Consider the following 45,261-nt stretch of genomic DNA (forward strand, 5'->3'; position numbering starts at 1 on the left):
CTGGAGGTCCGCGAGCCCGCGAAGGCGGCCGACCTGCGCTGGTTCGCCTTCGTCGCGCTGCCCGACCCGGTGGTGCCGCACGAGCTAGCCCTCCTGCGTGCCATGCACGACGCCGGTCGGCACGGCACCCGGGTGCCGCCCATCATGACGTTCGGGTTCTGAGCTCGACGGGCGACCGTTCCGGTCCGCTCGGCCTGTCGGCTTCCGTCGGCGGGCTCGCTCGGCACGTCTCTGCCTGTCGACTTCCGTCGGTCGGGTCTGCTCGGCGCGGTCGCCGCTCGGCGCGGTCACCCGCTGGGCGCGTTCCGGTTCCGGCTCCGGTCGGTCCGCCCCTGCGGGACGCGTAGGCTCGCCCGCGTGATCCGACTCAACCCCGAGCAGCTCGTGTTCGTCACGGAGCGGCACCTGGCGACGCTCACCACCCTGCGCGCGGACGGCTCGCCGCACGTGGTGCCGGTCGCGTTCACGTGGGACCCCGACGCCGGCGTGCTGCGGATCACCACCAAGCGGACGTCGGTCAAGGCCGCCAACGCCGCCCGGCCGGCCGCGGACGGCGGGTCACCGCGCGCCGCGGTGTGCCAGGTGGACGGCGGTCGCTGGCTCACGCTGGAGGGCACGATCGAGGTGGTCGACGACCCGGACGAGGTCGCCGACGCCGTCGGGCGGTACGCGCGCCGCTACCGGCAGCTCGAGCACGACCCCGCGCGCGTGGTCCTGCGCCTCAGCCCGGACAAGGTCATGGCGAGCGCCTACATGGCCTGACGCGTCGTGGGCGCGAAGCAACGCCGCCCTCGCCGAGCGACGAGGTCATGGCGAGCGCCGGCGACGACGGTGCGGCTCAGGCGACGACGGCGGACTCCTCGCCGTCCGGCGTGCTCACCGTCACCCGGTCGCCGCGCAGCAGCTGTCGGCCCCGGCGCGTCTCGGGCTCGCCGTTGACCGCGACCTCGCCGTCGGCGACGAGGTCGCGCGCGTGGTTGCCGGATTCGGCGAGCCCCGCGAGCTTGAGGAACTGGCCCAGGCGGATCATGTCGTCGCTGATGGGGACCTCGATCGGGGAGCTCATGCGCCCATTGTCGCCTGCCGACCCGCGGCGGGCGTCCACCGGGCGGCGCTCCTGCCGCGCCCGGGATCGACCCGCCTAGACTGGCCGGGTGATCCGACGCATCGACCTCCGCGGGCGCGCGCTGTCCCGCACCGAGCTGCTCGGGGTGCTGCCGCGCCCCGAGATCGGGGTGGACGAGGCCACCCGGTCCGTCACCCCGATCCTCGCCGACGTCCGCGCCCGGGGCGCGGCCGCGCTGCGGGACCTGTCCGAGCGTTTCGACGGCGTGCGCCCGGAACATCTGCGCGTCCCCGCGGCCGCGCTGACCGACGCGCTGGCCGGCCTGGACCCGGTCGTCCGCGCAGGACTCGAGGAGGCGATCCGCCGCGTCCGGGCCGTGCACGCGGCGCAGACGCCGCAGGAGCACGCGACGACGCTCGGCGAGGGCGCCGTCGTGCGCCAGCGCTGGATCCCGGTGCAGCGGGTCGGCCTGTACGTCCCCGGCGGGCGGGCGGTCTACCCCTCGTCGGTGATCATGAACGTCGTCGCGGCGCAGGAGGCCGGCGTGCCAGGCCTCGCCGTCGCGTCGCCGCCGCAGAAGGACAACGGGGGCCTTCCGCACCCGACGATCCTCGCGGCGTGCGCCCTGCTCGGCGTGGACGAGGTCTACGGGGTCGGCGGGGCGCAGGCGGTCGGGATGTTCGCCTACGGCGTCGCGGGCAGCGAGCCGCAGGACGGCGCGGTGCTGTGCGAGCCGGTCGACGTCGTGACCGGGCCCGGCAACGTGTATGTCGCGGCCGCCAAGCGGCTGGTGCGCGGCGTGGTCGGCATCGACGCGGAGGCGGGACCGACGGAGATCGCGGTGCTCGCGGACGAGACCGCGGACCCGGGGCACGTCGCCCTCGACCTCATCAGCCAGGCCGAGCACGACCCGATGGCGGCCTCGGTGCTCGTCACCCCCGCGGTGGAGCTCGCCGGTGCGGTCGAGGCCCGCCTCAGCGACCTGGCGGGCGCGACGAAGCACTCCGCGCGCGTGCTGCAGGCGCTCGGCGGCCCGCAGTCGGCGGTCGTGCTCGTGGACGACCTCGAGCACGGGCTCGCGGTCGTCGACGCGTACGGCGCGGAGCACCTGGAGATCCAGGCGGAGGGCGCGTCCGAGCTGGCCGACCGGGTGCGCTCCGCGGGCGCGATCTTCGTGGGCCCGTGGTCGCCGGTCTCCCTGGGGGACTACATGGCGGGGTCGAACCACGTGCTGCCCACCGGCGGGTCCGCGCACTTCTCGAGCGGGCTCGGGGTGCACGCCTTCCTGAGGTCGGTGCAGGTGATCGAGTACACGCGCGACGCCCTCGAGGAGGTCGCCGAGCGGATCGTCGCCGTCGCGGACGACGAGGACCTGCCCGCGCACGGCGAGGCGGTCCGCGGCCGGTTCCGGTAGCCGCCGGCCAGCGGTAGCCCGGGGGCCGCGCGACCCGGGATCGAGCGCCGGCCGTGGGAATAGTGTGCCAAGCGGGTCGCGCCGCATGTCGGGCCGCGTGCGAGCATGTACCCCGTGCCCGCCGCCCCGCCCCGCCTCGACCCGATCGCGATCGGGGACGTCGTGGGCGCCGCGGCGTTCCGCCGCGCGCAGGGCTACCAGCGCGCGGGCATGGTCGCCTCCTGGCGCTGGGACGCCGACGCGCTCGTCCTCAGCGCGCGGGTCACTGGCAGCGAGCCCCAGCCGTACGGGTGCCGCATCTGGTTCGACGTCGACGACGGGCGCTACGTCTTCGACGCCTCGACCTGCACCTGCCCGGTGCGGGCGGAGTGCAAGCACGTCGCCGCCGTCCTGCTGCACGTCCGGGAGGACGGCCGGCAGGGCCCCGAGGGCGGGGCCGGCCCGGACGAGGGGTGGCGGGGCCGGCTCGGCTCCGTGACGCGCGGCGGCGCCGGTGGGGCTGCGGGTCGCGGCGCGGGCGGTGTCCTACGGGTCGCGCTGCGGTTCCGCCTCGACGGCGCGTTCGGCGACCAGCCGCCCGGGCTGTCGGTCCGCCCCGTGGTCCCGGCACGGGACGACGGCTGGCGCGTCGCGTCGGAGGCGAGCTGGGAGGCCCTCGCCACGGGCCTGTACGCGTTCGCCGACGTGCGCGCCACGCCCGCGCCCGAGGTCCGTCGCTGGTTCGCCGACCTGGGCGCCGCCCTGGGCGGGAGCGGGGGGTACGGCCGGAGCCGGCAGGCCTGGCGCCCGCTGGCCGCCGGCGGCCGCGGGGTGTGGTCGCTGCTGGCCGCGGCCGCCGACCTCGACGTGCCGCTCGTCGGGCACGGCGCCCGCGACGAGGTGCACCTGGCGCGGTCGGCCGAGCCGCGGCTCGAGGTCGGCGCCACGGACGACGGCGTGCGGCTGTCGCCGGTCGTCGCGTTCGACGGCGCCGACGCCGACCGGTCGGCGCAGCTCGGGTGCGTCGGCGACACCGGCCTGTATGCCGTCGAGACGCCCGGCCGGCGGACCGTGCTGCGGCTCGGGCCGGCGCCGCGGCGGCTGGGCGACGTGACACGCGACCTGGTCGAGGTCGGGGCCGTCGACGTACCGTCGGCGGACGTCGACGAGCTGTACGCCGAGCACCTGCCGATCCTGCGGCGCGCGACGCACGTCGTCTCGGACGGGAGCGTCGTGCTGCCTGAGCCACCGCGGCCCGTCCTCGTCGCCCGCGCGGCCTTCGCCGCCCCGGACGACGCCGAGCTGACCTGGATCTTCGAGTACCCGAGCACCGCGGGCGCGCCGCGCGCCGTCCCGCTCGACGGCGCGCCGTCCGACCTCCTGCGCGACGCGCGCGCCGAGGCCGAGATCCGCGAGAAGGCGCAGGCGACCGTGCGGGGCGTGCCCGGGTTCGAGCGCTTCGAGCTGGGCGCGTCGCGACGGTTCACGGGCCTGGACGCGCTCGACCTCGCGCACGGGGTGCTCCCGGCGCTCGCCGCCGCGGGCGACGTCCGGGTCGACGCCGACCACGTGCCGGACTACCTGCACCTCGACGCGGCGCCGCGGGTGGTGGTCTCGGGCGCGCCGTCGGGCGGCTCCGACTGGCTCGACCTCGGGATCACCGTGACCGTCGCGGGCAAGGAGCTGCCCTTCACGCGCCTGTTCACCGCCCTCGCGCGCGGCGACTCGAGGCTCCTGCTCGTCGACGGGTCGTGGCTGCGGCTCGACCAGCCGGTGCTGGGTCGCCTGCGCGACCTCATCGCCGAGGCCACCGCCCTGAGCGACCGGCCGGGCACCGCTCGGGTGAGCGCCTACGACACCCACCTGTGGGGCGAGCTCGAGGACGTCGCGGACGTGGTCGAGGCGTCGGACGAGTGGCGGCGCCGTGCCGCTGCGCTCGCCGCTCTCGCCTCGGGGCGGGAGCTCCCCGCGCCGCTCGCGGTGCCCTCCGGGGTCCGGGCGACGCTGCGGGACTACCAGCGCCAGGGTTTCGAGTGGCTGGCCTTCCTGTGGGGGCACGGGCTGGGCGGGATCCTCGCCGACGACATGGGCCTCGGCAAGACCCTCGAGACCCTGATGTTCCTCGCGCACGCCCGCGAGGCGGCGCCGGGCGCCCCACCGTTCCTCGTCGTCGCGCCCGCGTCCGTGGTGGGCAACTGGACCGACGAGGCCGCCCGGTTCACGCCGGGCCTGCGGGTCGTGACGATGCCGGCCACGGCGCGCAAGCTCGGCACGAGCCTGCCGGAGCTCGTCGCGGGGGCCGACGTGCTCGTCACCTCCTACGCCGTGTTCCGGCTCGACTTCGACGCGTTCTCCGCGCTCGGCTGGAGCGGCCTGGTGCTCGACGAGGCGCAGACCGCCAAGAACCCGCGCACCCGCGCGAACGAGACGGCGCGCCTGCTGCGCGCACCGTTCAAGCTCGCGATCACCGGGACGCCGCTGGAGAACAACCTCATGGAGCTGTGGGCGATGCTCGCGATCGTCGCCCCGGGGCTGTACCCGTCGATGCACCGGTTCCGCGCGGAGACGGCCCGCCTCGTCGACGCCGCCGGAAAGGACGACGACCCGCAGGTCGTCGCCGCCGGGAACCGCGCGCTCGCTCGGCTCCGGCGCCGCATCCGCACGCTCATGCTCCGGCGGACCAAGGAGCAGGTCGCCCCCGAGCTGCCCGAACGGCAGGAGCGCGTGCTCCGGGTGCCGCTGGCGCCCGACCACCGCAAGGTCTACGACACGCACCTGCAGCGCGAGCGCCAGCGGCTGCTCGGGCTGCTGGAGGACTTCGACGCCAACCGGGTGGCGGTGTTCCGCGCGCTGACCACGCTACGGCGCCTCGCCCTCGACGCCTCGCTCGTCGACGACGCTTATGCGCGCGTGCCGTCCGCCAAGCTCGACGTCCTCATGGACCAGCTGGTCGAGATCGCGGCCGAGGGCCACCGCGCACTGGTGTTCTCCCAGTTCACGTCGTTCCTCGGCCGGGTCCGCGAGCGGTGCACCGGGGCCGGGCTGGACGCGGCCTACCTCGACGGCGCCACGCGTCGGCGCGGCGACGTGATCCGGTCCTTCACGGAGGGCGAAGCGCCGGTCTTCCTCATCAGCCTCAAGGCGGGCGGCGTCGGGCTCAACCTCACCGAGGCGGACTACGTCTTCCTGCTCGACCCGTGGTGGAACCCCGCCGCGGAGGCGCAGGCCATCGACCGCACGCACCGCATCGGCCAGACGCGCTCCGTCGTGGTGACCCGCCTGGTGGCGGCGGACACCGTCGAGGAGAAGGTCATGGCGCTCGCCCGGCGCAAGGCCCGGCTCTTCGACGCCGTCATGGACGACGCGGGCGGGACCTTCGCCCGCACCCTCGCCGCCGGCGACGTGCGCGGGCTGCTCGGGTCGTAGGCGTCGCCCGGCCGCGCCGCCCGGCAGCGCCGCCCGCCCTCGGCCGCCCCGCCCGGCCGCGCCGTCCGGCTGCGCCGCTTGCCGGGCCGGGGCGGCGCCGGCGGGTCAGCCTCGACGCCCCAGCCCCGGGCGCGTCAGCGCACGCCCAGCACGAACGGGTGGACCGCGGCCGCGCCGGCCTCGCGCAGCAGCCGGGTGGCGACGGTCAAGGTCCAGCCCGACTCTGTCCAGTCGTCCACGAGCAGCACGCGACGGCCGGCGAGGCCCGCCAGCGCCTGCTCGCCCAGCTCGAGACGCAGCCGCTTCGCCACCCCGGCGAGGCGCATCGCGGAGTTCACGTCGTGGCGGCCGGGCGCCTCCGCACCGGCGGCCGGCCCGACCGCGCCGACCAGCGGCACGCCGAGGTACGCGGCCAGGCCGGAGGCGAGGTGATACGTCAGCTGAGGGCGGGTGGCCGAGCGCACGGCCACGACCCCTTCGACGAGGAGTCGTCGCTCGCCGGCGTCGCCCTCGGTGCCTGCTGAACCGGCTGGACCGCCGTCGGATGCGGCGTGGATCGCGTCCCAGTCGTCCAGCACGCGCGCGGCCGCGTGGCGCAGCGGTACCGGGACCTCGCCGTCGGGCGTCTGGGCCGCGAAGAGGTCGCGCAGGGGCGCGGACCAGCCGAGTCCGTCGAGGCGCGCGACCGCACGCCCCGCCTCGGCCTGCTCCGCCGGGGAGATGCGGCCCTTGAGGTCCAGGCCGAGCGTCGCCAGGCCTGACGGCCACATCTTGCGGGGCTCGACCTCGACCCCGGGGCGGTCCATGTCGGCGCGCGCCGCGGCGATCGTCTCGGCGTCCGGGGGCGGCGGCAGGGTGACGCCGTCGCACCGGTCGCACCGGCCGCACCGCCATCCGTCGGGCAGCTCGGGGTCGTCGAGCTGGGCGCGCAGGAACGCCATCCGGCAGCCGTCCGACGCGACGTAGTCGAGCATGGCCTGCTGTTCGGCGTCACGGGTGGCCGCGACCCGCGCGTAGCGCTCGGCGTCATAGGCCCACTCGCGCCCCGTGGCGACCCAGCCGCCCTGCACCCGGCGGGCCGCGCCGTCGACGTCCAGCACCTTGAGCATGGTCTCCAGGCGCGACCGCTTGAGGTCGACGACTGTCTCGAGGGCGGCCGTCGACATCGGCGCGCCCGCCTCGCCCAGGGCGGCGAGCGTGGCCCGTACCTGCGGCTCCGCGGGGAAGGCCTGTGCCCCGAACCAGTCCCAGATCGCCCGGTCCTCGTGGCCGGGCAGCAGCACGACGACCGCGTCGTCGACGCCGCGCCCGGCGCGGCCCACCTGCTGGTAGTAGGCGATGGGCGACGACGGCGCCCCCAGGTGCACGACGAACGCGAGGTCGGGCTTGTCGAACCCCATGCCCAACGCGGACGTGGCGACCAGCGCCTTGACGCGGTTCTCCTTGAGGTCGGTCTCGAGCTGCTCGCGCTCCGTGGGGTCGGTGCGGCCGGTGTACGCGGCGACGGCGAGGCCGTCGGCGCGCAGCTGCTCGGCAACCTGCTCCGCGGCCGAGACGGTGAGGCAGTAGACGATCCCGGACCCCTCGACGTCCTGCAGCGCCTCGACGAGCCAGGCCACGCGGGTGGGCTGGTCGCCCAGCTCCAGCACGGCGAGGTGCAACGACTCGCGGTCCAGGCCGCCGCGCAGCACGAGCACGTCGCCGGCCTCCCGACCTCCCGCCGCGCCCTCGTCGTTGCCGCCGTTGCCACCCTCGGCGTCGCCGTGGATCGCCATCTGCTCCGCGACGTCGGCCGTCACGCGGGCGTTGGCCGTGGCCGTCGTCGCGAGGACGGGGATGCCCGGCGGCAGGTCGGCGAGCAGGGTGCGGATGCGCCGGTAGTCCGGCCGGAAGTCGTGACCCCAGTCGGAGATGCAGTGCGCCTCGTCGATCACGACGAGGCCGGCGTCTGCGGCGAGGCGGGGGAGCACCTCGTCGCGGAAGCCGGGGTTGTTGAGCCGTTCCGGCGAGCACAGCAGCACGTCGACCTCGCCCGCGGCGATGGAGGCGTGCACCGCGTCCCACTCCGTGACGTTGGCGGAGTTGATGGTGACGGCGCGGATCCCGGCGCGCGCGGCCGCCGCGATCTGGTCGCGCATGAGGGCCAGCAGCGGCGAGACGATCACCGTCGGGCCCGCGCCGCGGGCGCGCAGCAGGCTCGTGGCGACGAAGTACACCGCCGACTTGCCCCACCCCGTGCGCTGCACGACGAGCGCCCGGCGGCGGAAGGCGACCAGCGCCTCGATGGCCCGCCACTGGTCCTCCCGCAGCGCGGCGTCGTCGCGGCCGACGAGCGCGCGCAGCGCCTCCTCCGCCTGCTCGCGGAGCGTGCCGCCGCCCTCGCCGGCGCTGTCGAGCAGGCCGCGGAGCATCGCGAGCTTGGCCCGCCGGGTCGCGTCGTCGGCCCCGCCCGGCGTGCTCGGCGTGCTCGTCGTGCTCGTCTTGGCATCCGGGCCCGCCGAACCCTTCGGGCGCGCGGCCGGCGCGGCTCCGCGCGCCGTGCCTGCGGGTGGCGCTGCGTCGTCGGGGCCGGGCACGACGTCGTCCGGGGGCGGGACGTCGTCGTCCGTCGGCGCGAATACGAGGTCGGCGTACGGGTCGTCGGGGTGACTCACACCTGCGATCGTAGGGGCCGGGTCCGACCCCCGTGCCATCGCCGTCCACAGCCGGCCGCGCGGCGGGAGCTCAGCGCAGGTTCTCCCGCAGCAGCGCGGCCGCGGACGCGACGACCGCGACGATCTCGGAACCGGCCGCGATCAGCTCGTTCGTGCCGGCGAACGACTCGGACACGCCGTAGAACCCCACCGTCGTGGACAGGACGAACGCGAGCAGGGTCAGCGCGCCGAACCCGATGCCCCCGACGAGCGGCAGCCAGTGCCGCCACACGACGAGCAGGACGGCGAGCACGACGCCCGCCACCGCGTTGAGCAGGAACAACGGGCCGACGACGGCGATGGTGTCGTACCCGTCGACGTACAGCAGCACGTGCACCACCGCGGAGACCAGGACGCCGAGCGCGGCGACCCACCGCCACCCCCGGGCGACCGGTGGCCGGGACCGCGCGTCACCGCCTGCGGGTGGCACGGGTGCGGGTGAGTCGCCCATGATGGACATGCTGCCACTCCTCGGGTCACCCGGCACGACCGGTCCGGCACCGCTGACCTGCACGACCGGCCCGCCCGGGGACCGACCACCGGAGGACCGCATGCCCGAACAGCTCGCCGCCCCGGAACGGACCGCCCCCGTCGGTACGGGTCCCGGCGTCCACCAACCTTGTCCCGGGTGCGGCACGACCCGGCGTCAGCTGCTGCGTGGCGCGGGGGTCGCCGCGGGCGCCGTGGTGGGGGTCGGCGTCGTCGCGGCGTGCGGCGAGGAGAGCCCCGACCCGGGGGACGCCGCCGAGTCGGCCGGCGAGGCCGGCTCGGGCACCGTCGTCGTGGCGCTCGCGGACGTGCCCGTGGGCGGGTCGGTGGCCGCGACGGTCGGCGGCCAGGACGTCCTCGTGACGCAGCCCGCCGAGGGGGAGGTGCACGCGTTCAGCGCGATCTGCACCCACGAGGGCTGCGCGGTGAAGCCGGGGGATGGGGAGCTCCTGTGCCCCTGCCACCAGTCGCGGTACGCGCTCGAGGACGCGGCCGTGCTCGGCGGGCCGGCGCCCGAGCCGCTCGCCCCGATCGAGGTGACGGTCTCCGGGGGCGACGTCGTGCTCGCCTGAGGACGAGGTCCGGACCGCGAGCACCTGGTGTCCGTCCCGTGCGACGGACGCCACGCCAGGGGGCCCCGGCGGTTCCGTAGACTGGTGACGTGTCCTTCCCGCCCCCCGTCTCCGCGCCCCCGCGGTCCGTCGGCGACGCCCGGCTGCCGCTGCGCCCCGAGCTCGCCGACGAGGTGCCGTATGGCGCCCCGCAGCTCGACGTGCCGGTGCTCCTGAACGTCAACGAGAACCCGCACGCGCCGTCGGAGGCGGTCGTCGCCACCATCGCCCGCGAGGTCGCCGCGGCCGCGCGCGGCCTCCACCGGTACCCCGACCGCGACTTCACCGCGCTGCGCGAGGACCTCGCGGCCTACCTGGGGCGCGAGTCCGGGGTGCGCCTGGCCGCGGAGCAGGTCTGGGCCGCGAACGGCTCGAACGAGGTCATGCTCCACCTGCTGCAGGCCTTCGGCGGCCCGGGCCGCACCGCGGTCTCGTTCGCCCCGACCTACTCGATGTACCCCGAGTACGCGCGGGACACGCACACGCGATGGGTCACCGGCCGACGTGCCGAGGACTTCACGCTCGACGTCGAGGTCGCGGTCGCGACGATCGAGCGCGAGCGCCCGTCCGTGGTCCTGCTGGCCAGCCCGAACAACCCGACCGGCACCGCGCTGCCCCTCGCGATGGTCGAGGCCGTCCTCGAGGCCGCGGCCCGCGTCGAGGTCGCCGACGCCCCCGAGGCCGGCGGGCGCCGGGCCGGCGCGGTCGTCGTCGTCGACGAGGCCTACGCGGAGTTCCGGCGGCCGGGGACGCCCTCGGCCCTGGAGCTGCTCGCGGACCACCCGAACCTCGCGGTCTCGCGCACGATGTCGAAGGCGTTCGCCGCGGCCGGGCTGCGGCTGGGCTACCTCGCGGGGTCGAAGCCCCTGGTCGACGCGCTGCGCGTCGTGCGGCTGCCGTACCACCTGTCGGCGGTGACCCAGGCGGCGGCCCGGGGCGCGCTCGCCCACCACGACGAGCTCCTCGCCCAGGTGCAGTCGCTCCGCGCCGAGCGCGACGCCCTGGTGGCGTGGCTGCGCGCCCAGACCTCTCGCGGAGCCGGGCTGCGGGTGGCCGACTCCGACGCGAACTTCGTGCTGTTCGGCACGTTCGACGACCGGCACGCCGTGTGGCAGGGCCTGCTCGACCGCGGCGTGCTGATCCGCGAGACCGGGCCCGAGGGGTGGCTGCGGGTCTCCGTCGGCACCCCGGACGAGACCGCGGCGTTCCGCGACGCCCTGACCGACGTGCTCACCGAGCTGGAGGACTGATGCAGCAGCAGGACGCGCCGACCCACGAGCACAGGACAGCGCGGGTCGAGCGGACGACGAGCGAGTCGAGCGTCGTCGTCGAGCTCGACCTCGACGGCACCGGGCGCACGGACGTCTCGACCACCGTGCCGTTCTACGACCACATGCTCACGGCGCTGGGCAAGCACTCGCTGGTCGACCTCACCGTCAAGGCGACGGGCGACACGCACATCGACGCCCACCACACGGTCGAGGACGTCGCGATCGTGCTCGGCGAGGCGCTGCGGATCGCGCTCGGCGACAAGCAGGGCATCTCCCGCTTCGGCGACGCCACCGTCCCGCTGGACGAGGCGCTGGCGCTCGCCGTCGTCGACGTGTCCGGCCGGCCGTACCTGGTCCACGAGGGCGAGCCCGCCGGCCAGGAGTACCACCTCATCGGCGGGCACTTCACGGGGTCGCTCACGCGCCACGTGCTCGAGTCGGTCGCCCACCACGCCGGCATCTGCCTGCACGTGCGGGTCCTCGCGGGCCGCGACCCGCACCACATCGTCGAGGCCCAGTTCAAGGCGCTCGCGCGCGCGCTGCGCGCCGCCGTCGCCCGCGACCCCCGCGTCGAGGGCGTCCCGTCCACGAAGGGTGCGCTGTAGCCGCATGACCGACCCCGATCTCCCCGAGCCGACACCCGGGCAGCGCCCCGGCGACTCGTCCGACCCGCTGCCCGAGGGCCTCGAGATCCCCGACGACCTCTGGTCGCTGACCGGCGCGCGCAAGGACCCCGAGCTGGCCGTGCTCATCACCCAGATCGCGGGCGCCGAGCCGCTCGCCGCCGCTTGCGCGCTGGCCGAGCTCGACGTCGACGCCGCGCCCACGCCGGTCGGCGCGCTGGCGATCCTGCGCGACACGAGCGACGACGCACCCGACCGGGCGGCGACCGCGATCTCGAAGCTCGTCGCCGGCGTCCCGCTGGTCCTCGTCACCCGGTGGGGCGAGCAGCTCACCTGCGTGCGGTACCAGGACGGCGCCGCCGAGGGCGAGCTGCCGCCGGGCCTGGTGCTCGGCGGCGCCCCCGAGGCGCTCGAGGACCTGCTCACCGGCCAGCTGCAGGCCTCCGACCTGCCGGGCGTCGTCGCGTCGTCGGGCATCGGCCGGCTGAAGGCCGTGCGCATGCTCTCCGGGGCGGCGCGCAAGGCCCGCAAGCGCCAGTGACCCCGCCCCCTTCGGAGGACGCGATGACCGAGACCCAGGCCCCTGACCTCCCGGCCCTGCTGCCGGACGGCGGCGCGGCCGCGGAGCTGAACCCCCGCACCCGGACCACGGGCCCGGGCCGGCCGCAGGTCGTGGTGCTCGACTACGGCTTCGGGAACGTGCGCTCCGCCGTCCGGGCGCTCGAGCGGGTCGGCGCCGCCGTCGAGCTGACCGCCGACGTGCGCCGGGCGGGCGACGCCGCGGGCCTGGTCGTGCCCGGCGTCGGCGCCTTCGCCGCCTGCATGGAGGGCCTGCGGGCCGTCGGCGGCGACCGGGTCGTCGACCGGCGGCTCGCCGGCCAGCGTCCGGTGCTCGGCATCTGCGTGGGCATGCAGGTCATGTTCGACGCGGGCGTCGAGCACGGCGAACGGGCCGAGGGCCTGGGCGAGTGGGCCGGCGTCGTCGAACGGCTCGACGCCCCCGTCGTGCCGCACATGGGCTGGTCCCCGGTCGAGGTGCCCGCCGGCTCCCGGCTGTTCGCCGGCGTCGAGCACGAGCGCTTCTACTTCGTGCACTCCTACGCGGCCCAGGAGTTCACCCAGGGCCACGACGCCGCCGCCGACCCGCGCTACCGGCCGCCGCTGGTCACCTGGGCGCGTCACGGCGCCACGGCGGAGCACCCGACCGGCGGGGCGCGGTTCGTCGCCGCCGTCGAGAACGGGCCGCTGTCCGCCACCCAGTTCCACCCCGAGAAGTCCGGCGACGCCGGCGCGACCCTGCTGGAGAACTGGGTCCGCTCGCTCTGACCGCCACCACACCGATCTGGAGTACATGCACATGACCGACCGCCTCGTCCTGCTGCCCGCCGTCGACGTCGCAGGCGGCCAGGCCGTCCGCCTCGTGCAGGGGGAGGCCGGCTCGGAGACGTCGTACGGCGACCCGCTCGCCGCCGCCCTGGACTGGCAGCGCGGCGGCGCGGAGTGGGTGCACCTGGTCGACCTGGACGCGGCGTTCGGCCGGGGCTCCAACGCGGAGCTCCTGGCCCGGGTCGTCGCGGAGGTCGACGTGCAGGTCGAGCTCTCGGGCGGGATCCGCGACGACGCCTCCCTCGACGCGGCGCTCGCGACCGGCGCCCGCCGGGTGAACATCGGCACCGCCGCGCTCGAGGACCCGGAGTGGACGGCGTCGGTGATCGACCGCTACGGCGACGCCGTCGCCGTCGGGCTGGACGTGCGCGGCACCACCCTGGCGGCCCGCGGCTGGACGAAGGAGGGCGGCGACCTGTGGGAGGTGCTCGCCCGCCTCGACGAGGCCGGCTGCGCGCGGTACGTCGTCACCGACGTCACCAAGGACGGCACGCTGCGCGGCCCCAACGTGGAGCTGCTGCGCGATGTCGCCTCGCGCACGCCCGCGAAGGTCGTCGCCTCGGGCGGGATCTCGTCGCTGGCCGACCTCGAGGCGCTGCGGGCCCTCGTCCCCGACGGCGTGGAGGGCGCGGTCGTGGGCAAGGCGTTGTACGCCGGGGCGTTCACGCTGCCCGAGGCGCTCGACGTGGCGGGCCGGCCGTGAGCGTCGACGACGGCGGGACGCCGGGCGCCGGCGACCAGGGGCAGGGGCTCCCGGGCCACCTGCGCTCCATCCAGCCGACGTCGCAGTTCGCCGGTGACGACGGCTCGGCCGACGCCGAGCTGGCCCGCCTCCTGGGCGAGCACGCCGCGGGCCGCGCGCCGCTGGCGGACGTCGTGGCCCGGCTGGCGCAGACGCGGGTGCTGGTGCCGGTCCTCGCCGAGGCCACCGTCTCCGAGGTCGTCTCCACGGGCGGCAAGGAGCTCCATGCGGACAAGGAGGCGGCGGCCGGCGTCGTCGCGGTCGAGACACCCGACGGGCGCCGCGCTCTGCCCGTCTTCACGTCCGTCGACGCCATGCGGGCCTGGCGTGCGGACGCGCGTCCGGTCCCGGTGGAGGCGCCCCGTGCCGCGCTGTCCGCGGTGAGCGAGGACTGGTCGCTGCTCGTCGTCGACCCCGCCGGGCCTGTCACCGTGCACGTGCCGCGCCCCGCGGTCTGGGCGCTGGCGCAGGGCAACCCGTGGCGCCCCGCACTCGTCCCCGCGGGCGCCGCCGGGCCGCGGAGCAGCTCGGGCGCGGGGCAAGATTCCGGCCCGGGCGTCGTCGTCGATGCGGAGGTGGCCGCCGCCGTGGCGGACGCCGCCGCGCCGGTGCAGCACGTCGTGCGCGCCCACGCGGAGCCGGGTCGTCGTGCCGAGGTGGCGGTCGTGCTCGCGCTCGACCCGGGCCTGGACCGGGCCGGCCTCGACCGGGTGCTCGGCCAGGTCAACGCGCGGCTCGGTGCGTCGACGGTGATCTCCGAGCGGGTCGACTCCCTCGAGCTGCGGGTGGGCGCGGCGCGCTGAGCCGGCGCGTCGTCGCCGCGCTGGCGCCGTCCCTCGCCCCTCGGGTCAGGGGCAGGGCGGCAGCGCGCTGAAGGCGTCCGCGTCGGACAGCACGTCCAGCACGGTCGAGCGCGGCACGAGCAGGGAGTGGCCGTCGGCCGTCTTGGCGTAGACGACGCCGATGACCCGCCCGTCGGCGTCGATCGCGGCCGACCCCGACGAGCCCGGCTCGACCGGGGCGTCCGTGATCAGCACGTCGCCGAGGTTCTCGTGCAGCGGGTCCGTCGTGGAGCCGATGACCTCGCCCGCGGTGATCGTCAGCTCACCGCCCTCCGGGTACCCGACGACGTCGACGACGTCGCCGGGTCGGGGGTCGGCGTCGGCGAGCTCCGGGAAGCTGGGCAGCGGGTCCTCGGTGCGGACGACGGCAAGGTCGGCGAGGCCCGCCGTGCTGGCCGCGGTCACCTCGATGTCGCGGCCGTCGTAGGTGCTCACCTGCAGCGACTCCGAGCCCGCGACGACGTGCCGGTTCGTGATCAGCGTGTGCTCGTCGACGGCGAACCCCGAGCCGGTCGACAGGCCGTCGCACCCCACGTTGCGGATGCGCACCGCCATGCGCTGGACGGCGTCGAAACCGTCGGGGGAGAGCTGGCCGTCCGCGGCGGCCGGGGGCGACGCGAACGGGGCGGCCCGGGTCGGCACGACGTCGCTCGGCACCGGGTCGGGGAGCGCGGGCAGCACCCCGCACGACGAGAGCAGCAGGGCCAGGGCGCCGGCGGCCGCGGCCCGGGCAGGCCGGAGGGGACCGGTCACGGCGCCTGGCCCTGCACCAGCTCGCGCTCGAGCTGGTCGTGGGCGCGGTCGGCCTGCCGGCAGAGCGCGGCGACGTCGGTGGCGAACCGGTCGAGGTCCTTCGGGTCGTACGCGTCGCGGTCCTCGAGGTACCCGATGAGCTGCGACTGCGCCTGGATGCACTCGTCCATGGCGGACGCGACCGCGCCGGCCGCCTCGCTCACCTGGGTCTGGTAGTCGAGGTACTGCTGGGAGGTGACGTTCTCGTCCCCGAGCTGCGCCTTCTCGTTGGCGAGGTCGCTGATGCGCGCGGTGGCGGTGGCCAGCTGCTCGCGGGAGGCCACCAGCTCGGCGCCCGTGGCCTCGAGCTCGGCCTGCAGCGTGGCGACCCGGTCCGCGTAGCCCCGGGCCTCGGACTCCCACCCGGCACTGTCCGCCTGCCACCGCACGGTCGTCAGCCACAGGTAGCCCCCCAGCCCCAGCGCCGCGACGAGCAGGACCGCGAGCACGAGCACCGCGGGCCGGCGCCCGGGCCGCCCTGCCGCCGCGTGTCCGGTCGCCGCGGGACCGGTCGTCGCGGGACCGGTCGTCGCGTGCCCGGCCGTCGCGTGCCCGGCAGTCGCGGGTCCGCCCGTCGCGCGTCCCCCCGGCGTCCGGGCGGGCTGCTGCGGCGGCCATGCAGGCGGCTGCTGGGGTGCGGACATGGCGGGAGGGATCAGACCACGGAGCCGGTGTACTTCTCGCCGGGGCCCTCGCCGGGGGCGTCCGGGACCACGGACGCCTCGCGGAACGCGAGCTGGAGGGACTTCAGGCCGTCGCGCAGCGAGCGCGCGTGCTGGTTCCCGACGTCCGGGGCGCTCGCGGTGACGAGGGCGGCGAGCGCAGTGATGAGCTTGCGGGCCTCGTCGAGGTCGAGGTGGTCGGCCGCGTCCGCGTCCTCGGCCAGCCCGCACTTCACCGCGGCGGCGCTCATGAGGTGGACGGCGGCGGTGGTGATGACCTCGACGGCGGCGACGTCGGCGATGTCGCGCGTGGCCTCGTTGACGCCGTCGCCGGGGGAGCCGGCCGCGGTCGCGTGGTCGGGCGCCTGTTCGGGCGCCTGGTCGGGTGCGGTCGGGGTGGCGGGGATGCTGCTGCTCATGGGCTCCATCTTCGCACCGCGCGGGGCGGGCGGAGAGCAGCCGAGGCCGGGTCGCGGGGACCCGGCCTCGGCTGCACCGTGCCGCCGCGCCCGCCGGACGGGCGGGCGCGACGACGCGGGGCGTGCGGTGTGTCGGTCAGATGCCGACGGGCTCGACGTCGGGGCCGGTGCCCTCGGCGACCGGCGTCGGGACGTGGCCGGCGGAGACCTCCGAGCGGAGCTTCGCGCCGAGCTCGGCGTCGACGTTCGTCCAGTAGGCGAAGAAGCGCTCCCGGATCTCGTCGATCGTGATCGCGAGGCCCTGCCCCGTGAGGGTCTCGAGGAAGCGCGCCTTGGCGGCGTCGTCGAAGACCTCGCGGTACAGCGTGCCTGCCTGGCCGAAGTCGTCGTCCTCGGAGTGCAGGGTCTGCGCCGAGCGCATCAGCTCGCCGTCGGACTCCCAGGCCGACTCGACGCCGCGCAGCGGGTCGGCCACGGGGCCGCCGGCCTCGCCGAACGAGTTCGGCGTGTAGACGCGGTGCTCCGGGCCGTTGAAGTGGTACTGCATGTTGCCCTGGTGCATGTAGTTCGCGACAGGGGCGGCGTGCGGCTGGTTGACCGGCAGCTGGTTGAAGTTGGTGCCGATGCGGTGGCGCTGCGCGTCCGGGTAGGAGAAGACACGGGCCATGAGCATCTTGTCCGGCGAGATGCCGGTGCCCGGCACCTGGTTGCCCGGCGAGAACGCTGCCTGCTCGATCTCGGCGAAGAAGTTGCGCGGGTTGCGGTTCAGCGTGAACGTCCCGACCTTGATGCGCGGGTAGTCCTTCTTCGACCAGGTCTTCGTCATGTCGAACGGGTTGAAGCGGTAGGTCTTCGCGTCCTCGTACGGCATGACCTGCACGTAGACGTCCCACGAGGGGAACTCGCCGCGGTCGATCGCCTCGTACAGGTCGCGGCGGTAGTAGTCCGCGTCCTGGCCGGCGATGCGCTCGGCGTCCTCGGGCGACATGTGCTCCACGCCCTGGTTCGACAGGAAGTGGTACTGCACCCAGAAGCGCTCGCCCTCGGCGTTGACCCACTGGTACGTGTGCGAGCCGTAGCCGTTGAGGTGTCGCCACGACTTCGACAGGCCGCGGTCGCCCATCACGTAGGTGACCTGGTGGGCGGACTCCGGGGACAGGGTCCAGAAGTCCCACTGCATGTCGGCGTCGCGCAGGCCGGAGGCGCCGAGGCGCTTCTGCGAGTGGATGAAGTCCGGGAACTTCATCGCGTCGCGCAGGAAGAAGGTCGGCGTGTTGTTGCCGACGATGTCGAGGTTGCCCTCGGTGGTGTAGAAGCGCAGGGAGAAGCCCCGCACGTCGCGCCAGGTGTCGGGGGAGCCCTGCTCGCCGGCGACGGAGGAGAAGCGCAGCAGGGTCTCGCTCGTGGCGCCCTTCTGGAAGACGGCGGCGCGGGTGTACTGCGACACGTCCTCGGTGACGACGAGCTCGCCGAAGGCGCCGCCGCCCTTGGCGTGCGGGTTGCGCTCGGGCACGCGCTCGCGGTTGAACGACGCGAGCTTCTCGACCAGGTACCGGTCGTGCAGGACGGTGGGCCCGTCCGCACCCACGGTCAGCGAGTGCGCGTCGCTCGCGACCGGGGTGCCGGTCTGGGTCGTGGTGAACGGAGTCGTCATGTGACGTCCTTTCCTCGGGGGGTTCGGCAGGCAGGGATCAGCGCGCCGGGGCGGGGCCGGTCGCGCATGCGGGGCACAGGCCCCAGAAGGTGACCTCGGCGAGGTCGAGCGTGAAGCCGTGCGTGTCGCCCGGCATCAGGCACGGGGCCTCGCCGACGACGCAGTCGACGTCGGCGACGGCGCCGCACCCGCGGCACACCACGTGGTGGTGGTTGTCGCCGACGCGCCGCTCGTACCGGGCGGGGTGCCCGGCGGGCTCCATGCGGCGCAGCAGCCCGGCGCCCGTGAGCGCGTGCAGGCAGTCGTAGACGGCCTGCACCGACACGGAGCCGAGGTCGTCGCGCACTGTGCGCACGACGTCGTCCGCGGTCGAGTGCTCGTGACCGTCGAGGGCACGCAGGACGGCGAGCCGCACGCCGGTGACGCGCAGACCCGCGTCGCGCAGCAGGTGCTCGCCGGCCGCAGCCTGCGGGGCACCGGGCGCCGCCGGTACGACGTGGTTCGAGGTCACGACCTGGACGTTAACCCCTTTTCTGGAATGATTCCAGTCACGGCGCCGGGTCGTCGCGAGATGTTCACCAGCGGCCACGGGGGTTCACCGGGGTGACGCACGCGACGCGGTCCGGGCTGGCGGGGCGGGCAGGTTCGCGTGCTAGTCTGGATCGCTGACCGACCCGGGGCCTCGCTTGGTCCCGGGTGCATCAAGTGGATTCCATCCCACCCGAGCACCGACCGTACGCCTCCGGGCGTCGACAGGGGCCGGGTCCGGTCGGACGGCTCGCCCCGGCGCGTCGTCCCACCCCGGTCGTCCGGGCGTTCGCGCCCGGCGTCGGTGACCGATGGACTCCACCTGTGCTCAGGGCGGAGGCCTTCTTCCGTTCTCGGCGGTCTACCGACGAGTTCCTAGGAGCATCACCATCAGCGAGCCTCGCATCAACGACCGGATCCGCGTCCCTGAGGTCCGGCTCATCGGCCCGGGCGGGGAGCAGGTCGGCGTGGTTGCCACGGCGGTCGCCCTGAAGCTTGCCCAGGACGCCGACCTCGACCTCGTCGAGGTCGCACCGGACGCCCGCCCGCCCGTCGCCAAGCTCATGGACTTCGGCAAGTTCAAGTACGAGTCGGACATGAAGGCGCGCGAGGCGCGGCGCAACCAGGCGAACACGGTTCTCAAGGAGATCCGGTTCCGCCTGAAGATCGACCCGCACGACTACGGCACCAAGAAGGGCCACGTCGAGCGCTTCCTCTCCGCGGGCGACAAGGTCAAGGTCATGATCATGTTCCGCGGTCGCGAGCAGTCCCGTCCCGAGATGGGCGTGCGCCTGCTGCAGCGGCTCGCGGAGGACGTCGCCGAGCTCGGCTTCGTCGAGTCGATGCCGAAGCAGGACGGCCGCAACATGACCATGGTCCTCGGGCCGGTCAAGAAGAAGGCCGACGCCAAGGTCGAGCAGCGCAAGCGCTCCGCCGAGGTCAACGCCCAGCGCAAGACCAAGTCCGAGGTCAAGGCCGAGGCGCGCGCCCAGTCGCACGACGGGTCGCCGGCCGCGACCGAGGTCGAGGACGACGCTCCCGTGACGGACGCCGCCCCGGCGCCGGTGGAGACGCCCGCCGTCCCGGAGCCGGCGCCCGTGGAGACTGCTGCGCCGGCCGAGAAGGCAGCGCCCGTCGAGAAGGCAGCGCCCGTCGAGAAGGCAGCGCCCGTCGAGAAGGCTGCGCCGGCCGAGAAGGCCCCGGCGGCCGAGAAGCCGGAACAGAAGCCTGCTGCCGCGGCCAAGCCCGCGACCGCCGCGCCGGCCAAGCCGGCTGCTGCGGCCAAGCCGGCCGCGAAGCCCGCGGCGGCGAAGCCGGCAGCTGCGGCCAAGCCCGCGGCCCCCCGGCCGGCGGCGCCACGTCCCCCCAAGCCCAGCCCCCGCGCGGGTCGCTGAGGGGTCGCGGAGCAGACCACCGCACCGACCATCTGGCACCGGGCCGCTCGCCGGCCCCGGTCCGCACACGTCCCCGCCCACCCGGGCGGGTGACCGACACGAGGAGAGACGGCAGTCATGCCGAAGAACAAGACGCACTCCGGCGCCAAGAAGCGCTTCCGGGTCACCGGCAGCGGGAAGGTCATGCGCGAGCAGGCCAACCGTCGCCACCTGTTCGAGCACAAGCCGACCAAGCGCACCCGCCGCCTCGCGATGGACCAGCAGGTCTCGCAGGCCGACGTCAAGAAGATCAAGAAGCTGCTCGGCAAGTGACCCCTTCGGCGGCCTCTCAGGCTGCCGGGAGCACTTCCGGACCCGACACTGCAAGGAGCATCACGTGGCACGCGTGAAGCGGGCGGTCAACGCCCACAAGAAGCGCCGTACGACCCTCGAGCGCGCCAGCGGCTACCGCGGCCAGCGTTCGCGCCTGTACCGGAAGGCGAAGGAGCAGGTCACCCACTCCCTCGTCTACTCGTACCGCGACCGCAAGGCGAAGAAGGGCGACTTCCGCAAGCTGTGGATCCAGCGCATCAACGCTGCGGCCCGCGCCCAGGGACTGACCTACAACCGCCTCATCCAGGGTCTGAAGGCCGCCGAGGTGGTGGTCGACCGTCGCATGCTCGCCGAGCTCGCGGTCAACGACGTGGCGGCGTTCAACGCGCTCGTCCAGGTCGCCAAGGACGCCCTGCCGGCCGACGTGAACGCGCCGAAGGCCGCCTGAGCCACCCGCTCAGCACCCGGACGCCCGGACACCCCTGACCTGCCGATGCCCCGCATCCCCGACGTGACGCTCGCCAACGTGCGAGCGGACCGGGTCAAGCAGGTCAGGGCGCTGTCCGGGCGTCCTGCGCGTTCCCGGTACGGCCAGTTCCTCGTGGAGGGACCGCAGGGCGTGCGCGAGGCCGTGCGCCACGCGCCCGGCGACGTCCGGGACGTCTACCTCACCCCCGCGGCCGCGGAGCGGTACGACGAGATCGTCGCCGCCGCGCAGGACGCCGGGCTGTTCGTGCACCTCGGCACGCCGGAGGTGCTCGCCGCCATGAGCGCCGACGCCCAGGGCGTCCTCGCCGTCGTGCGGACCCCGCAGCCGGGGGTCGGGCTCGTCGAGACCCTCCGTGGTCTGGGTGGTTCCTCGCGCCCCCTCCTGGTCGCCGTGCTGGCCAACGTGCGCGACCCCGGGAACGCCGGCACCGTGATCCGCGCGTCCGACGCCGCCGGGGCCGACCTCGTCGTCCTCGCGGGCGAGAGCGTGGATCTGCACAACCCCAAGGTGGTCCGCTCGACCGCCGGCTCGCTCTTCCACCTGCCGGTCGTGGCGGAGGCTTCGCTGGCCGACGCCGCGGGCGCCCTGCGCGTCGCCGGCGCCACCGTCCTCGCCGCCGACGGCTCTGGCGACCACGACCTCGACGACCTGCTCGACGTCGCCGGCGGGAAGGCGTCGGTCGCCCTTCGACCGGCTCAGGATCCGCGTGCCGGGACCGCGGTCCCCGACCTCGCCGCCTCCACGGCCTGGGTCTTCGGGAACGAGGCCTGGGGCCTGCCCGAGGCCGACCGCGCGCTCGCCGACGCCGTCGTGCGCGTGCCCATCCGCGGCCGCGCGGAGTCGCTCAACCTCGCGACCGCCGCCACCGTGTGCTTGTACGCGAGCAGCCGCGCCCAGCGCGAGGTTCGCGCCGGCTGACTCCGCGCGGGCGGCCGCGCGCAGCGCGCTGACGGTCAGGTGGCGGACCCGCCGCCAAACCCGCCGCGACCGCCCCGGACACCGGCGACGAAGCAACGTTCGTGACAGCAGGGACAGCGACCCTCCTCGGTCCGGTCGGGCACGACACGTGTCCGTGGATGACGACGGGCACGCCGCGTGGCAGCATCCGGAACGTGCGACTGTTCACGGCCGTGTACCCCTCCGCGGAGGCGTCCGCCCACCTCGACCTGGCCCTCGGCGGCGTGGTCGGGAGCGCCCTCGACGACCCGGGGCGCGGGCTGCGCTGGGTACCGGCCGAGCAGCGGCACGTCACGCTGCTCTTCCACGGCGACGTTCCCGACGGCGCGGTGCCCGGCTACGTGGACGGGCTCGCCGCGGCCCTGCGCGACGCCGACGCGTTCGACCTCGCGCTCGCGGGCAGCGGGTCGTTCGGCGGGCGCACCCTCTGGGTCGGCCTGAGCGGCGCCGTAGACCCGCTGCGCGGCCTCGCGGGCCTCGCCGAGGAGTCCGCCGCCGACGCCGGCCTGCCGGCCGCCGACCGGGCCGCCGGGCGACCGCACCTCACGGTCGCGCGGGCCACCCTCCGCGCCGCCTCCGAGAGGCGGCGCGTCGACGGCGCGCGGGGCGGGACGCGCCGCCCCCGCGGAGGCCAGGAGGAACCGTCGCCGCTCGCGTCGTGGGCCCGGGCGCTCGCCGTCTACCGCGGTCCGGCGTGGCACGTGGACGCCGTGCACGTCGTGTCGTCCGAGCTGGGCGCCGGGCGGTCCGGGGGGCCGAAGCACGAGGACGTCGCCGTCCTGCCCCTGGCGCCGGCGACGTCGTCCTGACGACCCGTCCGGCGCAGCCCCTGGGGCACCATGGACCGCATGACGCGTCACGACCGCCGATGGAGCCGGCCCGCCACGGGCCGGACGGTGGACGCCGCCCCCGCGCGCTGATCGCGAGGACACGCCGACGCCGACCTGACCGGCCCGGGCGGGCACATAAACTGGCCCCTGCCGCAGCCCACCCCTCAGGAAGGCACGCATGTCCACGCCCGATCCCGGTCCCGATCCCCTGGACGTCGCCGCGCTCGACGCCGCCGTCGACGCCGCGCTCGCCGACATCGCGTCCGCCTCCGACCTCGACGCCCTGAAGGCCGTCCGCACCCTGCACACCGGGGACAGGAGCGCGCTGGCGCTCGCGAACCGCGCCATCGGCGCCCTGCCCGGGCCCGACAAGGCGGCCGCCGGCAAGAACGTCGGACCTCGCCGCGGGCGCATCAACGGCGCGCTCGCCCGGCGTCAGGCCGAGCTCGAGGCGGAGCGCGACGAGCGGGTCCTCGTCGAGGAGTCCGTCGACGTCACACTGCCCACCGACCGGCGTCCCGTCGGCGCCCGGCACCCCATCGAGCTGGTGCAGGAGCGCATCGCCGACTTCTTCGTCGGGATGGGCTGGGAGATCGCCGACGGACCCGAGGTCGAAGCGGAGTGGTTCAACTTCGACGCCCTGAACTTCGACCCGGACCACCCGGCCCGCCAGATGCAGGACACGTTCTACGTCGCGGGTGTGGACGGTGCCGAGGGCACGTCCGACGGGATGGACGGCACCGTGGGCGGCAAGCCGTCCAACCTCGTGCTGCGCACGCACACCTCCCCGGTGCAGTCGCGCTCCCTGCTCGAGCGCGGCGTGCCGCTGTACATCGCCTGCCCGGGCAAGGTGTTCCGCACCGACGCGCTCGACCAGACCCATACCCCGGTCTTCCACCAGGTGGAGGGCCTCGCGGTCGACAAGGGCCTGACGATGGCGAACCTCGTCGGCACGCTGGACGCGTTCGCGCGGGCCATGTTCGGGCCGGCGGCCAAGACGCGCCTGCGGCCCGCCTACTTCCCCTTCACCGAGCCCAGCGCCGAGATGGACCTGTGGTTCCCGCAGAAGAAGGGCGGCGCGGGCTGGATCGAGTGGGGCGGCTGCGGCATGGTCAACCCGAACGTGCTGCGCGCCGCCGGGATCGACCCCGAGGAGTACTCGGGGTTCGCCTTCGGGATGGGCATCGAGCGCACGCTCATGCTGCGCCACTCGATCGCGGACATGCACGACATCGTGGAGGGCGACGTGCGCTTCTCCACCCAGTTCGGGACGGAGATCTGATGCCCCGCATCGTCACTGACTGGCTCGGCGAGCACGTCGAGCTGCCGGCCGACCTCACGGCCGCCGGGCTCGCGGCCGCGCTGGTGAAGGTCGGGCTGGAGGAGGAGGAGATCCTCCCGGCCGCCGTCACCGGCCCGCTGGTGGTGGGCCGCGTGCTGGCGCAGACCCCCGAGCCGCAGAAGAACGGCAAGACCATCAACTGGTGCCTGGTCGACGTCGGCCCGGAGCACAACGCCTCGCAGATCAAGGGCGTCGACGACGACGACGTCCCCGACGGTGGTGCGCGCGGCGTCGTCTGCGGCGCGCACAACTTCGGCGTGGGCGACCTCGTCGTCGTGTCGCTGCCCGGCACGGTGCTGCCCGGCGGGTTCGCCATCGCGGCACGCAAGACGTACGGCCACGTGTCCGACGGCATGATCTGCTCGGTGCGCGAGCTCGGCATCGGCGACGACCACGACGGCATCCTCGTGCTCACCCGGGCCGGCTTCGACGCCGCCGACCTCACGCCCGGCCAGGACGCGATCGCCCTCCTCGGTCTCGGCGACGAGGTGCTCGAGATCAACGTGACGCCCGACCGCGGGTACGCGTTCAGCTACCGCGGCGTCGGTCGCGAGTACGCGCACTCCACCGGGGCGCCGTTCACCGACCGCGGGCTCGTGGAGAACCTCGGGACGCCGCCGCCCGCCCCGACCGCCGACGGGTTCGCCGTCGAGGTCGACGACGCGGCGCCCATCCACGGCGCCGTCGGCTGCGACCGGTTCGTCACGCGCGTCGTGCGCGGCATCGACCCGTCGGCCCCGACGCCGCCGTGGATGAAGCGCCGCCTCGAGGGCTCCGGGATGCGGTCCATCTCGCTCGCCGTCGACGTCACCAACTACGTGATGCTCGACCTCGGCCAGCCGCTGCACGCCTACGACCTGGCCGAGGTCGCCGCGCCGATCGTCGTGCGGCGTGCCGCCGCGGGGGAGAGGCTCACCACCCTGGACGACGTCGAGCGCGCGCTCGACGCCGAGGACCTGCTCATCACCGACTCGCCCGACGGCGCGAGGGGCTCGCGAGTGCTCGGCATGGCCGGCGTGATGGGTGGCGCCTCGTCCGAGGTGGGCGGCGCCACGACCGACGTGCTGATCGAGGCCGCGCACTTCGACCAGGTGTCGGTCGCGCGCACGGCGCGCCGGCACCGCCTGCCGTCGGAGGCGGCCAAGCGGTTCGAGCGTGGCGTCGACCCGCGCCTGCCCGCCGTCGCGGCCCAGCGCGTGGTCGACCTGCTCGTCGAGCACGGCGGCGGCACGGCGGACCCGGCGGTGAGCGACCTCGACACCACGTCGGCGCTCGCTCCCGTCCGCCTCGACGTCACGCTGCCCACGCGGCTCGCGGGGGTCGACTACGACCGCGCCGCCGTCGTCGGGACGCTCGAGCAGATCGGCTGCACCGTGGCGGACGCGGGCGAGGGCGTCGTGCTCGTGACGCCGCCGTCGTGGCGGCCCGACCTCACCGAGCCCGCCGCCCTGGTGGAGGAGGTCGTCCGCATCCAGGGGTACGACCAGATCCCCTCGGTGCTGCCGGCCGCCCCCGGCGGCCGCGGTCTGACCGACGATCAGCGCGCCCGCCGGTCCGTCGCGCGGGCGCTCGCCGAGGCCGGCCTCGTCGAGGTGCTCTCGTACCCGTTCGTGGGCACCGCCGACCTCGACGCGCTCGGGCTGCCCGCCGACGACGTGCGGCGGGCCGCGCTGCGCCTCGCGAACCCGCTGGCCGACGACCGGCCGCTGATGCGTGCCGACCTGCTGTCGACCCTGCTCGAGGTCGCGCGACGCAACGTCTCGCGCGGGCTGGGCGACGTCGCGGTCTTCGAGGTCGGGCTCGTCACCCGCCCGGTCGCCGGCGCGCCGGCCGCGCCGCAGCTCCCGGTCGGGGTGCGTCCCTCGGACGCCGAGCTCGAGGCTCTGGCGGCCGCGGTGCCCGCCCAGCCCCGGCATGTCGCCGGGGTGCTCGCCGGCGCGGCGCAGCCTGCCGGATGGTGGGGCGCGGGCCGCCCGGCGGACTGGTCGGACGCGCTCGACGCGGCCCGGCTCGTCGCCGGGCGGGTCGGGGTGGACGTCACCGTGCGCCCCGACACCGGGACGATGCCCTGGCACCCCGGGCGCTGCGCGGCTGTCGTCCTGCCGGACGGCACGGTCGCCGGGCACGCGGGCGAGCTCCACCCCAAGGTGCTCGAAGCCCTGGGCCTGCCGGCCCGCGCGGTCGCGTTCGAGCTCGACCTGTCGGCCCTGCTCGCCGCGGCCGACGGCGAGCCCGTGGCCGCCCGCCCGGTCTCGGCGTTCCCGGCGGCGCGGGAGGACTTCGCGTTCGTCGTCGGCGCCGACGTACCGGCCGCCGACGTGCGCTCTGCCGTCGTCGCCGGCGCGGGCGAGCTGCTCGAGGAGGTCAGCCTCTTCGACGTCTTCACCGGCCCGCAGGTGGGGGAGGGCAAGAAGTCGCTCGCCTACACCGTCCGGCTGCGCGCCGCCGACCGCACGCTGAGCGCCGACGACGTCCGCGCCGTGCGTGACGGCGTCGTCGCGGCCGCCGCCGAGCGGGTCGGAGCGGTCCTGCGTGGCTGACGCACTGCCGGCCGTCGAGCCGGTCGGGCCCGTCGACAACCCGGCACCCGCGCGGACCGCGCTCGTCACGGGCGCGACCCGCGGCATCGGCCGCGCGGTCGCGCTCGGGCTCGCCCGGGCCGGGCTCGACGTCGCGCTCGTCGCGCGGGACGCGGACCGCCTGGCCGACGTCGCGGGCGAGATCCGCGGCCTCGGCAGGGCCGCGCTCGCGCTGCCGTGCGACGTGACGGACGGCGCCGCCGTCGAGGCCGCCGTCCGCCGGGCCGAGGCGCCCGTCGCCGACGGCGGGCTCGGCGGGGTGGACCTGCTGGTCAACAACGCGGGCCGCATCGACGCCGAGGTGCCGCTCTGGGAGGCCGACCCGGACGAGTGGTGGTCGGTCGTCGAGACGAACCTGCGCGGGCCGTTCCTCCTCGCCCGGCAGGTGGTGCCGGCGATGCTGGCGCGCGGCGGCGGCCGCGTCGTCGAGCTCGCCTCCGGGGCGAGCACGCACGAGATGCCGGGCACCAGCGCCTACAACGCGAGCAAGACCGCGCTGCTGCGCCTCGGGGCCAACCTGCACCTGGCCGGGCACCCCCGCGGGCTGCGGGTGTTCGAGGTCTCCCCGGGGACCGTCGCCACGGACATGACCGCCTCGATGCCGATGTACGCCGGGCGCACGGAGTGGACGCCGGTGGAACGGACCGTGGACATGGTCGTCGCGATCGCCCGCGGGGAGCTCGACGAGTGCTCGGGCTGGTACCTGCGCGTCACGCACGACACCCCCGGCTCCCTGCGCGAGCTGGCCGCGGCGGCGACCGGCGACCGGCGGGGGGCGGCGCGGCGGCTGCGCGTGCTGCCCGCGGGCGACGGCGACCCGATGACGGAGCTCCTCACCGGTCGCTGAGCCCCTGCGCCGCACACCGGGGCGGGCCCTGGTTCCGACCGGTGTGTCACAGGGACGGGTGCGGTGGCTCCCTCCATGGTGTCCTGGAGCACTCATTCCGGAGCTTGGAGGATCGATGCGTCCCGCACGAACCCGCACCATCCGTCGCCCGATCGCCGCCCTGGCCGCGGCGATCGGGCTGCTCGTCCCGGCCGCGCTCGTCGTCGGCGCGGGCCCGGCGTCAGCGGCGATCGAGCCGCTGACGCCCGGGAATTTCCGCTGGACGCTGTCGCGCACGCCGTCGTCGCTCGTCGCCGGGCTCGACGCCGCACTCCCGAACGTGAGCATGCGGACCGTCGTCGACGACGGCAACCGCGCCGGGACGGCGTGCACGCCCTCCGTCACCCACCGCGTGGCGTCGTTCTGCTGGAACTCCGGCGACCGCGACACCGCGGACTGGTACCCGCAGGGGATCACCACGTCGAACGACGCCTACGGCGCCGGCACGTACGAGGGGCGACGCGTCCTCATGGCGAGCTGGTACGACCACGCCGACGACGGCGTGGCGAAGGGCAGCCGGGTCAGCGTCGTCAACCTGTCGTCCTCGACCACGGCGCCCGAGTACCGGCATGTCCTGCTGGCTGAGCCGGTGACGTCGGGCGGCGAACCGTCCTTCAGGCCGGTGAACGTGCACGCGGGCGGGCTCACCTGGTACGGCAACCTGCTGTACGTCGTGGACACCACCGGCGGGCTGCGCGTGTTCGACCTGGACCACCTCTGGCGGGTCTCCACCGGCAGCTCGACCAAGGTCGGCCGGCAGCCCGACGGGTCGTACCACGCGTTCGACTACAAGTACGTGCTGCCCCAGGTCGCGAAGTACTCCGACGCCACGGCCGGCGGCTACCCGCAGCTGCAGCACTCGTCGGTGTCGCTGGACCGCACCAGCTCGCCCGACTCCCTCGTCGTCAGCGAGTACCGGAGCAAGGCGGACATCGCCGACGGGCACATCACGCGGACCGTGCGCGTGGGGATCGACTCCGCGGACCGCCTGCTGCGGGAGTCGTCGGACGGCGTCGTCCGCGCGACGGAGGCGTACCGGACGGACCTCGAGTCGGTCCAGGGCTCGACGGCGATCGAGGGCGAATTCTTCTTCTCCCAGAGCGACGGCGGCGACTTCTCGGACCCGAGCTCCGAGGGTGACCTGCACACCTGGCGACCGGGGGCGTCGGCGACCACCCGGCACGGGAACGCGTTCCCCCCGGGCCCCGAGGACCTCTCCTACGACCCGACGCGCGACGCGCTGTGGAGCCTGAGCGAGTACCCCGGCCGGCGGTACGTCTACGCCGTGGACGTACCGTCGTTCTGACCGGCCTCCCGCGGGCGTGACGGCTCAGGCTCCGGCGTCGCCCCCGCGGTCGGGCCTCCGTGCGGCCTCCTCGGGTACCCCCCGGCGGATGACCTAGCCGCGGCGGGTGGCGACGACGAACACCCGGCGGAACGCCAGCGGCGTGCCGTACGGGCGGCTCGGGTACGCGTCGCGCAGCGCGGCGCCGAGCTCGGCGTCGAACCGGGCGCGCAGGCCGGTGCCGTGCCCGGCGTCGTGGGCGTCGAGGGCGTGCAGCACCGGCTGCGCGCCGGTGGCCGAGATCCAGCGCAGCACGGGGTCCTCGCCCCCGAGGAGGTGGGTGTAGGTGGTCTCCCAGGCGTCGACCTCCCAGCCCGTCCCGGCGAGGATCTCCAGGTAGTCCGCGGGGTCGCCGACGACGCGACGCTCCACGGGCCCGACGGCGGCCGCGTACGGCTCGCGGGCCGCGACCCCGCGCAGCAGCAGGTGGCTGGGGGCGTCGTGGTTGCCCGGGACGGAGAACGCGAAGGTCTGCCGGGCCGTGGCGGCGAGCGCGGGGAGCAGCTCGCGGTGCCCGGGCACCCACTGCAGGGTGGCGTTGCTGATCACCAGGTCCGCCTCGCGCACCGGGCCGCGGCCGGCGGCGTGGTCGCGCACGTCGGCGAGCTCGTACCGCCCGCCCGGGTCCGTGGCGCGGGCGCGCTCGATCATCGCGGGGGAGGCATCGAGCCCGACGAACGACGCCGCGGGCCACCGCCCGCGCAGCACGGGCGTGAGGTGGCCGGGCCCGCAGCCCAGGTCGAGGATGCTCGCGGGGTCGTGCCCCACGCGGGCGACCAGCTCGCCGAAGGGGCGGGACCGTTCGTCGGTGTAGCGCAGATAGGCGGCGGGGGACCAGTCGGCCACGGAAACTCCTTTGACGTCGAGTATCTCGACATCAAGATACATGCCGCGGTGCGACCGGGCTACGGCACCAGCAGCACCTTGCCGGTCGTGGCGCGCCCCTCGAGCGCGGCGTGCGCGGCGGCCGCGTCGCCCAGCGCGAACGTGGCGCCGACCCGGACATCGAGATCCCCGTCGGCCGCCGCGCCCAGCACCTCCGCGGCCCGCCACTCGAGCTCGCCGCGCGTCGCGGTGTAGTGCGCCAGGGTGGGTCTGGTGAGGAAGAGGCTGCCGCCCGCGTTGAGCCGCTGCGGGTCGAACGGTGGCACCTGCCCCGACGCGCCGCCGAACAGCACGAGCATCCCGCGACGGCGCAGCGAGGCCAGCGAGGCGTCGAACGTCGCCCGGCCCACGCCGTCGTACGCGACGTGCACGCCCTTGCCGTCGGTGAGCTCCCGGACGACGGCGGGCAGCTCGGCCGGGACGTCGTCCATCGCCGCGTAGTCCACGGTGTGCGCCGCGCCCGCCGCCGACGAGAGCGCGGCCTTCTCGGGCGACGACACGGTCGTGATGACGCGGCCGCCGCGGGCCACGGCCAGCTGGGTCGCGAGCAGGCCCACGCCGCCGGCGCCCGCCGTGAGCAGGACGTCGTGGCCAGGGCCGACCTCGAACGTCGACGACACGAGGTAGTGCGCCGTCATGCCCTGCAGGGGCAGCGCGGCGGCGGTGCGCAGGTCGAGCCCGTCCGGGACGCGCACAGCGCTCGACGCCGGCACCAGCGTGAGCTCGGCATACGACCCGGGCGCCTCCGCCCATGCCACCCGGTCCCCGACGGCGAAGCCCTCGGCGCCCTCGCCGAGCGCCGCGACGACGCCGGCGCCCTCGACGCCGACGACGTGCGGGTACGACATCGGGTACACGCCGGCGCGCCGGTAGGTGTCGATGAAGTTCACGCCCGCCGCGGCCACCCGGACGAGCAGCTCGCCCGGACCCGGCTCCGGGTCGGGGCGCTCGACGGACTCCAGGACCTCGGGACCGCCCGCCTCGCGGGCCACCACTGCACGCATGCCCCGAGACTACGGCTCACGGCCCGGGGGCCGACGCCGACAGGGCCCCTATGCTGCGGCCGTGACCACTGACACGAGCCCCACGTGCCGCATCCGCCTCGCGACCGACGACGACTGGCCCCGCCTGTGGCCGATCGTCGAGGCGGTGGTGCGGGAGGGCGAGACCTACGTCTACCCGCTCGACCTCACGAGCGACCAGGCGCGCGAGGTGTGGATGGAGCGGGCGCCGGGGGCGACCGTCGTCGCAGAGGGGGCCGACGGCACGGTGCTCGGCACCGCGAAGATGGGCCCCAACCGGCCCGGGCACGGCGACCACGTCGGGACCGCGTCGTTCATGGTCTCGCCCGCGGCGCGCGGGCTGGGCCTCGGCCGCGCACTGGGGGAGCACGTGGTCGCCTGGCACCGGGCGCAGGGCTTCCGCGGCATCCAGTTCAACGCCGTCGTCGAGTCGAACGCGGGCGCCGTGCGGCTGTGGCGGTCCCTGGGGTTCGAGATCGTCGGCACCGTGCCCGGCGCGTTCCGCAGCCCGGCCCACGGGTACGTGGGGCTGCACGTCATGTACCTGCCGCTGATCGACTGAACCGCAGACTCGCCGGCGGGCAGCCCCGCTGCTGAGCGGAGATGCAGCCGCGGACGGGGGTCGAGGGCGGCTGCATAGGTATGTATAGTGCTGCATATGGTCAGCATTCAGCCGCAGCTGCGCGTGGCGGTGGCGGGGGCGTCCGGGTACGCGGGTGGTGAGTTCCTCCGCCTCGCGGCCCGCCACCCGCACCTCGAGGTCGGCACCCTCACCGCGCACTCGAACGCCGGCGCCCGCCTCGGGGAGGTCCAGCCGCACCTGCGCTCGCTCGCCGACCGGGTGCTGGAGCCGACGACGCCCGAGGCGCTCGCGGGCCACGACGTCGTCGTCCTCGGCCTGCCGCACGGCGCGTCCGGCGAGATCGCCGCCCAGCTCCCCGACGACGTGCTCGTCCTCGATCTCGGGGCCGACCACCGCCTCGCGTCCGCCGCCGACTGGGAGGCCTTCTACGGCTCCGCGCACGCCGGCACCTGGCCGTACGGGCTGCCCGAGCTGATCCACGCCGACGGCTCGCGCCAGCGGGACCTCCTGGCCGGCGCCCGCCGCGTCGCCGTCCCGGGCTGCAACGTCACGGCCGTCACGCTCGGTCTGCAGCCCGGCGTCGCGGCGGGCCTGGTGAGCCCCTCCGACGTCGTCGCCGTCCTCGCCAACGGGTACTCGGGAGCGGGGAAGTCGCTCAAGCCGCACCTGCTCGCGGCCGAGGGCCTGGGCTCCGCCGTCCCGTACGCGGTCGGCGGCACGCACCGGCACATCCCCGAGATCGCGCAGAACCTGCGCGTCGCGGGCGCCGGCGAGGTGTCGATCAGCTTCACGCCGACGCTGGTGCCGATGTCGCGCGGCATCCTCGCCACCGTCACTGCCCGCCTCGCGCCGGGCCACGAGGGTGCCACGGCAGCCGACGTGCGGGCGGCCTGGGACGAGGCCTACGCCGCCGAGCCGTTCGTCGACCTCCTCCCGGAGGGTCGGTGGCCGTCGACGGCCGCGACGCTGGGTTCCAACGCGGCGCTCGTGCAGGTCGCGCTCGACGCCGCCGCCGGCCGCGTGGTCGCCGTCGTCGCCATCGACAACCTGGTCAAGGGCACCGCCGGCCAGGCGGTCCAGGCCATGAATCTTGCCCTCGGTCTGCCGGAGACGGCCGGCCTCGTCACCGAAGGAGTCGCTCCATGAGCATCACCGCACCGGCCGGGTTCCGGGCCGCCGGCGTCGCCGCCGGCCTCAAGTCGTCGGGCGGGCGCGACGTCGCGCTCGTCGTCAACGACGGCCCGCGACGCACGGCCGCGGCGGTGCTCACGACCAACCGCGTCCAGGCCGCGCCCGTCGTGTGGACCCGGCAGGCGGTGTCCGACGGCGCCGCCCGGGCCGTCGTCCTCAACTCCGGCGGCGCCAACGCCTGCACCGGTCCCGAGGGCTTCACCGACACCCACCGCACGGCGGAGCACGTCGCCGCGGTGCTCTCGGCGGGCGCAGCGACGCCCGAGGACGAGGTCGGCGCCGGCGACGTGCTGGTGTGCAGCACGGGCCTCATCGGCCTCCGCCTCGACACGGATGCCCTGCTCGGCGGGGTCGACGCGGCGGCCGCAGGTCTCGCGGCCGACGGCGGCGACGCCGCGGCCGACGCGATCCGCACCACCGACACGGTGTCCAAGCAGGCCGTCGCGCTGCGCGACGGCTGGAGCGTCGGCGGGATGGCGAAGGGCGCGGGCATGCTGGCGCCGGGCCTCGCGACGATGCTCAGCGTGATCACGACCGATTGCGTCGTCGACGCCGCGACGGCCGACGCCGCGCTGCGCGCCGCCACGCGGACCACGTTCGACCGCGTCGACTCCGACGGGTGCATGTCGACCAACGACACGGTGATCCTGCTGGCGTCCGGCGCGTCGGGCGTCGAGGTCGGGCTCGACGAGCTCTCGGCCGCGGTCACGGAGGTCACGGCCTCGCTCGCGCGCGAGCTCGTGGCGGACGCCGAGGGCGCGAGCCACGACATCGCGGTCACCGTGCGCGGCGCGAGCAGCGAGGACGCGGCGCTCGCGGTCGCCCGCGCCGTCACGCGGTCCAACCTCTTCAAGGCAGCCGTCTTCGGCAACGACCCGAACTGGGGCCGCGTGCTGGCGGCCGTGGGCACGGTCCCCGCGGAAGTGGCGCCGTACGACCCGCTGACCCTCGACGTCGCGATGAACGGCGTCCAGGTGTGCCGGGCCGGCGGCGTCGGGGAGCCCCGCGAGCTCGTCGACCTCGCGTCGGCGCGGGAGGTGCGCGTGGAGGTCGACCTGCACGCCGGCGATGCCGAGGTGACGGTCTGGACCAACGACCTCACGCACGACTACGTCCACGAGAACAGCGCGTACAGCTCATGAGCAGCGACGTCGTGAACGGGCTGCCCCCCGAGGCGAAGGCGGAGGTGCTCGTCGAGGCGCTGCCGTGGCTGCAGGAGTTCGCCGGCGCCCTCGTCGTCGTGAAGTACGGCGGCAACGCGATGATCGACGACGGCCTCAAGGCCGCCTTCGCGCAGGACATGGTGTTCCTGCGCCAGGTCGGCCTGCGCCCCGTCGTCGTGCACGGCGGCGGCCCGCAGATCAACGCGATGCTCGAGCGGCTGGAGATCCCCAGCGAGTTCCGCGGCGGGCTGCGCGTCACCACGCCCGAGGCGATGGACGTCGTGCGGATGGTGCTCACGGGCCAGGTCTCCCGCGAGCTCGTCGGCCTCATCAACGCCCACGGACCGCGCGCCGTCGGCCTGTCCGGGGAGGACGGCGGCCTGTTCGGCGCCGCGCGCCGGCACGCGGTCGTCGACGGCGAGCCGGTCGACGTCGGCCTGGTGGGCGACGTCGTCGAGGTGCACCCGGCCGCCGTGCAGGACCTGCTCGACGCCGGCCGCATCCCCGTCGTGTCGACCGTCGCGCCCGACGTCGACGACCCCACCCAGGTGCTCAACGTCAACGCCGACACCGCCGCGGCGGCCCTCGCCGTCGCGCTCGGCGCCAAGAAGCTCATCGTGCTCACGGACGTCGAGGGCCTGTACACGTCCTGGCCCGACAAGGACTCGCTCGTCGAGGAGATCGCGGCCTCCGACCTCGCGACCCTGCTGCCGAGCCTGTCCGCCGGGATGGTGCCCAAGATGGAAGCCTGCCTGCGGGCCGTGCGCGGCGGCGTGCCGCGCGCCACCGTCATCGACGGCCGCCAGCCGCACTCCGTGCTGCTCGAGGTCTTCACCACCCGCGGCAACGGGACGATGGTCGTGCCGGACCCGTCGGTCCCCGCCGCGCCGAGCGCCCCGACCGGCCCGACGACGAAGGAGCCCCGACCGTGAGCGACACCCTGGAGTCCGTGGGTGGCGCCGTCGGCGAGGTCTCCGGCGCCGCCTGGACCGCGCGGTACTCCCGCGCCGTGATGGACACGTTCGGGCCGCCGCAGCGCGTGCTCGTGCGCGGCGAGGGCGCGTACGTGTGGGACGCCGACGGGCGTCGCTACCTCGACCTGCTCGCCGGCATCGCCGTCAACGCGCTCGGCCACGCGCACCCCACCCTGACCGCGGCGATCAGCGCCCAGCTGGGCACGCTCGGGCACGTGTCGAACTTCTTCGGCACGCCGACGCAGATCGCCCTCGCGGAGCGGCTGCTCGCGCTCGCGGGCGCGCCGGACGGGTCGCGCGTCTTCCTCACCAACTCCGGCACGGAGGCGGTCGAGGCGGCGTTCAAGATGGCGCGCCGCAACCGTGGCGACGACGGCAGCCGCACACGCGTGCTCGCCCTCGGGGGCGGCTTCCACGGCCGCTCGATGGGCGCCCTCGCGCTCACCGCGAAGGCCGCGTACCGGGAGCCGTTCGAGCCGCTGCCCGGCGGCGTGGAGCACGTGCCGTTCGGCGACACGGCCGCGCTCGACGAGGCCTTCTCGCCCGCCGCGGTGGCGGCGCGGGGCGGCGTCGCGGCCCTCGTCGTCGAGCCCGTGCAGGGGGAGGCCGGCGTCCGTCCCCTGCCTCCCGGCTACCTCGCGCACGCTCGCGAGCTGACGTCCCGCGCGGGCGCGCTGCTCGTCCTCGACGAGGTGCAGACCGGCGTCGGGCGGACGGGGTCCTGGTTCGCGTTCCAGCAGCCGGAGATCGGCGGGGGCGTGCTGCCCGACGTCGTGACCGTGGCCAAGGGGCTCGGCGGCGGGTTCCCGGTCGGCGCGGCGATCGCGTTCGGGCACCGGGCGGCCACCCTGCTCGGCCGTGGCCAGCACGGCACGACGTTCGGCGGCAACCCGGTCGCGTCGGCGGCCGCGCTGGCCACCCTCGGGGTCATCGAGCGCGACGAGCTGCTCGCGCACGTCCGGGCGACCGGCGACCTCCTGCGGCGCGAGATCGAGGCGGCCGGCAACCCGCTCGTGTCCGGCGTGCGGGGCCGCGGGCTGCTGCTCGCGGTCCAGCTCACCCGCCCCGTGGCGCCCCAGGTCGCGGCCGCCGCGCTCGACGCCGGGTTCATCGTCAACGCCGTGGCGCCGGACGCGATCCGCCTCGCCCCGCCCCTGATCCTCACCGCGGACCAGTCGCGCGACGCCGCGCGGTTCTTCGCCACCGTCACCGTCCCCGAAGCCCCCGAGCCCGAGTCCTCCGAGGAGACCCGATGACCCGCCACTTCCTGCGCGACGACGACCTCACGCCCGACGAGCAGCGCGAGGTCCTCGAGCTGGGCATGGCGTTCCGCGAGGACCGCTTCGTGCGGGCGCCGCTCGCCGGCCCGCAGGGCGTCGCGATCCTGTTCGACAAGCCGACGCTGCGCACCCAGGTGTCCTTCGCGACCGGCGTCGCCGAGCTCGGCGGCTTCCCCCTCGTCGTCGACGGCCGGCTCGCCCAGGTGGGCGTGCGGGAGTCCGTCGCGGACGTCACCCGCGTGCTGGAGCGTCAGGTGTCCGCCATCGTGTGGCGCACGTTCGGGCAGGAGCGGCTGGAGGAGATGGCGGCGGTCTCGACGGTCCCGGTGGTCAACGCGCTGACCGACGGCTTCCACCCGTGCCAGATCCTCGCCGACCTCCTCACGGTGGCCCAGCACCGCGGCGGCCTCGCCGCGCTGCCCGGGCAGCGCCTCGCGTACGTGGGGGACGCGGCCAACAACATGGCCGCCTCCTACCTGCTCGGCGGAGTGACGGCCGGGCTGCACGTCGCCGTGGCGGGGCCCGAGGGCTACCTCCCGCCGGCCGACGTCGTCGCCCGGGCCGAGGAGATCGCCGCCGCGACGGGCGGGTCGGTGACCGTCACGACCGACGTGCACGCGGCCGTGGCCGGGGCCGACGTCGTCGCCGCCGACACCTGGGTGTCGATGGGCGACGAGGACGAGGCGGCCGAGCGTCTCGCCGCGCTCGACGCCTACCGCGTGGACGTCGCGCTGATGTCGGGGGCGAAGGACGACGCGATCTTCCTGCACTGCCTGCCCGCCTACCGCGGCAAGGAGGTCACCGCCGAGGTGATCGACGGCCCGGCGTCGGTGGTGTGGGACGAGGCCGAGAACCGGCTGCACGCGCAGAAGGCGCTCCTGACGTGGCTGCTGGAGCACCGGTGAGCGACGCCCCGGGCGCCTCGGCCCCCACCACGAAGGCGGCCCGCCAGGCCCGCATCGTCGACATCGTGCGCCGCACCGCGATCCACTCGCAGGCGGAGCTCGCCCGCGAGCTCGCCGACGCCGGCGTCTCCGTCACCCAGGGCACGCTGTCGCGCGACCTCATCGAGCTGCGCGCCGAGAAGGTGCGCGGCGCGTCGGGCGCGCTGGTCTATGCCGTCCCCGGCGAGGGCGGCGACCGCAGCGTGCAGGCCGCCGGCGTGGGGGAGCACGAGGTCGAGTACGTGGCCGCCCGCCTCGCCCGGCTCTGCAACGACCTGCTGGTCTCGGCGGAGGCGTCGGGCAACCTCGTCGTGCTGCGCACCCCGCCCGGTGCGGCCAACTATCTGGCCTCCGCCATCGACCACTCCGTGTTCCCCGGCGTGCTGGGCTCCATCGCCGGCGACGACACGATCCTCGTGATCGCCCGGGACCCGCTCGGGGGCGAGGAGCTCGCCCGCCGGTTCCTCGACCTCACCACCCCGTGACACCTGGCCCGTCGTCCGCCGTGCCGGCGACCGACGGGCTGCCAGACTTGACCCGAACCCCCACGCTAGAAAGAGAAACGCCATGACTGATCGCGTCGTGCTCGCCTACTCCGGCGGCCTGGACACCTCCGTCGCCATCGGCTGGATCGCCGAGGCCACCGGGGCCGAGGTGGTCGCCGTCGCCGTCGACGTCGGCCAGGGCGGCGAGGACATGAACGTCATCCGCAAGCGCGCGCTCGACTGCGGCGCCGTGGAGGCGTACATCGCCGACGCCCGCGACGAGTTCGCCGCTGAGTACTGCATGCCCGCGCTCAAGGCGAACGGGATGTATCTCGACCGCTACCCGCTGGTGTCGGCGATCTCGCGCCCCGTCATCGTCAAGCACCTCGTGCGCGCCGCGCGCCAGTTCGGCGCGACCACCGTGGCGCACGGCTGCACCGGCAAGGGCAACGACCAGGTCCGCTTCGAGGTCGCGACGACGTCGCTCGCCCCGGACCTCAAGACCATTGCCCCGGTCCGCGACCTGGCGCTCACCCGCGAGAAGGCGATCGACTACGCGGAGCGGAACTCCCTGCCGATCGCGACCACGAAGAACAACCCGTTCTCGATCGACCAGAACGTGTGGGGCCGCGCGGTGGAGACGGGCTTCCTCGAGGACATCTGGAACGAGCCCACCAAGGACGTCTACTCCTACACCGACGACCCGACGTTCCCGCCGGTGGCCGACGAGGTCGTCGTGACGTTCGAGGCCGGCGTCCCGGTCGCGCTCGACGGCGTGGCCGTGACCCCGCTCCAGGCGATCCAGGAGATGAACCGGCGCGCCGGCGCCCAGGGCGTGGGCCGCATCGACATCGTCGAGGACCGCCTGGTGGGCATCAAGTCCCGCGAGGTCTACGAGGCGCCGGGCGCCGTGGCGCTCATCGCCGCGCACCAGGAGCTGGAGAACGTCACGCTCGAGCGCGAGCAGGCCCGCTTCAAGCGTGGCGTGGAGCAGCGCTGGACCGAGCTCGTCTACGACGGCATGTGGTTCTCCCCGCTCAAGAAGAACCTCGACACCTTCGTCGACGAGACCCAGAAGTACGTCTCCGGCGACATCCGCATGGTGCTGCACGGCGGCCGCGCGACCGTCACGGGCCGCCGCTCGGAGCAGAGCCTGTACGACTTCAACCTCGCCACCTACGACGAGGGCGACTCGTTCGACCAGTCGCACGCCAAGGGCTTCATCGAGATCTACGGCCTCGCCGCCAAGCAGGCCGCGGCCCGCGACGAGCGGTTCGGCAACGGCGTGGACCTCGGCGCCGGGGAGCTCTGACATGGGCGCGGAGGTCACCGGCGGACCGAACGGGGAGCACGCGCTGACGTCGCCCACCGACAACGTGTCCCTGTGGGGCGGCCGCTTCGCCGGCGGCCCGTCGCCCGAGCTGCAGGCGCTGTCCCAGTCGACGCACTTCGACTGGGCGCTCGCGGCGTACGACGTCCGCGGATCGAAGGCGCACGCCCGCGTGCTGCACGGCGCCGGGCTGCTCACGGACGACGAGCTGACGGGCATGCTCGAGGCGCTGGACCGCCTGGCGGCCGACGTCGAGTCGGGGGAGTTCCTCCCCGTCCTCGGCGACGAGGACGTGCACACGGCGCTGGAGCGCGGCCTCATCGAGCGGGCGGGTGCCGAGCTGGGCGGCAAGCTGCGCGCCGGCCGCTCCCGCAACGACCAGATCGCCACGCTCGTGCGGCTGTACCTGCGGGACAACGCGCGCGTCGTCGCACGCCTGGTGCTCGACGTCGTCGACGCGCTGGTCGGGCAGGCACAGGCGGCGGGCGACGCCGTCATGCCGGGGCGCACGCACCTGCAGCACGCGCAGCCGGTGCTGCTCGCGCACCAGCTGCTGGCCCACGCGTGGCCGCTGCTGCGCGACGTCGACCGGCTCGTGGACTGGGACGTGCGGGCGGGACGCTCGCCGTACGGCTCGGGTGCCCTCGCGGGCTCGTCGCTGGGCCTCGACCCGGCGGCCGTGGCGGCCGAGCTGGGCTTCGACGGCCCGGTGGAGAACTCGATCGACGGCACCGCGTCGCGCGACGTCGCGGCCGAGTTCGCCTTCGTGGCCGCCATGACCGGCATCGACCTGTCCCGGCTCTCGGAGGAGATCATCCTCTGGAACACCAAGGAGTTCGGCTTCGTCCGCCTCGACGACGCGTGGTCGACCGGGTCGAGCATCATGCCCCAGAAGAAGAACCCGGACATCGCCGAGCTGGCGCGCGGCAAGTCCGGCCGCCTCGTGGGCGACCTGACGGGCCTGCTCACCACCCTCAAGGGCCTGCCGCTCGCGTACAACCGCGACCTGCAGGAGGACAAGGAGCCGGTCTTCGACCAGGTCGTCACGCTGACGGTGCTGCTGCCGGCGTTCGCGGGCATGGTGCGCACCATGACCTTCGACACCGACCGGATGGCCGAGCTCGCCCCGCAGGGCTTCTCGCTGGCCACCGACGTCGCCGAGTGGCTGGTGCGCCAGGGCGTGCCGTTCCGCGTCGCGCACGAGGTCGCGGGGGAGTGCGTGCGGGTCTGCGAGGGCCGCGGCATCGAGCTGTGGGACCTCTCGGACGCCGACCTCGCCGCGATCTCGGAGCACCTGACGCCCGAGGTCCGGTCCGTGCTCACCGTCGAGGGCTCCGTGGCGTCGCGGGACGCCGTCGGCGGCACCGCGCCGGCGCGGGTCGCGGAGCAGCTGGAGGCCGCCCGCGAGAAGGCGGCCGAGTTCCGCTTCTGGGTCGAGGCCTGACCTGACCCCGACGGCCACCTCTCTGCCGACCATGCGGTTCCTTCAGGACTCGACCCCTCGATCCCGGCGGAACCGCATGGTCGTCGTCGTGAAGGAGCATGTTCGATGACGGTGCCCGACGACGTGCTGGCCGCGCTCGTGGCGCGGGTGCGGCACGCCGAGCCGCGCCTGCCCGGTCCGGGCGCCGCGGAACCCTGGCGCGCCACGCGTCTGGTGTGCGTCGACGGCCCCGCGGGGTCGGGCAAGACGACGCTCGCGACGCAGCTCGCGGCCGAGCTCGCCTGCCAGGTCGTGCACCTGGACGACCTCTACGAGGGCTGGGAGGCGGGGCCCGACGGCGGCGCGCGCCGGCTGGGCGAGTGGGTCCTGGAGCCCTTGGCCGCGGGGCGGGCCGGCCGGTACCGGCGATACGACTGGTACGCCGGACGGTATGCCGAGCGGCACGACGTGGAGCCGGGCCCGTTCCTCGTGGTCGAGGGGTGCGGGGCCGCCGCCCGCCAGGTCGACCGCTGGGCGGCGCTGCGCGTCTGGGTCGAGGCGGACGACGACGAGCGGCTGCGCCGCACCCTGGCGCGGGACGGCGACGACGCCCGGGGGCACCTGCTGCGCTGGATGGCCGACGAGCGCGCACATTACGCCCGGGAGCGCACCCGCGAGCGCGCGGACGTGCGGCTCGACGGGCGAGGGAACCACGTGGAGCCTTTCCCCGGGCCGACGGGTCCGGCGCCGTCGTCGTCGCATACCTAGATCCGCTACGGTAGGAACCCTTGCAGCTCTAGGTATGGGAGACCTCGTGCACATCGACAAGGACCTGGTCGCGGCGTCGGCCACGCCGCTCGTCCTCGGCATCCTGGCGGACGGCGAGTCGTACGGCTACGCGATCCTCAAGCGGGTCGCCGAGCTCTCGGGCGGCCGCATGCAGTGGACCGACGGGATGCTCTACCCGCTCCTGCACCGCCTCGAGCGCCTCGGCCTCGTGTCCTCGTCCTGGGCCACGTCCGAGGCCGGGCGGCGCCGCAAGCACTACGCCATCACCACCGCGGGCAAGGACGTGCTGGTCGAGCGGCAGGAGCAGTGGGCGGTCGTCGCCGACGCGCTGCGCCACGTCTGGCAGGACGTCCAGGAGGGCGTCCGCCACGGCGTCCAGCAGGGCTTCGGGACCGGCCCCGCCGTCGCCGAGGGCCGGGCCTGATGGCCGGCGACGCTCGCCTCGAGGCGCAGATCGACCAGTGGCGCGGCTACGTGCGGCGGCGCCGGGCCATCTCGGCCGCGGACGTCGAGGAGATGGAGGACCATCTGCGCGCACAGGTCGACGACCTGGCCGCCACCGGCCTCGACGACGACGAGGCGTTCCTCGTGGCCGTCAAGCGCATGGGCAACCTCGACGACGTCTCCCGCGAGTTCGCCCGGGAGCACTCCGAGCGGCTCTGGAAGCAGCTCGTGCTGGTCCCGGAGCCGCCCGTGGCCGCCGGCGCGGCGCGCTGGCGCGAGCTGGCGGTCGTCCTCGCGCTCGCGGTGGGTGCGGGGCTGGCGGTCAAGGTCGGGATCCTCGCGTTCGACGAGGAGGTCACGCTGATGCGGAACGTCGGCCTCCTGGTGCTGCCGTTCCTGGCCGGGTACTTCGCGTGGAAGCGGCGGGTGACGTCCCGGGTCGCGGCCGCGGTGCTGGCGCCGGCCGTCCTCCTGGCCGTGGTGATCAACGTCTACCCGTTCGCCCCGGGCGGTTCCACCGAGCTGCTCGCGGTGATCCACGCGCCCGTCGTCCTGTGGACCCTGCTCGGTGTCGTCTACATGGGCGGACGGTGGCGGTCGGACGCCGGCCGCATGGACTTCGTCCGGTTCACCGGCGAGCTCGTGGTGTACATGGCCCTCCTCGCGCTGGGCGGCGGGGTGCTCGTCGGGCTCACGTTCGGCATCTTCGGCATGGTGGGCGTCGACCTGGAGCCGATCCTCGAGGACTGGATCATGCCGCTGTGCGTACCCGGCGCGCTCGTCGTGGCGGCGTGGCTGGTGGAGGCCAAGAAGAGCGTCGTCGAGAACATCGCGCCCGTGCTGACCAAGGTCTTCACGCCGCTGACGATCGTCATGCTGCTGAGCGTCCTGCCGGTGCTGCTGGGTGCGGGCGGCCTGGTCGACGTCGACCGCGGGCTGCTCATCCTCATGGACGCGATCCTCGTCCTCGTGCTCTGCCTGCTGCTGTACTCGATCTCGGCCCGGGACTCGCTGGCGCCGCCCGGCTTCTTCGACGTCCTGCAGCTGGTGCTCGTCGGGGCGGCGCTCGCGGTCGACGGCGTGATGCTCACGGCGATGCTGACCCGCATCGCCGAGTTCGGGGCCAGCCCCAACAAGGTCGCCGCGCTCGGCCTGAACCTCGTGCTGCTGGCACATCTCGTCCGGTCGGGGTGGCTCGCGCTCCGGTTCCTGCGCGGGCGCAGCGGCTTCGCGGCCGTCGAGCGGTGGCAGACCCGCTACCTGCCCGCCTACGGGATCTGGGCGGCGGTCGTGGTGGTCGTGTTCCCGCCGCTCTTCGGGTTCGCCTGACCGGGCCGGCGCCCGGGCGGGCCAGCGGGGCCGGGTGCGTCCTGGCCCCGCTGGCCGTCATGATCGGGGCATGACCGTCCCCGACCGCACCTGGTACGACCGCCCCGTCCTCGACGTGGCGCGCGACCTGCTGGGCGCGACGCTCACCCGCCGGACGGCCGAGGGCACGGTCGTGCTGCGGCTCACGGAGGTCGAGGCGTACGACGGCGAGCGCGACCCGGGCTCCCACGCCTACCTGGGCCGCACCGACCGGAACGCGACGATGTTCGGCGAGCCCGGACGGCTGTACGTGTACAGGCACCTGGGCCTGCACCACTGCGTGAACGTGGTGTGCGGTCCGGTGGGCGCCGCCTCGGCGGTCCTCCTGCGGGCCGGCGAGGTAGTGGGTCCCGGGGTCCTCCTCCCGCCGGAGGCCGAGCGCCCCGCCACGGGCTCCCGCGTCGGCAACCCCGCCGCAGGTGCCGCGGAGAACGCCCACGACGCGGCCCCGGACGCGGTGCCCGGCGTGGAGCTCGCCCGGGCGCGCCGGCGCGCGGCGGGAGTCCTCCGTACGGACCGGGACCTGGCGCGGGGTCCCGCGCGCCTGACCGTCGCGCTGGCGCTGGACCGGTCGGACGACGGCGCCGACCTCACCGACCCCGGCGGCGACGTGGTGCTCCTCGCCCGGCCGTCGCCCGCGACGCGCGTGCGCTCCGGTCCCCGGGTCGGGGTGAGCGGGGAGGGCGGCAGCGCGGACCGCTACCCGTGGCGGTTCTGGCTCCCCGACGAGCCGACGGTCTCCGACTACCGGGCCGCGGCACCGCGGCGTCCGCGCGGGGCCGCAGGGACGAAAAGCGGGGGGATCACGACAGGGAGTCGGGCAGACTAGGGGACGCGGCCCGCCACGGGCCGCGATCCTCGACCAAGGAGTGACACGGTGACCGACATCCTCGACGAGCTGCACTGGCGGGGCCTGGTGGCGCAGACCACCGACGAGGCCGCGCTGCGTTCTGCGCTGTCCGAGGGGCCCGTCACCTATTACGCGGGCTTCGACCCGACGGCGCAGAGCCTGCACGTGGGTCACATGGTGCAGCTGCTGAACATGCGGCGCCTGCAGCTGGCCGGGCACCGGCCCCTCGCGCTGGTCGGCGGGGCCACCGGCCTCATCGGCGACCCCCGCCCGACGACGGAGCGCAGCATGCAGTCGCGCGACGTCGTCGCGAGCTGGGTGGAGCGCATCCGCGGCCAGATCGAGCCGTTCCTCGACTTCGAGGGGCCCGCCGCCGCGCGGATGGTCAACAACCTCGACTGGACCGGCTCGATGTCGGCGGTCGACTTCCTGCGCGACGTCGGCAAGCACTTCCGGGTGGGCACGATGCTGTCCAAGGACATCGTGGCGCGGCGGCTGAGGTCCGACGAGGGCATCAGCTACACGGAGTTCAGCTACCAGGTGCTGCAAGGCATGGACTACCGCGAGCTCTACGAGCGCCACGGTTGCACCCTGCAGCTCGGCGGCAACGACCAGTGGGGCAACCTGCTGTCCGGGGTGGAGCTCATCCGCAAGACCGACGGCGCGGCGGTGCACGCGATGACGTCGCCGCTCATCACCAAGGCCGACGGCACCAAGATGGGCAAGTCGGAGGGCGGGGCTGTCTGGCTCGACCCCGAGCTCACGAGCCCTTACGCCTTCTACCAGTACTGGCTGAACCAGGCCGACGCGGACGTGGTCACGTACCTCAAGGTGTTCACCTTCCGCACGCGGGACGAGATCGACGCCCTGGAGCAGGAGGTCGCCGAGCGCCCGTTCGCCCGCGAGGCGCAGCGTGCGCTGGCCGGCGACCTCACCACGTTGGTGCACGGCCAGGGCGCGACCGATGCCGTGATCGCGGCGAGCCAGGCACTCTTCGGCCGCGGCGACCTGGCCGCGCTCGACGCCGGCACGCTCGGCGCGGCGGTGTCCGAGCTGCCGCGCACGACGGCGAAGGCGGGGGACCTGGTGGTGGACGCGTTCGTCGGCTCAGGCCTCGTGGCGTCGAAGGCCGCGGCCCGACGTGCCATCGCCGAGGGCGGCGCGTACGTCAACAACGTCAAGGTGACCACGGAGGAGTCGGTCCTCGACGCGGCCGACCTGCTGTACGGGCGGTACGCCGTCCTGCGCCGCGGCAAGAAGACGCTGGCTGTGGCAGCGTCGGACTGACCGCACGACGGACGGCCGGACGACGGTCCGGCCGGTCGACGTGGACGCCCCGGGGCGGCGGGCGCTGCCCGCCGCCCCCGGGCGCTTCCGGCCCTGGCCCCGCTTCCGGCCCTGGCCCCGCGTCCGGCCCCGGCCGCGGCGCGGGTTGCGCCCGTCGTAAGAGGCGGGTGGAGCCCCGTCTGAGACCCTGATCCGCGCTCTGACCTGCGGATTTGTCGCTCGCCGCGACGTGTGTGTAATGTTCTGGTCGTTCGCCCGGCAGGGAGGAACGAACACCGAGGAGACGGCCGCGAGGCCGGGTACCGGTGGTCGGTCCCTGGGGCGGTCTCCGATTCTCTCTCCGGGGGCGACGTGTGCGCCCGCGGTTCGGAGCCTGGAGGATCGGCTCGATGCGATCAGCTCGAAAGAGCGGATTGACAAGGAGCCGAAACCTGGTAAGGTAGAGGGGTTGCCCCGGGCGGGTTGGGACTGAGGTTCTGGCTTGTTGGGTGTGCGTCGGTTGTTTGAGAAC

Annotated in this window: 44 protein-coding genes (1 of these 44 running past the window's edge); 34 read left to right on the forward strand and 10 right to left on the reverse strand. The window is 75.0% G+C overall.

All coding sequences use genetic code 11. From position 1 onward, the window contains the following. Together ABD254_RS15490 and ABD254_RS15495 are read left to right on the forward strand one after the other, a co-directional pair. Window positions 1-162 carry the final stretch of an NUDIX domain-containing protein gene (locus ABD254_RS15490; protein WP_344249386.1) on the forward strand. Its footprint begins 390 nt before the window's first position, so the window shows 162 of its 552 coding nt (coding positions 391-552); the start codon falls outside the window, past its left edge; it ends in the stop codon at window positions 160-162. A 195-nt stretch (window positions 163-357) separates the two neighbouring features. Next, window positions 358-762: a pyridoxamine 5'-phosphate oxidase family protein gene (locus ABD254_RS15495; protein WP_344249387.1), complete on the forward strand. Its 405-nt coding sequence runs from the start codon at window positions 358-360 to the stop codon at window positions 760-762. A 76-nt stretch (window positions 763-838) separates the two neighbouring features. On the opposite strand, the gene ABD254_RS15500 is transcribed toward ABD254_RS15495, so the two are convergent. Continuing rightward, the gene (locus tag ABD254_RS15500; RefSeq protein WP_344249389.1) at window positions 839-1,066 is read right to left on the reverse strand and encodes an RNA-binding S4 domain-containing protein; all 228 of its coding nucleotides are present in this window, start codon (window positions 1,064-1,066) and stop codon (window positions 839-841) included. A gap of 88 nt (window positions 1,067-1,154) precedes the next feature. Here ABD254_RS15500 and hisD point away from each other — a divergent pair, with 88 nt between their 5' ends. Next, a complete protein-coding gene (hisD, locus tag ABD254_RS15505; RefSeq protein WP_344249390.1) occupies window positions 1,155-2,480 on the forward strand; it encodes a histidinol dehydrogenase in 1,326 nt (441 codons plus the stop codon). 114 nt (window positions 2,481-2,594) lie between these two features. Beyond that, window positions 2,595-5,885 (forward strand): DEAD/DEAH box helicase, encoded by a 3,291-nt coding sequence (locus ABD254_RS15510; protein ID WP_344249392.1) that lies wholly within the window; start codon window positions 2,595-2,597, stop codon window positions 5,883-5,885. Between the two features lie 134 nt (window positions 5,886-6,019). On the opposite strand, the gene ABD254_RS15515 is transcribed toward ABD254_RS15510, so the two are convergent. Beyond that, a complete protein-coding gene (locus tag ABD254_RS15515; protein ID WP_344249450.1) occupies window positions 6,020-8,296 on the reverse strand; it encodes a RecQ family ATP-dependent DNA helicase in 2,277 nt (758 codons plus the stop codon). A 313-nt stretch (window positions 8,297-8,609) separates the two neighbouring features. Continuing rightward, window positions 8,610-9,029, reverse strand: coding sequence for a hypothetical protein (locus tag ABD254_RS15520; protein ID WP_344249393.1), 420 nt, complete (start codon window positions 9,027-9,029; stop codon window positions 8,610-8,612). A 100-nt stretch (window positions 9,030-9,129) separates the two neighbouring features. Between ABD254_RS15520 and ABD254_RS15525 the strand changes: the two genes are divergently transcribed. The 7 genes from ABD254_RS15525 to ABD254_RS15555 all read left to right on the forward strand — a co-directional run bounded on the left by ABD254_RS15525 (window position 9,130) and on the right by ABD254_RS15555 (window position 14,503). Next, the gene (locus ABD254_RS15525) at window positions 9,130-9,639 is read left to right on the forward strand and encodes a QcrA and Rieske domain-containing protein (protein ID WP_344249394.1); all 510 of its coding nucleotides are present in this window, start codon (window positions 9,130-9,132) and stop codon (window positions 9,637-9,639) included. A gap of 89 nt (window positions 9,640-9,728) precedes the next feature. Beyond that, window positions 9,729-10,928 carry a histidinol-phosphate transaminase gene (locus ABD254_RS15530; RefSeq protein ID WP_344249395.1) on the forward strand — a complete coding sequence of 400 codons (1,200 nt, stop codon included), beginning with the start codon at window positions 9,729-9,731 and terminating at the stop codon, window positions 10,926-10,928. Beyond that, complete coding sequence (gene hisB / locus ABD254_RS15535; protein ID WP_344249397.1) at window positions 10,928-11,554, forward strand: imidazoleglycerol-phosphate dehydratase HisB; 627 nt, start codon at window positions 10,928-10,930, stop codon at window positions 11,552-11,554. Before ABD254_RS15530 ends, hisB begins: the two co-directional genes overlap by 1 nt. 4 nt (window positions 11,555-11,558) lie before the next feature. Next, window positions 11,559-12,113, forward strand: coding sequence for a hypothetical protein (locus ABD254_RS15540; protein ID WP_344249399.1), 555 nt, complete (start codon window positions 11,559-11,561; stop codon window positions 12,111-12,113). Window positions 12,114-12,136: 23 nt separating this feature from the next. Continuing rightward, entirely contained in the window at window positions 12,137-12,898 is a 762-nt protein-coding gene (gene hisH, locus ABD254_RS15545) for an imidazole glycerol phosphate synthase subunit HisH (protein ID WP_344249401.1), read from the forward strand. A gap of 31 nt (window positions 12,899-12,929) precedes the next feature. Then, entirely contained in the window at window positions 12,930-13,661 is a 732-nt protein-coding gene (gene priA / locus ABD254_RS15550; protein WP_344249403.1) for a bifunctional 1-(5-phosphoribosyl)-5-((5-phosphoribosylamino)methylideneamino)imidazole-4-carboxamide isomerase/phosphoribosylanthranilate isomerase PriA, read from the forward strand. Window positions 13,662-13,720: 59 nt separating this feature from the next. Then, complete coding sequence (locus ABD254_RS15555; protein ID WP_344249452.1) at window positions 13,721-14,503, forward strand: SseB family protein; 783 nt, start codon at window positions 13,721-13,723, stop codon at window positions 14,501-14,503. A 45-nt stretch (window positions 14,504-14,548) separates the two neighbouring features. Here ABD254_RS15555 and ABD254_RS15560 read toward each other — a convergent pair whose 3' ends face one another. From ABD254_RS15560 to ABD254_RS15580, 5 genes are all read right to left on the reverse strand, one after another. Further along, a complete protein-coding gene (locus ABD254_RS15560; RefSeq protein WP_344249405.1) occupies window positions 14,549-15,295 on the reverse strand; it encodes a S1C family serine protease in 747 nt (248 codons plus the stop codon). Continuing rightward, window positions 15,292-15,978 (reverse strand): hypothetical protein, encoded by a 687-nt coding sequence (locus ABD254_RS15565; protein ID WP_344249406.1) that lies wholly within the window; start codon window positions 15,976-15,978, stop codon window positions 15,292-15,294. Before ABD254_RS15565 ends, ABD254_RS15560 begins: the two co-directional genes overlap by 4 nt. A gap of 11 nt (window positions 15,979-15,989) precedes the next feature. Continuing rightward, on the reverse strand, window positions 15,990-16,424 hold the full coding sequence (locus ABD254_RS15570; RefSeq protein ID WP_425553819.1) for a DUF1844 domain-containing protein: 435 nt from the start codon (window positions 16,422-16,424) through the stop codon (window positions 15,990-15,992). Window positions 16,425-16,551: 127 nt separating this feature from the next. Continuing rightward, complete coding sequence (locus tag ABD254_RS15575) at window positions 16,552-18,069, reverse strand: catalase (RefSeq protein ID WP_344249410.1); 1,518 nt, start codon at window positions 18,067-18,069, stop codon at window positions 16,552-16,554. Window positions 18,070-18,106: 37 nt separating this feature from the next. Continuing rightward, a complete protein-coding gene (locus ABD254_RS15580) occupies window positions 18,107-18,580 on the reverse strand; it encodes a Fur family transcriptional regulator (RefSeq protein WP_425553820.1) in 474 nt (157 codons plus the stop codon). A 328-nt stretch (window positions 18,581-18,908) separates the two neighbouring features. Here ABD254_RS15580 and infC point away from each other — a divergent pair, with 328 nt between their 5' ends. From infC to ABD254_RS15625, 9 genes are all read left to right on the forward strand, one after another. Continuing rightward, complete coding sequence (gene infC, locus ABD254_RS15585; protein WP_344249412.1) at window positions 18,909-19,991, forward strand: translation initiation factor IF-3; 1,083 nt, start codon at window positions 18,909-18,911, stop codon at window positions 19,989-19,991. Between the two features lie 117 nt (window positions 19,992-20,108). After that, the gene (gene rpmI, locus ABD254_RS15590) at window positions 20,109-20,303 is read left to right on the forward strand and encodes a 50S ribosomal protein L35 (protein WP_344249414.1); all 195 of its coding nucleotides are present in this window, start codon (window positions 20,109-20,111) and stop codon (window positions 20,301-20,303) included. A 64-nt stretch (window positions 20,304-20,367) separates the two neighbouring features. After that, window positions 20,368-20,751, forward strand: coding sequence for a 50S ribosomal protein L20 (gene rplT / locus ABD254_RS15595; RefSeq protein ID WP_344249416.1), 384 nt, complete (start codon window positions 20,368-20,370; stop codon window positions 20,749-20,751). Window positions 20,752-20,796: 45 nt separating this feature from the next. Next, window positions 20,797-21,711, forward strand: coding sequence for a TrmH family RNA methyltransferase (locus ABD254_RS15600; RefSeq protein ID WP_344249418.1), 915 nt, complete (start codon window positions 20,797-20,799; stop codon window positions 21,709-21,711). 194 nt (window positions 21,712-21,905) lie between these two features. Continuing rightward, a complete protein-coding gene (thpR, locus tag ABD254_RS15605) occupies window positions 21,906-22,559 on the forward strand; it encodes an RNA 2',3'-cyclic phosphodiesterase (protein WP_344249420.1) in 654 nt (217 codons plus the stop codon). Between the two features lie 199 nt (window positions 22,560-22,758). Continuing rightward, entirely contained in the window at window positions 22,759-23,862 is a 1,104-nt protein-coding gene (pheS, locus tag ABD254_RS15610) for a phenylalanine--tRNA ligase subunit alpha (protein WP_344249421.1), read from the forward strand. Continuing rightward, window positions 23,862-26,462 carry a phenylalanine--tRNA ligase subunit beta gene (gene pheT / locus ABD254_RS15615; RefSeq protein WP_344249422.1) on the forward strand — a complete coding sequence of 867 codons (2,601 nt, stop codon included), beginning with the start codon at window positions 23,862-23,864 and terminating at the stop codon, window positions 26,460-26,462. The genes pheS and pheT overlap by 1 nt, the downstream gene beginning before the upstream one ends. Further along, on the forward strand, window positions 26,455-27,348 hold the full coding sequence (locus ABD254_RS15620; RefSeq protein WP_344249424.1) for an SDR family NAD(P)-dependent oxidoreductase: 894 nt from the start codon (window positions 26,455-26,457) through the stop codon (window positions 27,346-27,348). The genes pheT and ABD254_RS15620 overlap by 8 nt, the downstream gene beginning before the upstream one ends. A gap of 115 nt (window positions 27,349-27,463) precedes the next feature. After that, window positions 27,464-28,693 carry a hypothetical protein gene (locus ABD254_RS15625; RefSeq protein WP_344249426.1) on the forward strand — a complete coding sequence of 410 codons (1,230 nt, stop codon included), beginning with the start codon at window positions 27,464-27,466 and terminating at the stop codon, window positions 28,691-28,693. 93 nt (window positions 28,694-28,786) lie between these two features. On the opposite strand, the gene ABD254_RS15630 is transcribed toward ABD254_RS15625, so the two are convergent. Beyond that, a complete protein-coding gene (locus ABD254_RS15630) occupies window positions 28,787-29,578 on the reverse strand; it encodes a methyltransferase domain-containing protein (protein ID WP_344249427.1) in 792 nt (263 codons plus the stop codon). A 59-nt stretch (window positions 29,579-29,637) separates the two neighbouring features. After that, a complete protein-coding gene (locus ABD254_RS15635) occupies window positions 29,638-30,621 on the reverse strand; it encodes a quinone oxidoreductase family protein (protein WP_344249428.1) in 984 nt (327 codons plus the stop codon). 61 nt (window positions 30,622-30,682) lie between these two features. Here ABD254_RS15635 and ABD254_RS15640 point away from each other — a divergent pair, with 61 nt between their 5' ends. From ABD254_RS15640 to tyrS, 14 genes are all read left to right on the forward strand, one after another. After that, on the forward strand, window positions 30,683-31,201 hold the full coding sequence (locus tag ABD254_RS15640) for a GNAT family N-acetyltransferase (protein ID WP_344249429.1): 519 nt from the start codon (window positions 30,683-30,685) through the stop codon (window positions 31,199-31,201). A 96-nt stretch (window positions 31,202-31,297) separates the two neighbouring features. Further along, on the forward strand, window positions 31,298-32,368 hold the full coding sequence (gene argC / locus ABD254_RS15645; RefSeq protein ID WP_344249430.1) for an N-acetyl-gamma-glutamyl-phosphate reductase: 1,071 nt from the start codon (window positions 31,298-31,300) through the stop codon (window positions 32,366-32,368). Then, window positions 32,365-33,555 (forward strand): bifunctional glutamate N-acetyltransferase/amino-acid acetyltransferase ArgJ, encoded by a 1,191-nt coding sequence (gene argJ / locus ABD254_RS15650; protein WP_344249431.1) that lies wholly within the window; start codon window positions 32,365-32,367, stop codon window positions 33,553-33,555. Before argC ends, argJ begins: the two co-directional genes overlap by 4 nt. Then, window positions 33,552-34,508: an acetylglutamate kinase gene (argB, locus tag ABD254_RS15655; RefSeq protein ID WP_344249432.1), complete on the forward strand. Its 957-nt coding sequence runs from the start codon at window positions 33,552-33,554 to the stop codon at window positions 34,506-34,508. The genes argJ and argB overlap by 4 nt, the downstream gene beginning before the upstream one ends. Then, the gene (locus tag ABD254_RS15660) at window positions 34,505-35,806 is read left to right on the forward strand and encodes an acetylornithine transaminase (protein ID WP_344249433.1); all 1,302 of its coding nucleotides are present in this window, start codon (window positions 34,505-34,507) and stop codon (window positions 35,804-35,806) included. Before argB ends, ABD254_RS15660 begins: the two co-directional genes overlap by 4 nt. Continuing rightward, window positions 35,803-36,735: an ornithine carbamoyltransferase gene (gene argF / locus ABD254_RS15665; protein ID WP_344249434.1), complete on the forward strand. Its 933-nt coding sequence runs from the start codon at window positions 35,803-35,805 to the stop codon at window positions 36,733-36,735. Before ABD254_RS15660 ends, argF begins: the two co-directional genes overlap by 4 nt. Further along, window positions 36,732-37,259, forward strand: a complete 528-nt coding sequence (locus ABD254_RS15670) for an arginine repressor (protein WP_344249435.1) — start codon at window positions 36,732-36,734, stop codon at window positions 37,257-37,259. Before argF ends, ABD254_RS15670 begins: the two co-directional genes overlap by 4 nt. Window positions 37,260-37,341: 82 nt before the next feature. Then, window positions 37,342-38,571 (forward strand): argininosuccinate synthase, encoded by a 1,230-nt coding sequence (locus ABD254_RS15675; RefSeq protein WP_344249437.1) that lies wholly within the window; start codon window positions 37,342-37,344, stop codon window positions 38,569-38,571. A gap of 1 nt (window position 38,572) precedes the next feature. Then, a complete protein-coding gene (gene argH / locus ABD254_RS15680; protein ID WP_344249438.1) occupies window positions 38,573-40,033 on the forward strand; it encodes an argininosuccinate lyase in 1,461 nt (486 codons plus the stop codon). A 105-nt stretch (window positions 40,034-40,138) separates the two neighbouring features. Beyond that, entirely contained in the window at window positions 40,139-40,780 is a 642-nt protein-coding gene (locus ABD254_RS15685) for a uridine kinase family protein (protein ID WP_344249439.1), read from the forward strand. 46 nt (window positions 40,781-40,826) lie between these two features. Next, complete coding sequence (locus ABD254_RS15690; RefSeq protein WP_344249456.1) at window positions 40,827-41,225, forward strand: PadR family transcriptional regulator; 399 nt, start codon at window positions 40,827-40,829, stop codon at window positions 41,223-41,225. Continuing rightward, window positions 41,225-42,574: a permease prefix domain 1-containing protein gene (locus ABD254_RS15695; protein ID WP_344249440.1), complete on the forward strand. Its 1,350-nt coding sequence runs from the start codon at window positions 41,225-41,227 to the stop codon at window positions 42,572-42,574. The genes ABD254_RS15690 and ABD254_RS15695 overlap by 1 nt, the downstream gene beginning before the upstream one ends. 70 nt (window positions 42,575-42,644) lie before the next feature. Continuing rightward, on the forward strand, window positions 42,645-43,442 hold the full coding sequence (locus ABD254_RS15700; protein ID WP_344249441.1) for a DNA-3-methyladenine glycosylase: 798 nt from the start codon (window positions 42,645-42,647) through the stop codon (window positions 43,440-43,442). Window positions 43,443-43,490: 48 nt separating this feature from the next. Then, on the forward strand, window positions 43,491-44,750 hold the full coding sequence (gene tyrS, locus ABD254_RS15705) for a tyrosine--tRNA ligase (protein WP_344249443.1): 1,260 nt from the start codon (window positions 43,491-43,493) through the stop codon (window positions 44,748-44,750). Window positions 44,751-45,261 lie beyond the last annotated feature (511 nt).

Origin of the sequence: Isoptericola hypogeus (assembly GCF_039531145.1) — a bacterium.
In the GTDB taxonomy this organism is placed as follows: Bacteria; Actinomycetota; Actinomycetes; order Actinomycetales; family Cellulomonadaceae; genus Isoptericola; species Isoptericola hypogeus.

Bases quoted from the DNA above. Each gene is read 5' to 3' on its own strand.
- ABD254_RS15700 (WP_344249441.1), top strand. From the start codon at position 42,645: ATGACCGTCCCCGACCGCACCTGGTACGACCGCCCCGTCCTCGACGTG.
- hisB (WP_344249397.1), top strand. From the start codon at position 10,928: ATGCAGCAGCAGGACGCGCCGACCCACGAGCACAGGACAGCGCGGGTC.
- priA (WP_344249403.1), top strand. From the start codon at position 12,930: ATGACCGACCGCCTCGTCCTGCTGCCCGCCGTCGACGTCGCAGGCGGC.
- infC (WP_344249412.1), top strand. From the start codon at position 18,909: ATGGACTCCACCTGTGCTCAGGGCGGAGGCCTTCTTCCGTTCTCGGCG.
- rpmI (WP_344249414.1), top strand. From the start codon at position 20,109: ATGCCGAAGAACAAGACGCACTCCGGCGCCAAGAAGCGCTTCCGGGTC.
- argC (WP_344249430.1), top strand. From the start codon at position 31,298: ATGGTCAGCATTCAGCCGCAGCTGCGCGTGGCGGTGGCGGGGGCGTCC.
- ABD254_RS15575 (WP_344249410.1), bottom strand. From the start codon at position 18,069: ATGACGACTCCGTTCACCACGACCCAGACCGGCACCCCGGTCGCGAGC.
- argF (WP_344249434.1), top strand. From the start codon at position 35,803: ATGACCCGCCACTTCCTGCGCGACGACGACCTCACGCCCGACGAGCAG.
- pheS (WP_344249421.1), top strand. From the start codon at position 22,759: ATGTCCACGCCCGATCCCGGTCCCGATCCCCTGGACGTCGCCGCGCTC.
- ABD254_RS15500 (WP_344249389.1), bottom strand. From the start codon at position 1,066: ATGAGCTCCCCGATCGAGGTCCCCATCAGCGACGACATGATCCGCCTG.
- ABD254_RS15520 (WP_344249393.1), bottom strand. From the start codon at position 9,029: ATGGGCGACTCACCCGCACCCGTGCCACCCGCAGGCGGTGACGCGCGG.
- ABD254_RS15635 (WP_344249428.1), bottom strand. From the start codon at position 30,621: ATGCGTGCAGTGGTGGCCCGCGAGGCGGGCGGTCCCGAGGTCCTGGAG.
- argH (WP_344249438.1), top strand. From the start codon at position 38,573: ATGGGCGCGGAGGTCACCGGCGGACCGAACGGGGAGCACGCGCTGACG.
- argB (WP_344249432.1), top strand. From the start codon at position 33,552: ATGAGCAGCGACGTCGTGAACGGGCTGCCCCCCGAGGCGAAGGCGGAG.
- ABD254_RS15695 (WP_344249440.1), top strand. From the start codon at position 41,225: ATGGCCGGCGACGCTCGCCTCGAGGCGCAGATCGACCAGTGGCGCGGC.
- ABD254_RS15600 (WP_344249418.1), top strand. From the start codon at position 20,797: ATGCCCCGCATCCCCGACGTGACGCTCGCCAACGTGCGAGCGGACCGG.
- ABD254_RS15625 (WP_344249426.1), top strand. From the start codon at position 27,464: ATGCGTCCCGCACGAACCCGCACCATCCGTCGCCCGATCGCCGCCCTG.
- ABD254_RS15685 (WP_344249439.1), top strand. From the start codon at position 40,139: ATGACGGTGCCCGACGACGTGCTGGCCGCGCTCGTGGCGCGGGTGCGG.
- ABD254_RS15525 (WP_344249394.1), top strand. From the start codon at position 9,130: ATGCCCGAACAGCTCGCCGCCCCGGAACGGACCGCCCCCGTCGGTACG.
- ABD254_RS15515 (WP_344249450.1), bottom strand. From the start codon at position 8,296: ATGCTCCGCGGCCTGCTCGACAGCGCCGGCGAGGGCGGCGGCACGCTC.
- ABD254_RS15675 (WP_344249437.1), top strand. From the start codon at position 37,342: ATGACTGATCGCGTCGTGCTCGCCTACTCCGGCGGCCTGGACACCTCC.
- ABD254_RS15540 (WP_344249399.1), top strand. From the start codon at position 11,559: ATGACCGACCCCGATCTCCCCGAGCCGACACCCGGGCAGCGCCCCGGC.
- ABD254_RS15570 (WP_425553819.1), bottom strand. From the start codon at position 16,424: ATGGAGCCCATGAGCAGCAGCATCCCCGCCACCCCGACCGCACCCGAC.
- argJ (WP_344249431.1), top strand. From the start codon at position 32,365: ATGAGCATCACCGCACCGGCCGGGTTCCGGGCCGCCGGCGTCGCCGCC.
- hisH (WP_344249401.1), top strand. From the start codon at position 12,137: ATGACCGAGACCCAGGCCCCTGACCTCCCGGCCCTGCTGCCGGACGGC.
- pheT (WP_344249422.1), top strand. From the start codon at position 23,862: ATGCCCCGCATCGTCACTGACTGGCTCGGCGAGCACGTCGAGCTGCCG.
- ABD254_RS15565 (WP_344249406.1), bottom strand. From the start codon at position 15,978: ATGTCCGCACCCCAGCAGCCGCCTGCATGGCCGCCGCAGCAGCCCGCC.